Annotated in this window: 51 protein-coding genes (1 of these 51 cut by a window edge); 29 read left to right on the top strand and 22 right to left on the bottom strand. The window is 71.1% G+C overall.

What is annotated here, in order from left to right:
* Nucleotides 1–489, top strand: partial view of an MFS transporter gene (locus tag ACI2L3_RS39075; RefSeq protein ID WP_404757233.1) — the 3' portion only. Its footprint begins 810 nt before the window's first position; 489 of the gene's 1,299 nt are visible here — the last part of the coding sequence; its start codon lies beyond the left edge, outside the window; its stop codon occupies nucleotides 487–489.
* On the opposite strand, the gene ACI2L3_RS39070 is transcribed toward ACI2L3_RS39075, so the two are convergent.
* Entirely contained in the window at nucleotides 449–1,222 is a 774-nt protein-coding gene (locus tag ACI2L3_RS39070) for a hypothetical protein (RefSeq protein ID WP_404757232.1), read from the bottom strand. The genes ACI2L3_RS39075 and ACI2L3_RS39070 overlap by 41 nt on opposite strands.
* 243 nt (nucleotides 1,223–1,465) lie before the next feature.
* Here ACI2L3_RS39070 and gcl point away from each other — a divergent pair, with 243 nt between their 5' ends.
* The gene (gene gcl / locus ACI2L3_RS39065) at nucleotides 1,466–3,253 is read left to right on the top strand and encodes a glyoxylate carboligase (RefSeq protein ID WP_404757231.1); all 1,788 of its coding nucleotides are present in this window, start codon (nucleotides 1,466–1,468) and stop codon (nucleotides 3,251–3,253) included.
* Between the two features lie 79 nt (nucleotides 3,254–3,332).
* Here gcl and ACI2L3_RS39060 read toward each other — a convergent pair whose 3' ends face one another.
* From ACI2L3_RS39060 to ACI2L3_RS39045, 4 genes are all read right to left on the bottom strand, one after another.
* On the bottom strand, nucleotides 3,333–4,439 hold the full coding sequence (locus ACI2L3_RS39060; protein ID WP_404757230.1) for an FAD-dependent oxidoreductase: 1,107 nt from the start codon (nucleotides 4,437–4,439) through the stop codon (nucleotides 3,333–3,335).
* Nucleotides 4,440–4,946: 507 nt separating this feature from the next.
* Complete coding sequence (locus tag ACI2L3_RS39055; protein ID WP_404757229.1) at nucleotides 4,947–6,404, bottom strand: catalase; 1,458 nt, start codon at nucleotides 6,402–6,404, stop codon at nucleotides 4,947–4,949.
* A gap of 175 nt (nucleotides 6,405–6,579) precedes the next feature.
* Nucleotides 6,580–7,470 carry a 2-hydroxy-3-oxopropionate reductase gene (locus tag ACI2L3_RS39050; RefSeq protein ID WP_404757228.1) on the bottom strand — a complete coding sequence of 297 codons (891 nt, stop codon included), beginning with the start codon at nucleotides 7,468–7,470 and terminating at the stop codon, nucleotides 6,580–6,582.
* A 40-nt stretch (nucleotides 7,471–7,510) separates the two neighbouring features.
* Entirely contained in the window at nucleotides 7,511–8,335 is an 825-nt protein-coding gene (locus ACI2L3_RS39045; protein WP_404757227.1) for a TIM barrel protein, read from the bottom strand.
* Between the two features lie 126 nt (nucleotides 8,336–8,461).
* Between ACI2L3_RS39045 and ACI2L3_RS39040 the strand changes: the two genes are divergently transcribed.
* The 8 genes from ACI2L3_RS39040 (at nucleotide 8,462) to ACI2L3_RS39005 (ending at nucleotide 15,787) form a co-directional block, all read left to right on the top strand.
* Nucleotides 8,462–8,740: a hypothetical protein gene (locus tag ACI2L3_RS39040; RefSeq protein WP_355805625.1), complete on the top strand. Its 279-nt coding sequence runs from the start codon at nucleotides 8,462–8,464 to the stop codon at nucleotides 8,738–8,740.
* On the top strand, nucleotides 8,737–9,114 hold the full coding sequence (locus tag ACI2L3_RS39035) for a helix-turn-helix domain-containing protein (RefSeq protein ID WP_404757226.1): 378 nt from the start codon (nucleotides 8,737–8,739) through the stop codon (nucleotides 9,112–9,114). Before ACI2L3_RS39040 ends, ACI2L3_RS39035 begins: the two co-directional genes overlap by 4 nt.
* Before the next feature lie 166 nt (nucleotides 9,115–9,280).
* Nucleotides 9,281–9,793 (top strand): 2-oxo-4-hydroxy-4-carboxy-5-ureidoimidazoline decarboxylase, encoded by a 513-nt coding sequence (gene uraD, locus ACI2L3_RS39030; protein ID WP_404757225.1) that lies wholly within the window; start codon nucleotides 9,281–9,283, stop codon nucleotides 9,791–9,793.
* Complete coding sequence (uraH, locus tag ACI2L3_RS39025; protein WP_404757224.1) at nucleotides 9,790–10,197, top strand: hydroxyisourate hydrolase; 408 nt, start codon at nucleotides 9,790–9,792, stop codon at nucleotides 10,195–10,197. Before uraD ends, uraH begins: the two co-directional genes overlap by 4 nt.
* Nucleotides 10,198–10,202: 5 nt before the next feature.
* Nucleotides 10,203–11,135, top strand: a complete 933-nt coding sequence (gene pucL, locus ACI2L3_RS39020; RefSeq protein ID WP_223777660.1) for a factor-independent urate hydroxylase — start codon at nucleotides 10,203–10,205, stop codon at nucleotides 11,133–11,135.
* A 67-nt stretch (nucleotides 11,136–11,202) separates the two neighbouring features.
* Nucleotides 11,203–12,630, top strand: a complete 1,428-nt coding sequence (locus tag ACI2L3_RS39015; protein ID WP_404757223.1) for a nucleobase:cation symporter-2 family protein — start codon at nucleotides 11,203–11,205, stop codon at nucleotides 12,628–12,630.
* A gap of 45 nt (nucleotides 12,631–12,675) precedes the next feature.
* On the top strand, nucleotides 12,676–14,076 hold the full coding sequence (locus ACI2L3_RS39010) for an 8-oxoguanine deaminase (RefSeq protein WP_404757222.1): 1,401 nt from the start codon (nucleotides 12,676–12,678) through the stop codon (nucleotides 14,074–14,076).
* Between the two features lie 361 nt (nucleotides 14,077–14,437).
* Nucleotides 14,438–15,787: a nucleobase:cation symporter-2 family protein gene (locus tag ACI2L3_RS39005; protein WP_404757240.1), complete on the top strand. Its 1,350-nt coding sequence runs from the start codon at nucleotides 14,438–14,440 to the stop codon at nucleotides 15,785–15,787.
* Nucleotides 15,788–15,832: 45 nt separating this feature from the next.
* Here ACI2L3_RS39005 and ACI2L3_RS39000 read toward each other — a convergent pair whose 3' ends face one another.
* Entirely contained in the window at nucleotides 15,833–16,759 is a 927-nt protein-coding gene (locus ACI2L3_RS39000) for a hypothetical protein (RefSeq protein ID WP_404757221.1), read from the bottom strand.
* Nucleotides 16,760–16,878: 119 nt separating this feature from the next.
* Complete coding sequence (locus tag ACI2L3_RS38995; RefSeq protein ID WP_404757220.1) at nucleotides 16,879–20,568, bottom strand: hypothetical protein; 3,690 nt, start codon at nucleotides 20,566–20,568, stop codon at nucleotides 16,879–16,881.
* Between the two features lie 301 nt (nucleotides 20,569–20,869).
* Between ACI2L3_RS38995 and ACI2L3_RS38990 the strand changes: the two genes are divergently transcribed.
* A complete protein-coding gene (locus ACI2L3_RS38990; RefSeq protein WP_404757219.1) occupies nucleotides 20,870–21,385 on the top strand; it encodes a hypothetical protein in 516 nt (171 codons plus the stop codon).
* A 29-nt stretch (nucleotides 21,386–21,414) separates the two neighbouring features.
* On the opposite strand, the gene ACI2L3_RS38985 is transcribed toward ACI2L3_RS38990, so the two are convergent.
* The gene (locus ACI2L3_RS38985; protein WP_404757218.1) at nucleotides 21,415–24,609 is read right to left on the bottom strand and encodes a BTAD domain-containing putative transcriptional regulator; all 3,195 of its coding nucleotides are present in this window, start codon (nucleotides 24,607–24,609) and stop codon (nucleotides 21,415–21,417) included.
* Nucleotides 24,610–24,862: 253 nt separating this feature from the next.
* Here ACI2L3_RS38985 and ACI2L3_RS38980 point away from each other — a divergent pair, with 253 nt between their 5' ends.
* Nucleotides 24,863–25,297: a peptidase inhibitor family I36 protein gene (locus tag ACI2L3_RS38980; RefSeq protein ID WP_404757217.1), complete on the top strand. Its 435-nt coding sequence runs from the start codon at nucleotides 24,863–24,865 to the stop codon at nucleotides 25,295–25,297.
* 160 nt (nucleotides 25,298–25,457) lie between these two features.
* Nucleotides 25,458–26,411, top strand: coding sequence for a hypothetical protein (locus ACI2L3_RS38975; protein WP_404757216.1), 954 nt, complete (start codon nucleotides 25,458–25,460; stop codon nucleotides 26,409–26,411).
* On the opposite strand, the gene ACI2L3_RS38970 is transcribed toward ACI2L3_RS38975, so the two are convergent.
* Both ACI2L3_RS38970 and ACI2L3_RS38965 read right to left on the bottom strand, forming a co-directional pair.
* The gene (locus tag ACI2L3_RS38970) at nucleotides 26,396–27,343 is read right to left on the bottom strand and encodes a hypothetical protein (RefSeq protein ID WP_404757215.1); all 948 of its coding nucleotides are present in this window, start codon (nucleotides 27,341–27,343) and stop codon (nucleotides 26,396–26,398) included. The genes ACI2L3_RS38975 and ACI2L3_RS38970 overlap by 16 nt on opposite strands.
* A gap of 150 nt (nucleotides 27,344–27,493) precedes the next feature.
* A complete protein-coding gene (locus ACI2L3_RS38965; RefSeq protein WP_404757214.1) occupies nucleotides 27,494–28,339 on the bottom strand; it encodes a chitosanase in 846 nt (281 codons plus the stop codon).
* Nucleotides 28,340–28,615: 276 nt separating this feature from the next.
* Between ACI2L3_RS38965 and ACI2L3_RS38960 the strand changes: the two genes are divergently transcribed.
* Entirely contained in the window at nucleotides 28,616–29,263 is a 648-nt protein-coding gene (locus tag ACI2L3_RS38960; protein WP_404757213.1) for a DUF4360 domain-containing protein, read from the top strand.
* Nucleotides 29,264–29,634: 371 nt separating this feature from the next.
* On the opposite strand, the gene ACI2L3_RS38955 is transcribed toward ACI2L3_RS38960, so the two are convergent.
* Nucleotides 29,635–31,878 (bottom strand): alpha-N-acetylglucosaminidase, encoded by a 2,244-nt coding sequence (locus ACI2L3_RS38955; protein ID WP_404757239.1) that lies wholly within the window; start codon nucleotides 31,876–31,878, stop codon nucleotides 29,635–29,637.
* A 396-nt stretch (nucleotides 31,879–32,274) separates the two neighbouring features.
* Here ACI2L3_RS38955 and proP point away from each other — a divergent pair, with 396 nt between their 5' ends.
* The 3 genes from proP (at nucleotide 32,275) to ACI2L3_RS38940 (ending at nucleotide 35,539) form a co-directional block, all read left to right on the top strand.
* Nucleotides 32,275–33,744 carry a glycine betaine/L-proline transporter ProP gene (gene proP / locus ACI2L3_RS38950; RefSeq protein ID WP_404757212.1) on the top strand — a complete coding sequence of 490 codons (1,470 nt, stop codon included), beginning with the start codon at nucleotides 32,275–32,277 and terminating at the stop codon, nucleotides 33,742–33,744.
* A 160-nt stretch (nucleotides 33,745–33,904) separates the two neighbouring features.
* The gene (locus tag ACI2L3_RS38945; RefSeq protein WP_404757211.1) at nucleotides 33,905–35,236 is read left to right on the top strand and encodes a phytase; all 1,332 of its coding nucleotides are present in this window, start codon (nucleotides 33,905–33,907) and stop codon (nucleotides 35,234–35,236) included.
* A 117-nt stretch (nucleotides 35,237–35,353) separates the two neighbouring features.
* Nucleotides 35,354–35,539 carry a hypothetical protein gene (locus ACI2L3_RS38940; protein WP_404757210.1) on the top strand — a complete coding sequence of 62 codons (186 nt, stop codon included), beginning with the start codon at nucleotides 35,354–35,356 and terminating at the stop codon, nucleotides 35,537–35,539.
* A 1-nt stretch (nucleotide 35,540) separates the two neighbouring features.
* Here ACI2L3_RS38940 and ACI2L3_RS38935 read toward each other — a convergent pair whose 3' ends face one another.
* Together ACI2L3_RS38935 and ACI2L3_RS38930 are read right to left on the bottom strand one after the other, a co-directional pair.
* On the bottom strand, nucleotides 35,541–35,786 hold the full coding sequence (locus ACI2L3_RS38935; RefSeq protein WP_404757209.1) for a DUF397 domain-containing protein: 246 nt from the start codon (nucleotides 35,784–35,786) through the stop codon (nucleotides 35,541–35,543).
* Nucleotides 35,786–36,616: a Scr1 family TA system antitoxin-like transcriptional regulator gene (locus ACI2L3_RS38930; protein WP_404757208.1), complete on the bottom strand. Its 831-nt coding sequence runs from the start codon at nucleotides 36,614–36,616 to the stop codon at nucleotides 35,786–35,788. The genes ACI2L3_RS38935 and ACI2L3_RS38930 overlap by 1 nt, the downstream gene beginning before the upstream one ends.
* 156 nt (nucleotides 36,617–36,772) lie before the next feature.
* Between ACI2L3_RS38930 and ACI2L3_RS38925 the strand changes: the two genes are divergently transcribed.
* Nucleotides 36,773–37,288, top strand: coding sequence for an ATP-binding protein (locus ACI2L3_RS38925; RefSeq protein WP_404757207.1), 516 nt, complete (start codon nucleotides 36,773–36,775; stop codon nucleotides 37,286–37,288).
* On the opposite strand, the gene ACI2L3_RS38920 is transcribed toward ACI2L3_RS38925, so the two are convergent.
* Nucleotides 37,192–38,643, bottom strand: coding sequence for an MFS transporter (locus ACI2L3_RS38920; RefSeq protein ID WP_404757206.1), 1,452 nt, complete (start codon nucleotides 38,641–38,643; stop codon nucleotides 37,192–37,194). The two genes, ACI2L3_RS38925 and ACI2L3_RS38920, sit on opposite strands and share 97 nt — an antisense overlap.
* Before the next feature lie 112 nt (nucleotides 38,644–38,755).
* Here ACI2L3_RS38920 and ACI2L3_RS38915 point away from each other — a divergent pair, with 112 nt between their 5' ends.
* Nucleotides 38,756–39,148, top strand: coding sequence for a winged helix-turn-helix transcriptional regulator (locus ACI2L3_RS38915; protein WP_404757205.1), 393 nt, complete (start codon nucleotides 38,756–38,758; stop codon nucleotides 39,146–39,148).
* Between the two features lie 13 nt (nucleotides 39,149–39,161).
* On the opposite strand, the gene ACI2L3_RS38910 is transcribed toward ACI2L3_RS38915, so the two are convergent.
* Nucleotides 39,162–40,076 (bottom strand): helix-turn-helix domain-containing protein, encoded by a 915-nt coding sequence (locus ACI2L3_RS38910; protein ID WP_404757204.1) that lies wholly within the window; start codon nucleotides 40,074–40,076, stop codon nucleotides 39,162–39,164.
* A gap of 171 nt (nucleotides 40,077–40,247) precedes the next feature.
* Between ACI2L3_RS38910 and ACI2L3_RS38905 the strand changes: the two genes are divergently transcribed.
* The 8 genes from ACI2L3_RS38905 (at nucleotide 40,248) to ACI2L3_RS38870 (ending at nucleotide 49,412) form a co-directional block, all read left to right on the top strand.
* On the top strand, nucleotides 40,248–41,411 hold the full coding sequence (locus ACI2L3_RS38905) for a serine hydrolase domain-containing protein (protein WP_404757203.1): 1,164 nt from the start codon (nucleotides 40,248–40,250) through the stop codon (nucleotides 41,409–41,411).
* A gap of 101 nt (nucleotides 41,412–41,512) precedes the next feature.
* Nucleotides 41,513–41,830, top strand: coding sequence for a hypothetical protein (locus tag ACI2L3_RS38900; protein ID WP_404757202.1), 318 nt, complete (start codon nucleotides 41,513–41,515; stop codon nucleotides 41,828–41,830).
* Nucleotides 41,831–41,834: 4 nt separating this feature from the next.
* Nucleotides 41,835–46,241, top strand: coding sequence for a polymorphic toxin type 28 domain-containing protein (locus ACI2L3_RS38895; RefSeq protein WP_404757201.1), 4,407 nt, complete (start codon nucleotides 41,835–41,837; stop codon nucleotides 46,239–46,241).
* A 107-nt stretch (nucleotides 46,242–46,348) separates the two neighbouring features.
* Entirely contained in the window at nucleotides 46,349–46,765 is a 417-nt protein-coding gene (locus tag ACI2L3_RS38890) for a contact-dependent growth inhibition system immunity protein (protein ID WP_404757200.1), read from the top strand.
* A 25-nt stretch (nucleotides 46,766–46,790) separates the two neighbouring features.
* Nucleotides 46,791–47,495: a serine hydrolase gene (locus tag ACI2L3_RS38885; protein WP_404757199.1), complete on the top strand. Its 705-nt coding sequence runs from the start codon at nucleotides 46,791–46,793 to the stop codon at nucleotides 47,493–47,495.
* Nucleotides 47,496–47,524: 29 nt separating this feature from the next.
* Nucleotides 47,525–48,121 (top strand): hypothetical protein, encoded by a 597-nt coding sequence (locus tag ACI2L3_RS38880; RefSeq protein WP_404757198.1) that lies wholly within the window; start codon nucleotides 47,525–47,527, stop codon nucleotides 48,119–48,121.
* A 17-nt stretch (nucleotides 48,122–48,138) separates the two neighbouring features.
* A complete protein-coding gene (locus ACI2L3_RS38875) occupies nucleotides 48,139–49,185 on the top strand; it encodes an SMI1/KNR4 family protein (RefSeq protein WP_404757197.1) in 1,047 nt (348 codons plus the stop codon).
* The gene (locus ACI2L3_RS38870) at nucleotides 49,185–49,412 is read left to right on the top strand and encodes a hypothetical protein (protein ID WP_404757196.1); all 228 of its coding nucleotides are present in this window, start codon (nucleotides 49,185–49,187) and stop codon (nucleotides 49,410–49,412) included. The genes ACI2L3_RS38875 and ACI2L3_RS38870 overlap by 1 nt, the downstream gene beginning before the upstream one ends.
* A gap of 131 nt (nucleotides 49,413–49,543) precedes the next feature.
* Here the strand turns inward: ACI2L3_RS38870 and ACI2L3_RS38865 are convergent, their stop codons facing one another.
* Nucleotides 49,544–50,356, bottom strand: coding sequence for an SAM-dependent methyltransferase (locus ACI2L3_RS38865; protein ID WP_404757195.1), 813 nt, complete (start codon nucleotides 50,354–50,356; stop codon nucleotides 49,544–49,546).
* Between the two features lie 108 nt (nucleotides 50,357–50,464).
* Nucleotides 50,465–51,103, bottom strand: coding sequence for a DNA-binding response regulator (locus ACI2L3_RS38860; RefSeq protein ID WP_404757194.1), 639 nt, complete (start codon nucleotides 51,101–51,103; stop codon nucleotides 50,465–50,467).
* A 192-nt stretch (nucleotides 51,104–51,295) separates the two neighbouring features.
* Between ACI2L3_RS38860 and ACI2L3_RS38855 the strand changes: the two genes are divergently transcribed.
* Together ACI2L3_RS38855 and ACI2L3_RS38850 are read left to right on the top strand one after the other, a co-directional pair.
* Complete coding sequence (locus tag ACI2L3_RS38855; protein WP_404757238.1) at nucleotides 51,296–52,213, top strand: aldo/keto reductase; 918 nt, start codon at nucleotides 51,296–51,298, stop codon at nucleotides 52,211–52,213.
* Nucleotides 52,214–52,297: 84 nt separating this feature from the next.
* Nucleotides 52,298–52,837, top strand: coding sequence for a hypothetical protein (locus ACI2L3_RS38850; protein WP_404757193.1), 540 nt, complete (start codon nucleotides 52,298–52,300; stop codon nucleotides 52,835–52,837).
* 19 nt (nucleotides 52,838–52,856) lie between these two features.
* Here the strand turns inward: ACI2L3_RS38850 and ACI2L3_RS38845 are convergent, their stop codons facing one another.
* From ACI2L3_RS38845 to ACI2L3_RS38825, 5 genes are all read right to left on the bottom strand, one after another.
* Nucleotides 52,857–53,678: an endonuclease I family protein gene (locus ACI2L3_RS38845; RefSeq protein ID WP_404757192.1), complete on the bottom strand. Its 822-nt coding sequence runs from the start codon at nucleotides 53,676–53,678 to the stop codon at nucleotides 52,857–52,859.
* Nucleotides 53,679–53,885: 207 nt separating this feature from the next.
* Nucleotides 53,886–54,308 (bottom strand): acyl-CoA thioesterase, encoded by a 423-nt coding sequence (locus tag ACI2L3_RS38840; protein WP_404757191.1) that lies wholly within the window; start codon nucleotides 54,306–54,308, stop codon nucleotides 53,886–53,888.
* Nucleotides 54,309–54,413: 105 nt separating this feature from the next.
* Nucleotides 54,414–55,055, bottom strand: coding sequence for a hypothetical protein (locus tag ACI2L3_RS38835; protein WP_404757190.1), 642 nt, complete (start codon nucleotides 55,053–55,055; stop codon nucleotides 54,414–54,416).
* Between the two features lie 41 nt (nucleotides 55,056–55,096).
* On the bottom strand, nucleotides 55,097–56,023 hold the full coding sequence (locus ACI2L3_RS38830) for a TIGR03619 family F420-dependent LLM class oxidoreductase (protein WP_404757189.1): 927 nt from the start codon (nucleotides 56,021–56,023) through the stop codon (nucleotides 55,097–55,099).
* Nucleotides 56,024–56,063: 40 nt separating this feature from the next.
* Nucleotides 56,064–56,669, bottom strand: a complete 606-nt coding sequence (locus tag ACI2L3_RS38825; RefSeq protein ID WP_404757188.1) for a histidine phosphatase family protein — start codon at nucleotides 56,667–56,669, stop codon at nucleotides 56,064–56,066.
* Between the last annotated feature and the right edge of the window lie 131 nt (nucleotides 56,670–56,800).

The raw sequence follows: 56,800 nt of genomic DNA, 5'->3' as shown, positions 1-56,800 counted from the left end.
GTCGGTGTGCTCGCCCTGGTCAACGCGGCGACGATGATCTGTACGCCGGTGGCGGGGCGGCAGGTGGACCGCCGGGGGCCCGACGCGGTCAGTTTCGTCTGCATCGTCGCCGTCCTGGTGGCGGCCGGTGTCCTCTTCGCCGGGGGGCTCGGCGGGGCCGTGGGCCTCGCGGCGCTGGCGGTGGGGTCGCTGCTGCTCGACGTGGCGATGCAGTCCGGCACGGTCGCCAACCAGGTGCGGATCTTCGGGCTGAGCGACCGGGCGCGCGCCCGGCTCAACACGGCGTACATGACCTGCGCCTACCTCGGCGGAAGCGTCGGTTCCTGGCTCTCGGTGGACGCGTACGGAGCCTTCGGCTGGACCGGGGTGTGCGGGCTGGTCTCGCTCCTCGCGGCACTCGCGCTCGCCCGCCACCTGGCGCACCTGCGCGGGGCCGGCCGGGGCGCCGTCACGCCCCGCCGTCGACCAGTGCCTCCGCCGCGCCGTTGACCGGCCGGGGCGTGCCGGACGGGTCCATGGTGAACAGCGGCACGCCCAGGGCGTCCGCGCCGCTGCGGGCGCCGGGCGTGTACCCGGCGAGGGAGAAGAAGGCGCAGGCGACGGGGGCGTCGCCGGCCTCCGTCATGGCGGTCAGCCACAGGCACTCGATGTCCCGCAGGGTGGTGGGCCGCATCGCGGGCTCGACCTGCGCGAGCATGCCGCGTGCGGAGATCCGGGCCCCGGAGGGCGGGCGCCGCGCGGCACTCCTCGTATTGAGGTAGCCGAGCCACCGCAGGTACAGGGCGACCACGGTCACGGCGTCGCGCTCGTCCCGGATCGACACCGGCCGGAAGTCGGGCCGGGCCCGCGGAGCGCTGCACGCCCCCGAGTCCTCCTCGTCCTCGTCCCCGGCCCCCTCTACCTCCCCGTCGTCGCGGGGCTCCGCCCGCGGGCCGCCGACGACCGGAACGCGCAGCACCGCCCCGCACGCGCAGTCCAGCTCCGGGTGGGGCCAGGGGTCCCGGCGGCCGCAGGCGCCGCAGCGCACCGTGATCCATTCGTCTGCCCAGGCCCGGTCGGTGACCGGTGTCACCGGCGCGTTCCGGTCCAGCGGCGGGACCACCGGGGCGCCGCACACGCAGGGGTAGGACGGCGCGACGTACAGATGCTCGCGCCGACAGCCCGGACACCGTACGGGTACACCACCGGCACCGTCCGTCACCGTCACCACCACCTGCCGCATACGCCCTGACAGTCCTCCCCATCCTCCACCCAAGGAATGCCCGGCGGCTGCCAGTTGGCGAGACGTTCCGCGGACCCTCCCTTGACGGTCTCCCGCCCACCCGCTTACATTGCTTCCATATAGCAGAACAAAATTTCCACAATGCGGAAACAGAAGCTCACCGCGGGGCGCGACGGGAGCCGGATCCGCCAGCCGTATCCGGCAGCCGAAGAGCTGTCGTAGCTGTCGAAGCAGGAGAACCCCATGGCTCGTATGACCGCTGTCCGCGCGGCAGTTGAGATCCTCAAGCGCGAAGGTGTCGTCAACGTGTTCGGTGTGCCGGGCGCCGCGATCAACCCCTTCTACAAGGCGCTCAAGGAGGGCGGTGGCATCGACCACACGCTCGCCCGCCATGTCGAGGGCGCCTCGCACATGGCCGAGGGCTACACCCGGGCCAACCCGGGCAACATCGGCGTCTGCATCGGTACGTCGGGTCCGGCCGGCACCGACATGATCACCGGTCTGTACTCGGCGATCGGCGACTCCATCCCGATCCTCTGCATCACCGGCCAGGCCCCGACGCACCTCCTGCACAAGGAGGACTTCCAGGCCGTCGACATCGCGACGATCGCCAAGCCGGTCACGAAGATGGCCGTCACCGTCCTGGAGGCCGCGCAGGTCCCCGGCGTCTTCCAGCAGGCCTTCCACCTGATGCGCTCGGGCCGCCCGGGCCCGGTCCTCATCGACCTGCCCATCGACGTGCAGCAGACCGAGATCGAGTTCGACCCGGAGACGTACGAGCCGCTGCCGGTCTACAAGCCGGCCGCGACCCGCGCCCAGATCGAGAAGGCGATCCGCTTCCTGGTCGAGTCGGAGCGCCCGCTGATCGTCGCGGGCGGCGGCATCATCAACGCCGACGCGAGTGACCTCCTGGTCGAGTTCGCCGAGATCACCAACACCCCCGTCGTGCCGACCCTGATGGGCTGGGGCACCATCCCCGACGACCACGACCTGAACGCGGGCATGGTCGGCCAGCAGACCGGCCACCGCTACGGCAACGCGACGTTCCTGGAGTCGGACTTCGTCCTCGGCATCGGCAACCGCTGGGCCAACCGCCACACCGGCTACAAGCTGGACGTGTACACCCAGGGCCGCAAGTTCGTGCACGTCGACATCGAGCCCACCCAGATCGGCAAGATCTTCGCGCCCGACTACGGCATCGCGTCGGACGCCAAGGTCGCCCTGGAGCTGTTCGTCGAGGTCGCCAAGGAGCTCAAGGCCGCCGGTGAGCTGCCCGACCGCTCGGAGTGGGTCGCCTCCCACCTCAAGCGCAAGGAGACGCTGCAGCGCCGCACGCACTTCGACAACGTGCCGATGAAGCCGCAGCGCGTCTACGAGGAGATGAACAAGGCCTTCGGGCCCGAGACGCGTTACGTCACCACCATCGGCCTGTCGCAGATCGCGGGCGCGCAGATGCTGCACGTCTACAAGCCGCGGCACTGGATCAACTGCGGCCAGGCGGGACCGCTCGGCTGGACCATCCCGGCCGCGCTCGGCGTCGCCAAGGCCGACCCGGAGACCCCCGTCGTCGCCCTCTCCGGCGACTACGACTTCCAGTTCATGATCGAGGAGCTGGCGGTCGGCGCGCAGCACCGCATCCCGTACGTCCACGTCCTGGTCAACAACGCCTACCTGGGCCTGATCCGGCAGGCGCAGATCGGCCTGGACATCAACTTCCAGGTCAATCTGGAGTTTGAGAACCAGAACTCCCCGGAACTCGGTGTCTACGGCGTCGACCACGTCAAGGTCGCCGAGGGCCTCGGCTGCAAGGCGATCCGTGTGACCGAGCCCGACGAGCTCCTGCCCGCCTTCGAGCAGGCCAAGAAGCTCGCGGCGGAGCACCGGGTGCCGGTCGTCGTCGAGGCGATCCTGGAGCGCATCACCAACATCTCGATGAGCCCCACCGCCGACATCAGCGCGGTCAAGGAGTTCGAGGAGATCGCGACGGAGCCGGGCCACGCGCCCACGGCGATCCGGCCGCTGAAGGTCTGAGAAGGCCTGCTGAAGGTCTGACGCCACTCCGGCAGGGGCGGTCCATCCGAGGGGGGTGGACCGCCCCTTCGGCGTGCGCTCACGCCGGCTGCGTCGCGTGGCCCTGGAGATGGTTCAGCAGCTCGTCGGGGCCTCCGGAGGCGGCGGCCGCGGCGCTGCGCGGGAACATGGCCTGCTCGTACGCCGTGAGCGCCGCCTCGATGTCGCCGGGGTGGGCGGCGAGGGCCTCGCCGAGTTCGGCGCCGTCGAGCATCGCCAGGTTGGCGCCTTCGCCGTTCGGCGCCGCGAGGTGGGCGGCGTCGCCGAGCAGGGTCACTCCCGGTACCCGGTCCCACCGGTGGCCGGTGGGCAGGGCGTAGAGGGGGCGCAGGACCGGCGGGATGTCGCTGTCGGTGATCAGCGCGGTGAGCTCCGGCGCCCAGTCGTCGAACTCCCGCGCGATCCGGGCGGTGGCCCCGGCGGCATCGTCGAAGTCGATGGCGGCGAACCAGTCCTGCGGCTCGGACAGGCCCACGTAGGCGTGCAGGGTGTCGCCCCGCTCCCGGTGGGCGAAGAGCTCCCGGTCCGGCGTGAGGGCCATCATCGCCCCGCCGCCGACCGTCTTCGCGGCGGCCGGGTGCCGGGTGTCGGAGTCGAACAGGTAGGTCTCGACGACCGACTTGCCGGTGTACTCGGGTGTGGCGGCGGAGAGCAGTGGCCGGACCCGGGACCAGGCGCCGTCCGCACCGACCAGCAGGCCGGTGACGACGGTGCCGCCGTCGGCGAACGTCACCTCGTGGCGCCCCTCGCCGAGCGTGCGAGCGCCGCTGACCTTGTGCCCCCACCGGACGGTGCCGGCCGGGAGCGAGTCGAGCAGCAGCTGCCGCAGCTCGCCGCGCTGCACCTCGGGGCGGCCTCCCGTGCCGTCGTCCGCCATCTCGTGCAGGACGCTGCCGTCCGGGTCCAGGACGCGCATCGCCTGGCGGCCCTCGAGGACGAGTTCGCGGAATCCGTCCAGCAAGCCCGCGGCAGCCAGGGCCCGTTGGCCGTTGTAGTCGTGGATGTCGAGCATCCCGCCCTGGGAGCGCGAGGCCGGGGAGGACTCCGCCTCGTACACCGTGGCCGGTATGCCGTGGAGGTGCAGGACGCGGGCGAGCGTGAGGCCGCCGAGCCCGGCGCCGATGATCGTGACGGCGTCAGTGGTCATGGGGGTGCTTCCTTCCTGATCCGGCCGGTGCCTTGATGTGCGGCGCCGGCCCGGTCCAATCTCCCCGCGCCCCTCGACAGATCACCGACAGATCACCGACGGCCGCCGACAGCTCGTCGACGCGTACGCGAAAGAGCGGCGAGTACGGGGACTGTCCCGTTCTCGCCGCTCCGGCTCGACCACCCGTCAGGGCTGTGGAGTTGTGACCGCCCGACCGCGCGCGACTGGCGGAACATGCATACGCGCTGCCGGGCGGAGTTCGTGCCCCCGAAGGGGTCGGACGGGACCGCGGCGGTTGCGATGGACCGGGGGTTCCCCTCCCTCAGGTCGAGAAGGGATCCGCCGGACCTTGACCACCGCACTGGCTCGCAGAGCCGCCGCGGACCGTGCCTGCCCGGCCGCGTCACGTACCACCCCTCATCCGGGTCCGTGACGTCGGCGCGGGCTCAGCGCCGGCGAGTCGACCTCCCGTCAACTCACCGGCGCAGCCTGGGTGTTCTCGCTCGCTCAGTCCTCGCGCAGGGCGCGGACGGCGGCCTCGACGCGCTTGCCGTAGTCGGGGTCCGCGGCGTGGAAGTGGGCGAGGTTCTTCTCGATGACGTCGTCGCGGGAGACCTGCGACAGGCCGCCGGCGATGTTTGCCACCAGGCGGGACTTCTCCTCCTCCGACATGAGGCGGTAGAGCTCGCCCGCCTGGAAGAAGTCGTCGTCCTTGGTGTGGGTCGGGGCGGCGTGCGTGCCCGTGTACCCGGCGATCGCGAGCGGCGCCGACAGTGGCTGGCCGGTCTCGACCGGGCCGTCGTACGAATTGGGCTCGTAGTTCTTGCGGTCGCGGCCGTACGCGTTGGACGCCATCAGGCCGTCGCGGCCGTAGTTGTCGGCCTTGGTCGCCTTGGGGGCGTTGACCGCCAGCAGGGTGTGGTTGACGCCCAGGCGGTAGCGGTGCGCGTCCGCGTACGCGAAGAGGCGGCCCTGGAGCATCTTGTCGGGGGAGGGGCCGATGCCCGGAACGAAGTTGTTCGGGGAGAAGGCGGCCTGCTCGACCTCGGCGAAGACGTTGTCCGGGTTGCGGTCGAGGACCAGGCGGCCGACGCGCTGCAGCGGGTAGTCCTTGTGCGGCCACACCTTGGTGAGGTCGAACGGGTTGAAGCGGTAGTCCGCCGCCTCGGACGCGGGCATGATCTGCACGTGCAGGGTCCAGGACGGGTTCACGCCGCGCTCGATGGCCTGGAGCAGGTCGGTCTGGTGCGAGTTCGGGTCCTTGCCCGCGATCTCGGCGGCCTGGTCCGAGGAGAGGCAGCGGATGCCCTGGTTCGTCTTGAAGTGGTACTTGACGAAGAAGGCCTCGCCCTTGGCGTTCGTCCACTGGTAGGTGTGCGAGCCGTAGCCGTTCATGTGGCGGTACGAGGCGGGGATGCCGCGGTCGCCCATGAGCCAGGTGATCTGGTGCGTGGCCTCGGGGGCGTGCGCCCAGAAGTCCCAGACGTTGTCCGGCTCCTGCTTGCCCGTGAAGGGGTCGCGCTTCTGGGAGTGGATGAAGTCGGGGAACTTCAGCGGGTCCTTGATGAAGAAGACCGGGGTGTTGTTGCCGACGAGGTCGTAGTTGCCCTCTTCGGTGTAGAACTTCAGCGCGAAGCCACGGGGGTCACGGACCGCGTCCGCGCCACCGAGGTTGTCGGCCACGGTCGAGAAGCGCAGGAAGACCTCGGTGCGCTTGCCGATCTCGCTCAGGAAGTCGGCGTGGGTGAAGCCGGTGACGTCGTCGGTCACCTCGAAGTGGCCGTACGCGCCGGAGCCACGGGCGTGCACCACACGCTCCGGAATGCGCTCACGGTTGAAGCGGGCGAGCTTCTCCAGCAGGTGCTGGTCCTGCAGGAGGATCGGGCCACCGACGCCGGCGGTGGCGGAGTTCTGGTTGTCGGCGACGGGGGCGCCGGACTCGGTCGTAAGCACGCGCTTCGACATCGTGACCTTCCGTGCTGTGACTGCTGAGGTGTTCGGAGCGTAAGGACCCCTGAACTGCTACGTCAACAGTTTGTTGAAGTTGATGATGGAGTTCCGGGCCGCGGCGACGCCTGGGCGCGACAGGACAGGTGTCAGCGCCGCCACGGCCCGGAAGTTCGAGGGAGCTCTGGAAGGGCTAGAGCTCGGCGCCCGAGAGGCGCTCGACCGAGCGCAGCAGGGCGGAGTGGTCCAGGCCGCCGTCGCCCTGGGCGCGCAGCGAGGCGACCAGCTGGGCGACGACCGCGCCGACCGGCAGGGCCGCACCGACGTTGCGGGCGGCGTCGGTGACGATGCCCATGTCCTTGTGGTGCAGGTCGATCCGGAAGCCGGGCTTGAAGTCCCGGTTCAGGAAGTTGTCCTTCTTGCGGGTCAGCACGGTGGAGCCGGCGAGGCCGCCGTTGAGGACGTCGAGCGCGGCCTTCAGGTCCACGCCGGACTTCTCCAGGAAGACCACGGCCTCGGCGCACGCCTGGATGTTGACGGCGACGATGAGCTGGTTGGCGGCCTTCACGGTCTGGCCCGAGCCGTGCGGACCGCACAGCACGATGGTCTTGCCGAGGGCTTCGAGGAGCGGCTTGGCCTCGTCGAAGTCGGCCTGGTCGCCGCCGACCATGATGGAGAGCACGGCCTCGATGGCGCCCGCCTCGCCGCCGGACACCGGGGCGTCCAGGACGCGCAGGCCCTTCTCCTTGGCGGCCTTGGCGAGGTCCACGGAGGTCTGCGGGGTGATCGACGACATGTCGACGATCAGCGCGCCCGACTTCGCGTTCTCCAGGATGCCGTCCGGACCGTACGCGATGGCCTCGACCTGCGGCGACGCGGGCACCATCGTGACGACCACGTCGGCGTCCTTGACGGCCTCGGCGATGGACTTCGCGGCGGTGCCGCCGGCGGCGGCCAGGCGGTCCAGCTTGTCCTGCTCCAGCGTGAAGCCGGTGACGGAGTAACCCGCCTTGATCAGGTTCTCGGACATGGGGGAGCCCATGATGCCGAGGCCGATCCACGCGATCTTGGGGAGGTTGCTCATGAGGGTGTGCCTTTCTAACTGCGGTGAACGGGCGGGGAGTTCAGGCCTTCGGCAGCCAGCCGAACGCCTCGGCGCTCGGGGCGTCGCCCGGCTTGTACTCCAGGCCGACCCAGCCGTCGTAGCCCGCCTTCTTGAGCTGGTCGAGGAGACCCTCAAGGGGGAGCGATCCCGTACCGGGGGCGCCACGGCCCGGGTTGTCGGCGATCTGGACGTGCCCCGTCTTGTCCGCGTACGCGGCGATCACCTGCGGGAGGTCCTCGCCGTTCATGGACAGGTGGTACAGGTCCATGAGGAACTTGGCGTTGCCGAGGCCCGTCGCCGCGTTCACCTTGTCGACGATCTCGATCGCCTTGGGCGCGCTCACGATGGGGCAGCGCGGCGACTCCGGCTTGTTCAGCGCCTCGATCAGCAGGATCGCGCCGACGCGGTCGGCTTCTCGGGCGGCCAACACCAGGTTTTCCAGGGCGAGTTCGTCCTGGACCGCCGGGTCCACGCCGTCGACACGGTTGCCGTACAGGGCGTTGAGCGCCTTGCAGCCGAGTGACCGGGCGAAGTCCGCCGCCACCGAGAGGTTCGCGCGGAACTTCTCGCTCTCCTCACCGGGAATGGACAGGGCGCCCCGGTCGGGGCCGGGCAGCTGTCCGGCGTAGAAGTTCAGGCCCACCAGCTGAACGCCCGCGTCCTCGATCGCCTTCTTCAGGGCGTCGAGCTCGGACTGCTCGGGGGTGGGGGCGTCGACCCAGGGCCACCACAGCTCGACCGCGCCGAAGCCGGCCTTCGCGGCGGCCGCGGGGCGCTCCAGGAGCGGGAGCTCGGTGAAGAGGATCGACAGGTTCACATTGAAGCGCTGGTCGGAGTATCCCATGGGGCTTCCGCGCTCCTTCCGTATTGCGGAAGTTCATTTCTGCTTGATGGAAGACTGCCTCCGATCTGTGGAAGCTGTCAAGAGGGGACTGCCGAAAAATCGAAGAGCGGCATTAGGTTGTTGGGCGTGCGATTGAGAGTGGAGTTCACGACCGAACCCTTCGATCTCGACGAGGCCCCGGCGCATGCGCTGGTGGCCCGCGAGGTCATTCAGGGGGCCCCGCTGGATGCCGTGGACGTAGGTCCGTTCGGCAATACGGCCGAGGGTGATGTCGACGCGGTGCTGACCGCCGTCGACGCGATGCTGCGCCGGTCCCTGGGGGCCGGGGCCACCCGGGTGTCGCTCCAGGTCAACGTGATCGGCGAGCCGGGCGGGCCGGCGGACCCGGGGGAGGCGGATAAGTGACCGGTTTCGGGGACGACCCCTTCGTCACCGCGGTGAAACCGCTGGTGGACGCCATGGGCGGCGAGATGATGCCGCCCGACCAGGCGGGCGTCGACGACGTCGTCCTCGCCTGGGAGGGCGAGGACGTGGTGGCCGTGCGGCTGCCGCAGCTCGCCGACTCCCTCGACCACATCCTGCTCGCCCTGGAGCGCAAGCAGGGCCGCCCGCTGTCGGAGCTGGACCGCAAGTCCAAGCAGGAGGTCGTGCGGATCCTGGAGGCGCGCGGCGCGTTCTCCGTGCGGCACGGCGTGGAAACGGTGGCCGGTGCCCTTGGCGTCAGCCGCTTCACCGTCTACAACTACCTGAACCGGGAGAACGCCGCGAAAGGCGAGTGAACCTCCCTCGTGGGACGCACGTCCCTCACGGTACGCAGCCGAGCCGTCACCCGTTTCGCGGGTGGCGGCTTCTTTGTTCAAGTTATTTCAACAAAGTGTTGACGCTGCGTTGTTCAAGGTCTTAGCTGTTCCGCAGCCCGTCCAGCACAAGGCCACGGAGGCTCCCGTGACTTCGAGTACGACACCGGACATTGCCCGGTTCAACGCCTTGGAGGAGGCCGCGGCCACCGCCGCGCTCCACGAGGCCTGCGCCTCTTCGGCCTGGGGAAGCAAGCTGCTCTCCCAGCGCCCCTACGCCACCGCCGAAGACCTCTTCGCCGCCAGCGACGCCGCCATGGCCGAGCTCACCGCGGACGACCTGGCCGAGGCGATGGCGGGGCACCCGCCGATCGGCCGCCCGAAGCCCGGGGACCCGACCTCGTCCCGCGAGCAGCGGGGCATGGCAGGCGCCTCCGAGGAACTCAAGACCGAGATGCTCGAACTGAACCTGGCCTACCAGGAGAAGTTCGGTCACGTCTTCCTGATCTGCGCCACCGGCCGTACCGGTGAGCAGATGCGGGACGCGGTCAAGGAACGGATCGGCAACTCGCCCGAACAGGAGCGGGAGATCGTCCGCTCCGAACTGGGCAAGATCAACCGCATCCGCCTGACCCGCCTCCTGGAGGAGCAGACCGCATGAGCACGGAAACGACCGCATCGGTGTCCACGCACATCCTGGACACCAGCGTCGGACGGCCCGCCGAGGGCGTCGCCATCTCCCTGTCCGCCCGCAGCGGCACGGACGCGGCGTGGCAGGTGCTCGGCGGCAGCGCGACCGACGCGGACGGGCGCTGCAAGGACCTGCCGGCCCTGCCGGTGGGGACCACGCACGTACGTCTCGACTTCGAGACCGAGGCGTACTTCCTGAGCAAGAACAACCAGCAAGCCGAGGCGCAGCAGGACGCCCCCGCGAATCGGGACAGCGGCACGACCGGAGCGTTCTTCCCGGAGGTGGCGATCACGTTCGCCGTCGTGCCGGGCGAGCACTACCACGTACCGCTGCTGCTCAACCCGTTCGGCTACTCCGTTTACCGAGGGAGCTAGCAGACATGCCCACCATTCTGGGACAGAACCAGTACGGCAAGGCTGAGAACCGGGTCGTAAAGATCACGCGGGACGGCGACACCCATCACATCAAGGACCTGAACGTCTCCGTCGCCCTCTCCGGCGACCTGGACGACGTCCACTACAACGGCTCGAACGCCAACTGCCTGCCGACGGACACGACGAAGAACACCTGCTTCGCGTTCGCCAAGGAGTACGGCATCGAGTCCGCCGAGCAGTACGGCATCCACCTCGCCCGGCACTTCGTGGACAGCCAGCCCTCGATCCACCGCGCGCGGATCCGCATCGAGGAGTACTCCTGGGAGCGCATCGGCGGCTCCGACAGCAACGCCAAGTTCATCGGCGCCGACGAGGTGAAGCACTCCTTCGTCCGGAAGGGACAGGAGACGCGGCTCGCCCAGATCACCTACGACGGCGAGCAGTTCGAGGTGCTCTCGGGTCTGAAGGACCTGACCGTGATGAACTCCACGAACTCCGAGTTCTGGGGCTACATCAAGGACAAGTACACGACCCTCCAGGAAGATTACGACCGCATCCTCGCCACCTCCCTGTCCACCTGGTGGCGGCACAACTGGACCAGCGACGAGCAGCGCATGCCGAGCTGGGAGCGGTCGTACGAGCAGGCGAAGAAGCACATCCTGCACGCCTTCGTGGAGACCTACTCGCTCTCCCTCCAGCAGACGCTGTACCAGATGGGTTCGCGGGTCATCAACAACCGCAGCGAGATCGACGAGATCCGCTTCTCCGCGCCCAACAAGCACCACTTCCGTCAGGACCTCTCGCCCTTCGGCCTCGACAACGAAGCCAAGGACGGAGCCGTCTACTACGCCGCCGACCGCCCCTACGGCCTGATCGAGGCCACGATTCTGCGGGACGGCGTCGAGCCGAAGATCCCGGTCGACATGACCAACCTCTGACGCGGGATGCGCGCCCCCGCCCCACCGCAGTGGGCGGGGGCGCGCCACACCGGAGGGAACATCCGCAATGGCACAGCCTGCAAAGGGGCCGGCAGCAGCCGAAGGCCCATGTTCCACCCCATCGGACACAGCGGTAGCAGCTGACGGCGAGTCAACTGCCGACTGTCATCCGGTGGATGAGAAGCTCCACCCCTCGCGGCTCGTCCCCGCCGCACTCCAGCACATCGCCGCCATGTACGCGGGTGTGGTCACCCCTCCGCTCATCATCGGCCAGGCCTGCGGCCTGGACACCGTGGCGCAGACCCGGCTGATCGCCGCCGGACTGCTGATCGCCGGTCTCGCCACCATCCTGCAGACCCTCGGCGTCAAGGGATTCGTCGGCAACCGCCTGCCGTTCGTGAACGCCGCGTCGTCGGCGGGCATCGCGCCCATCCTCGCCATCGCCGAGACCAACGCCAAGGGCGACCAACTCCCCGCGATCTACGGCGCGGTGATGGTCGCGGGCGTCTTCTGCCTCGCTGTCGGGCCCTTCTTCGGCCGGCTGCTCCGCTTCTTCCCGCCGCTGGTCACCGGCGTCGTCATCACCCTCATCGGCGTCACGCTGATGCCCGTGCCCGTGAAGTGGGCGCAGGGCGGCGACGACACCGACCCGACGTTCGGCGACATGAAGTACCTGGCGCTCGCCGCCTTCACGCTCGTCGTGATCCTGTTCTTCCAGCGATTCGGCCGCGGCTTCCTCAAGCAAGTCGCCCTGCTGGCGGGCATGTTCATCGGCACGCTCGCCGCGATCCCGTTCGGCCTCGCCGACTTCACCTCCGTGCAGACCGCTCCGCTGGCCGCGCTGCCCACGCCCTTCGCCGCCGGCGCCCCCGTCTTCCAGCCCGCCGCGATCCTCTCGCTCTGCATCGTGATGCTGGTCCTGATGACCGAGTCCGCGGCCGGGATGCTGGCCCTCGGCGAGATTTGCGAGCGCAAGACCGACGGCAAGACGATCACTCGTGGCCTGCGTACGGACGGCATCGCCACCCTGGTGGGACCCGTCTTCGGCGGCTTCCCGACCTCCGCCTTCGCGCAGAACGTCGGCGTGGTCTCGCTGACCCGCGTACGCAGCCGCTACGTCGTCGCGGTCGCGGGCGGCGCGCTCATCGTGCTCGGCGCCTTCCCGGTGCTCGGCGCCGTCGTGAACGTGGTCCCCATGCCGGTCCTCGGCGGCGCGGGCATCGTCCTCTTCGGCTCCATCGCGGTCAGCGGCATCCGCACGCTCTCCGAGGCGGGCCTCGACGACAGCTCCAACATCATCCTGGTGGCCGTGTCGCTCGGAGCGGGCATCATCCCGCTCGCCGCGCCCACCTTCTACGCGGAGTTCCCCGCGTGGGCCCAGACCGTGCTCGGCTCCGGCATCAGCGCCGGCGCGCTCGTCGCGGTCACGCTCAACCTGTTCTTCCACCATCTCGGCACCCGTGGCTCCACCGCCGCGGCACTCAAATCTTCCTAGGGTCATGCCGTGCCCACATCGCCACCAGCAAGAAAAGGAAGCACCATGGCAGCCTCGGCAAACCCCAGCTCTCCCGCAGAGCGCATCGTCATCGAGAACGCCGCGATCGCGACCGTAGACGCCCAGGACACCGAGTACGCCTCGGGGTACATCGTCGTCGCCGGGAACAGGATCGAGTCCATCGGCGCGGGCAAGGCCCCGGAAGGCCTGGAGAACGTCGTACGCCGTGTCGACGCCACCGGCCACCTCGTCACCCCCGGCCTGATCAACACGCACCACCACTTCTACCAGTGGATCACCAGGGGCCTGGCCACCGACCACAACCTGTTCAACTGGCTGGTGGCGCTGTACCCGACGTGGGCCCGCATCGACGAGCAGATGACGTACGCCGCCGCACAGGGCTCCCTCGGCATGATGGCCCGCGGCGGCGTCACCACCGCCATGGACCACCACTACGTCTTCCCCAAGGGCTCCGGCGACCTCTCCGGGTCGATCATCCGCGCCGCCTCCGAGATGGGCGTCCGCTTCACCCTGGCCCGCGGCTCCATGGACCGCAGCGAGAAGGACGGCGGTCTGCCGCCGGACTTCGCCGTGGAGACCCTGGAGGGCGCGCTCGCCGCCACCGAGGAGACCGTCAAGAAGCACCACGACGCGTCCTTCGACGCGATGACGCAGGTGGCCGTGGCCCCCTGCTCGCCGTTCTCCGTGTCGACCGAACTCATGAAGCAGGGCGCCGAGTTGGCGCGCCGCCTGGGTGTACGTCTGCACACCCACGGCAGCGAGACGGTCGAGGAAGAGAAGTTCTGCCACGAGCTCTTCGGCATGGGCCCGACCGACTACTTCGAGTCGACCGGCTGGCTCGGTGACGACGTGTGGATGGCGCACTGCGTCCACATGAACGACTCCGACATCGCCGCGTTCGCCCGCACCGGCACCGGTGTCGCGCACTGCCCGTCCTCCAACGCGCGCCTCGCGGCAGGCATCGCCCGCGTCCCCGACATGCTGAAGGCGGGCGTCCCCGTCGGCCTCGGCGTCGACGGCACCGCGTCCAACGAGTCCGGCGAACTCCACACCGAGCTGCGCAACGCGCTCCTCATCAACCGCCTCGGCGCCCACCGCGAAGCCGCCCTGAACGCCCGTCAGGCGCTGCGCCTCGGCACCTACGGCGGCGCGCAGGTCCTCGGCCGCGCCACGCAGATCGGCTCCCTGGAGGCGGGCAAGCTCGCCGACCTGGTGCTCTGGAAGGTCGACGGCATCGGGCACGCGTCGATCGCCGACCCGGTGACCGCCGTCGTCTTCGGCGCGGCGGCCCCGGTCACACTCTCCCTCGTCAACGGCAAGCCGGTCGTCGAGAACGGCCGCCTGCTGCACGCCGACGAGGACGCCATCGCCCGCTCCACGCGGGAGGAGGCGCAGCGTCTCGCGCGGATCGCCGCCGAGAGCTGAACCCGAGAACTCCGGTCAGGGGGGACGGCCCTTGACCGGACTCGAGCAGCCGAGCGGGCTGCTCGAGTGCCGCCCCGGAACGTGGCCCAAAGCTTCGCGTTCCCGGGGCGGTCAGTACTACCTGGGCGCATTCCCACAACCGAATACCGAGCAAGCCCTTGCACCACGCACCCACCCCCCACCTCCCAGAAGCGAAAAGTGCCGGCGGCCCAGCCGGTACCGGAAAACAACCGGAGGAGCCACAGTGGCCACTCAGCCCAGGTTCACCAAGCAAGGCACCACCCCGGACCCGGACACCCCGGCCCCGGACACCGAAGAGGGGTCCATACACCCGGTCGACGAGAAGCTCCCCGCTCTGAAGATGGCCACGACCGGCCTCCAGCACGTCGCCGCCATGTACGCGGGAGTCGTCGCACCGCCGCTCATCGTCGGCGCCGCGGTCGGCCTCTCCGCCAAGGAACTCACCTTCCTCACCGGCGCCTGTCTCTTCACCGCCGGCCTCGCGACGTTCCTCCAGACCCTCGGCGTCTGGAAGATCGGCGCCCGGCTGCCCTTCGTCAACGGCGTCACCTTCGCCGGTGTCGCGCCGATGCTGGCCGTCGTGGAGTCGACCGACAACAAGGACGACGCGCTGCCGCTCATCTTTGGCGCGGTGATCGTCGCGGGTGTGCTCGGCTTCATCGCCGCGCCCTTCTTCTCGAAGATGGTCCGCTTCTTCCCGCCCGTCGTGACCGGCACGGTCATCACCCTCATCGGCATCTCCCTGATGCCGGTCGCCTTCGGCTGGGCGCAGGGGCCCGTCCCCGGCGCCGACGACTACGGCTCGATGAAGAACCTCGGCCTCGCCGGCATCACGCTCGTCATCGTCCTGCTGCTGCGCCGCTTCACCACCGGCTTCGTCAAGCAGATCGCTGTCCTGCTCGGCCTGGTCATCGGCACGCTCGTCGCGATCCCGTTCGGCGTCACGGACTTCGGTCCGGTCGGCGACGCGGACATCGTGGGCTTCCCGACGCCGTTCCACTTCGGCGCCCCGCAGTTCGCGGCCGCCGCGATCGTCTCGCTCTGCGTCGTCATGGTCGTCTCGATGACGGAGTCGACGGCCGACATGCTCGCCCTCGGTGAGATCGTGGGCCGCCCCGCCGACGAGAAGACCATCGCCGCGGGCCTGCGCGCTGACTGTCTCGGCTCGGCGGTCAGCCCGCTGTTCAACGGCTTCATGTGCAGCGCCTTCGCGCAGAACATCGGCCTGGTCGCGATGACGAAGATCCGCAGCCGGTACGTCGTCGCCGCGGGCGGTGGCTTCCTCGTCCTGATGGGCCTGTGCCCGATGGCCGCCTCGCTGATCGCGGTCGTGCCGCGCCCGGTGCTCGGCGGCGCGGGCGTGGTCCTCTTCGGCTCGGTCGCGGCGAGCGGCATCCAGACGCTGGTCAAGGCGAACCTGGAGAAGGACAACAACGTGCTGATCGTGGCGGTCTCGCTGGCCGTCGGCCTGATCCCCATCGCGGCGCCGGAGTTCTACCACGCCTTCCCGGAGACCGCGAAGATCATCCTCGACTCGGGCATCTCGACGGGCTGTGTGGCCGCCGTGCTCCTGAACCTGGTCTTCAACCACATCGGCAAGGGCCGCGACGAGGACGACGTGACGGCGCCGATGGAGCCGGGCGGCGAGATCGCGCAGACCCGGGTGCCGGGCCAGGCGGTGGCGCACTGAGCCCGCTCGTCCCTCGCGCGGCCGGACCGCGCGAGGGACGGCGTCTCAACCGTCGACGTCCATGGCGTTCGGGTCCGGCGCGGCACCGGCGTCGGTGACGACCTTGATGACGTTGCCGTTCTTGTCGCACAGCTCCGCGCGGACGACGTACCCGGCCTGGATGCCCTTCCAGAAGATGACCTCCTGCTGCTGGGCGAAGGCCGTGGTCCCCAGGGTGTCCACCAGGTCGATGCCGCCGGGCGCGCTGATGACGTAACGCCATCCGCTTCCGTCCGGCTGCCGCGCCCACTCCGGCACGTATCCGCCCGGGGAACGGGTGGTGCTGACGAAACCGCTCTTCTGCAGCAGCTTCTGGTAGTGCCGCAGGCTGGCGGGCAGCTTCTCGTTCCAGGGCTTGAACCCCTTGCCGAGGATCTGGTCGGGCGTCCTGCCGTCCCACCGGTACAGGGGCTCGTTGTCCTTGCGGTAGCGCAGCGGGGGCACGGCGCGCCCCTGCTTCCTGTCCTCGCGCATCGACTTCACCTTGTTGGGGTCGATGCCGTACGTACTCTCCCCGAACCCGGCCGCGGGCTGCGGAGTCGGCGTGGTGGCACGCGGATACTTGCCCCGCTCCGCCAGGAACGACGGGTAGTCGTACTCGCCCGCCTCCGAGTCGGCGCCCCCGTCCGAGAGCTCCTCGGCGTCGGAGTACTCCAGCGGGTCGATGTCCATGGCGTCCTGGTCGGCCGCGCGCTGCACCACGGGCTGTCCGGCCTGCTGATGACCACAGCCGGCACCGTGCTGGTGCCGCTCCTGTTCCGCCGCTTGTCCGGACTTCCGCAGCATCTGTACGACGGCGGCGTTGCCCGCCCTTCCCTGGAGGGCGAGGAGCCGCTGGAGCGGGGCGTCGTCGGCGGCCGCTGTCGCGGGTCTGCGGGCGGCGGTCCGCGCTTTCGCGGCGTCGTGCTTTCCGGTGTGGTCGTGTTCGCGCAAGGGGGCTCCTCGGTCACAGAGCCACCCAGCATCGCCGGGCGGCGGTGCGCGGTGCCAGGAACCGGAGGGCAGGACCGGGGGCACTCCTCGCTGTCCACGAGGTCTTCCGGTGGGGGCTCTCAGCAGGTGGGCCGGTACGGCGCGTCGGGTATGTACGCCTGCCAGTCGCGCCGGGACAGCCCGGTGCCGGTGCGGGCACAGACGGCGGATGCCACCTGCCGGGGCGTGACGCGGTAGGACTGGCGGGGGACGCGCTCTCCCGCCGCGTACAAGGTGGCACCGTCCGGGCCGAACGCGAGGGAGAGCTGCCGGTCGCCCGGCGTGGGAAGCGCGGAGCCCAGGGCCTGGTTGGCGGTGGCGTCCCACAGCCGCAGCGTTCCCTCGGAACCGCCCACGGCCAGCACACCGCCGTCGGGGGAGAAGGCCAGGGCACTCACCGGCTCGGCGGCGTCCTGCCGTTCGCTGGTGAACGTACCGTCGAACTCGCCGACGCGGCGGCGCAGTTCACCGTCCCACAGGGCCACCCGCCCCGAGGCGTCGCCCGCGGCGAACAGCCGGCCGTCGGGGCTGAACGCGATGGCGGTCACCGAGTCCTGCCCCAGGTCCACCCGGGTCACCCGGCCGGTCCGCGGATCGGCCGTCCGCCCGCCGGCGGACACCAGCAGCCTTCCGTCGGGCCGGACGGCCAGGGCGCCGCCGCCCATCCCGCGCAGCACCTTGGTGCGGTTTCCCCGGCGTACGTCGTAGACCATGGCGTGCTCGTCGTCCTCGCGGGTGAGGAACAGGAATTTGCCCTCCGGGCTCAGCGCCATCGCGGGGACACCCGCTCCCTTCCGGCCGGGAGCCCGCAGGGCCTTCGGTGTCCTGTCGCGCCCGGCCGCGACGTCCCAGATGGCGAACCGCTCGCCCGCCGCCGAGTCCACCGGGCCCGTGCGGTAGGCGAGCGTCCGGCCGTCGGCGCTGAACGTCATGTCCTCCAGGCAGTCGTCCACGTACTCCTCGGCGCACTTCAGCCGGGGCAGCTCGCGCGCCGGACGCCCGGCGCGCGCGTCGGACAGCCGGAAGCGGGGCCCGTCGGTCTCCTGCCGCGACGTGGCGAGCAGGCGGCCGTCCGCGCCGAACGCGGCGCCGGAGACAGGCGGTTCCAGCCAGGTCGTGGTGGTGGCGCCGCGCAGGGCGACCGAGCGCACGACGCCCCCTCGCATCCGGCGCTGCGACAGATAGCGGATGCGGCGGTCGTCGAGGTCCAGACTGAGCTGGCCGACGGAGAGCGTGGTGACCGGGTACCGCAGCACCGGGTCGTCGGCGCCGGACAGCCGCCAGAGACTTATCTCGTCGGCGTCGGACGTCACGGCGAACCTGCCGTCGGAGCCGAACTCCAGGTCGGTCACCTCCGCCTGGTCGATGCCGGGCAGCGGTTTGCCCGTCCGCGCCCGCCACATCCGCACGGTGTCGGGCGTGACGGCCGCCACCGCGCGGCTGTCGGGCGTGAACCGCACCGCCGCGCACGTGTCGTCTCCCGCGCGCGGCAAGGAGCCGGGTACCGGAAGCCGCCGCGCCCGGGGCATGTCCCACACCTGGAGCGGGCGCCCGGCCGCGCAGAGCGCCACCATGCGCTCGTCCGGACTGACGACAGCCGCTTCCACCTGGCCGCCGGGAGAGGTGAAGAGAACCCGCCGGCGCACCGTGTCCCACACCCGGAGCCGCCCCGTGGCGGCGTCACCCAGGACGACGGTGCGCACGGTGGAGCCGAAGCCGAGGCTCACCGCGTCCGGCGAGCCCAGCGGGCGTCCGGCCGGCCGGCCCGCGGCGATGTCCCGGACGAGGACGCCGTCGGCCGTCTCCACCAGCAGCCCGCGCGCGTCGGGGCTGAGATGCGTGGCCGAACCGACGTGGTCGCCGAGGCCCGGGTACGTCCCCGTCCTGCGTTTGGTCCGCACGTCCCACTTCGTCACATGAGCGCGGTCGGCGACGACCAGGGTGCGCCCGTCCCGGCTCATGAACTGCTGGGAGTCCAGGCTCTCGGGCACCGTGAGGACGTCCTCCTCCGGCTGGGTGTGGGCGCCCATGAGCCCCGCGCGGGTCTCCGGGGTGTCGGCCACCCGCCAGGCGGCGACGCTCAGCCGCATGGCCGTGACGGGGTCGGAGAAACGCATGCCGTTCGCCAGCGCGCTGACCTTGCGGGCGACGGCCTCGGTCCTGCGCCTCTCGCTCGTGCGGTTCTGCTGCCAGGCGGCCACCCCCGCCACGAGCGCCAGGACCAGCAGGACGGACAGCGTCGCCAGCAGGGACCGGCGGCGGCGGCGTTCCCCGGAGCGGGCGGCGACCGCGGCTTCCAGGAAGGAACGCTCGTGCCCGGTCAGCGCGACGTCGCCGTCCTTCCCTGCGAACGCCTCCTCCACGGCGGTCAGCCGGTTGCCCCGGTACAGGGCCCCGGTGTCGCGCCCGCTCTCCTCCCACACGTTCGCCGCGTCCGTCAGGCGACGGTGCAGCCCCAACTGCTCGCGGTGTTCCTCCACCCAGCCGCTCAGCCGGGGCCAGGCCGTGATCAGCGCCTCGTGGGCCAGCACGACCGAGGACTCCTCCAGGGTGATCAGCCGGGCGCGTGCCAGACGTTCCAGGACCCGGGCGGCGCCGGGGTCCACCGCGAGGAGTTCGGCGCGCCCCGCGGGGCGCCGGGTGTCCGGCGCCCCCTCGCCCGGGGTGATCAGACGCAGCAGGAGATGCCGCGCGAGAGCGGCCTCGTCCGGCGTGAGCCGCGCGTAGACCTCCTCACCCGTGCGGGCGATGGCACCCCGCAGGCCGCCTGCCGCCTCGTAGGACGACTCGGTCAGCGCCCGGCCCTTGCGCCGCCGCCACGTTTCGAGCAGCGCGTGTGACAGCAGCGGCAGACCGCCCGGTTCGTCGGTGACCTCGGTGAGGAGCCTGGCGGTCAGCGCCCGTTCGACGAGGGCTCCCCGGGTGGCCGCAGGCCCGACGATGGCCTGACGCAGCTCTTCCCGGCTCATGGGTCCCACCAGCAGGCTGCTTCCCGGCAGGGCCGCGGCGAGCGCGCGGTGCTCGGCGCACCGGCCGTAGAAGTCGGCCCGTACGGCGATGACGACGCGCAGCCGGCTGTCCGGCCGCCGGGCGGTCAGCAGCCGGTCGATGAACCCTGCCCGTTCCTCGTGGCTCCGGCACAGGGTGAAGGTCTCCTCGAACTGGTCGATCACGACGACGGTGTCGCGATCGCCGTCCGCCGGGGAGAGCGCCGCCGCGTGCGTGGTCAGGGGGTGCGCGCCGGGGGTGAGGATGCGGATGGCCGCGGGACGCCGGTGCGGCTCCTCGGTGTCCTGGAGGGCGGGGATCAGCCCCGCTCGCAACAGGGAGGACTTGCCGCTGCCGGAGGCTCCTACGAGCGCGGCGAACCGGTTCTCCCGCACGACGCCGAGCAGTTCCGCGGTCAGTTGCCCGCGGCCGAAGAACTTCTCCCGGTCGCCCGGTTCGAACCGGGCCAGGCCGAGGTAGGGCGCGGGCTCGTCGTCCGCGGCGGAAGGCACGGCGGCGGCTTCCGCTCCGGCCTCGTGCCAGCGCCGCTCCCACTTCGTCTCGTCGCCGCCGCAGGCTGCCACATAGGCCCGCAGGACCGGCAGCGACGGCAGCCGTTCTCCGGATGCCGCCTGCGCCAAGGTGGTGGCCGAGTACCCGGCCTGTGCGGCCATCGTCCGGTAGGTCGGGCCGCCCGCGTCGCGGCGGAGCGCGCGCAGCTCGTACGCGAAGCGCTGCACGGGCCCCGCGTCCGGGTCCAGCGGAGTCTCCCGACGCCCCACGGTTTCCTCCCCCGAATGCGCGGTGGCCCGCGCCAAGGTACGCGGGGCCGTGGTGCACGGCAATGCGCCCCGACAGGCGGGGGTTTTCTTCGGCCACCCCCTGCGACCGGCGGTGTTCGTATTGTCCGGAGTGATCGCGGGGGGCTGCCTGACAACGCGGCGGCGGCTGCAATCGAGTCATCGGCCAGGGACCGGCCGGTGCGCGGGGGTTCTCGCCCCGGCGCCTCGGCCGTCCCGGAGGCCGGGCTCATGACAGCGATCGGACAGCCCCTCTCGGGGCTCAGACGGGGGGAAATACTCCATGAATCTCAAGCAAGCGATCGGCGTGGCCGCAGGGGCAGTCGTGGCGGCCGTCACGCTGACCACCGCCGCGGTGGCCGAGCCGGGCAACCTGCCCGAGAAAGGGGCCGCGGTGACGCGGAGCGCCGCGGCGGACACGAGGACGGGGCCGGCGGCCGGAGGGTTCACCCTCACGGGCAACTGGCCGCCGCCGTCCACGGCCGAGGCGAACAACTGGCCGCCGCCGTCCACGGCGGAGGCGGGCAACTGGCCGCCGCTCGGGGCCACATACGCGGGTAACTGGCCGCCGCCGTCCACGGTCGAGGCAGGCAACTGGCCGCCGCCGGGGGCCACATACGCGGGTAACTGGCCGCCGCCCGGGGCCACATACGCGGGTAACTGGCCGCCGCCGTCCACGGCCGAGGCGAACAACTGGCCGCCGCCCGGGGCCGCACACGCGGGCAACTGGCCGCCGCCCCTGACTGTCACCACACCCAACTGGCCGCCGCCGCGAGCGGCCACCGGAGTCGGTGCTTGACACCGGATCGTCGAGTGGCGCCCCCGTCGTCAGGAGCTGCCGACGGGGGCGAGCAGGGCACGGACGTGAGCGGCCTCGGGGCTCCCGGTGCGTTCCAGCAGGGGCAGCGCCTCCTGCCAGCAGCGGTGCGCACGCTCCCGCTGGCCGAGCCGGCGCAGCGCCCGGGCGAGCAGGGACAGCACACCGGCGAGCCGCCGGTCGCCGCCGATGTCGCGCAGCATGGCGAGGGCGCGTTCGGCGTGCGCGGCGGCCAGGTGCGCACGCGAGGCGGCCAGGTGGGCGGCGCCGATGCGGAAGTGCGTCATGCCGATCCAGTAGGGCTGTCTGCTCTCCTGGAACATCGCGAGGCCCTGGAGGAACCGTTCCAGCGCCTCGTCGTAGCGGCCCGCTTCGTGGAGGGCGAGGCCGAGGGCGTAGTAGCCGTTGGCGAGTCGCAGGGTGGCACCGAGTTCGCGCCACATGGCCACCGACTGCTCGGACGCCGCGATCGCGCGCTCGGTCTGCCCGAGGCCCAGCTGGGCCCGGCCCAGGTTCATGAGCATGGCCGTCTCGCCGTAGCGGTTGCCGTCGGCCCTGAAGGCTTCGAGGGCCTGGGTGAAGCAGGCGGCGGCGCTCTGGTGGTGGCCGTGGAAGACGGCGAGCAGGCCCAGCAGGTTGGGTGCGTAGCCGAGCGTGAGCGCGTCGCCGGCGGCGGCGCCGAGGGCGTGGGCGCGCTCGGCCTCCTCGCGCGCTCGCTCCGCGCGGCCCGCCAAGTGGTGCACTTGGCCGAGAACCACCCTGGCCCGCCCCTCGGTGCGCGGATCGCCGGCGCGCCGCGCCTCCTCGGCCACGGCCGACGCCGCCGACGCGTATGTCTGCCGGTAGGCGCCCGACTCCATGAGGTCCTGTGTCACCAGCAGCACATCGGCGGCCATGGGAACCAGCGTCGGCTCCGCCGCGCACTGGCGGACGGTGGCGAGCAGAGCGGGCCCCTCGGAGAACAGCCAGTCCAGGGCCTGTTGGCGGTCGTCGAAGGGCAGGGCCCGGCGGGCGGTGGGCGCCAGGTGTTCCACCAGCCTGTCCCCCGGATTCTCCAGCGCGTACGCGTGGCAGGCCGTGGACAGGTAGAAGCCGAGCAGGCGGGACAGTACGGCCCGCCGGCCCCCGCCCGGGTCCTCGCGTGCGGCGCGCTCGCGTGCGAACAGCCGCAGCAGGTCGTGGTACTGGTAACGGGCCGGGGCCGCGGAGTCCAGCAGCCCGGTGTCGACCAGGGACTCCAGCAGCCGCTCGCTCGTGTCCTCGTCCTCGTCCAGTACGGCGGTGGCCGCGGCGAGGGAGATGTCGAGGCCGTCCGGGAGCGCGAGCAGCCGGAAGGCCCGGGCCTGCGCGGGCTCCAACTGGCCGTAGCCCAGCTCGAAGGTGGCGTCCACGGCGAGGTCGCCCAGGCGCAGCTGGTCGAGTCTGCGGCGTTCGTCGGCGAGCCGCCCGGCCAGGGTGGAGACCGCCCAGGCGGGGCGGGCGACCAGGCGTGCGGCGGCGATACGGATCGCCAGCGGGAGGTAGCCGCAGGCGGCGACGGTCGCACGGCAGGCGTCCCGCTCGGCCTCGGCGCGGGGGCTGCCGACGATGCGCGTGAACAGGACGAGGGCGTCCTGCTCGCTCATGACGTCGAGGTCGAGCACCTGGGCGCCGGGGGTGGCGACCAGCCGGGCGCGGCTCGTGATCAGCACGGCGCAGCCCGGGGCGCCGGGCAGCAGCGGGCGCACCTGGGCCTCGCCGTGCGCGTTGTCGAGGAGCACGAGGACCCGGCGTCCGGCCAGGGTGGACCGGTACAGCGCCGACCGTTCCTCATGCCCGTCGGGAAGGGCGGAGTCGGGGATGCCGAGAGCGCGCAGGAAAGCGGCCAGTACGTCGTGGGGCCTGGCCGGCCGGGCGCTCTGGCCGAGAAGATCCACGTAGAGCTGCCCGTCGGGAAAGTGGCCGCGGACGGCATGGGCCACCCGTACCGCGAGCGTGGTCTTGCCGACGCCGCCGAGTCCGCGCACCGAGGCGATGGTCATCACCCGGCCCGGGTCGCGCAGCAGCTCATTCCGCAGGTGGGCGGCCGCGGCGGCCCGGCCGGTGAAGTCGGCCAGCTCGGCGGGGAGTTGTGCCAAGTGTGCGGCTCGTCGCGGCGGCTCGTCCTCGCCGCCGGCACCGGGGGGCGCGGCGAGGCCGGGGTCCGCGCGCAGGACACGCTGGTGCAGTGCCCGCAGTTCGGGGCCGGGGCCGACGCCGAGTTCCTCGTCGAGCATGCGGTGGGTGTCGGCGTACACGCCCAGTGCCTCGCCCTGGCGTCCGCCTCGGTAGAGCGCCAGCATCAGCAGGGCGCGCAGGCCTTCGCGCAGCGGGTGCTCGGCGGTGAGCGCGGTCAGCTCGGAGGCGGCGTCGAGGTGCGCGCCGAGCTCCAGGTCGAGGGAGAGGCGCTGTTCGAGCAGGGCCAGACGCCATTCGGCGAGGCGCGAGCGCTGGGCGTCGGCGAACGGGCCCGGTACGCCGCCCAGGGGTTCCCCGTGCCACAGCGCCAGCGCGTCGCGCAGCGCCCGCCGTGCGCGGTGCGGGTCATGTGCGGCACGGGCCTCGGCCGCCCGGGCCTCGTACTTCTCGCACACGGCCAGGTCGAGCGCGCCGTCCGGTGGGGCGATCGCGTATCCCCCGGCCTCGGAGGCGAGGGTGTGGCGGCCGATGGTCTTGCGCAGGCGGGAGGCGTAGGTGCGCAGGGCGGCCAGAGCCTGGTCCGGGGGTTCCTGTCCCCAGATGGCGTCGATGAGTTCGCCCGCCGTCGCCGTGTGTCCGGCCCGCAGCAGCAGCGCGGTCAGCAGAGCCCGTTCCTGGGGGCGGCCCTCGGGCAGTGCCTGCGCCCCGCGCCACACACGGACGGGGCCGAGCACCTGGAAACGCAGTTGGGGCGCGGCACCGCCCTGCGCGGGAGTCCCGCCCGAGCCGGTCGGCGGGTGGCGGTGGGCGGGCAGCGTGAAGCCGAGCTGGTCCAGCGGCATGCCGAACATCTCCTCGAGCACCCGCTGGCTGGAGGGGCGCGGGCAGGGCGGATCGGGCTGCCGCCAGCGGTGCAGCTGCCGGGCGGTGAGCCGCGGCGGCTCACCGAGCCGCCGCGCCGTGGCGTCGTACACCCTGATGAACACCGCCGGCTGCTGCCACTGGCGCAGCGCGCACAGCCGGGTGAAGACCGACTGCCGTATCGCCATGTCCGCCTCCGGGATCTTCCTCTCCGGCCCAGCGGCTCAACCTAGCGGCCGCGGGGGCGCAAACACAGGTGTCCTACCGGACGAAAAGTCCGGCCGGAAGTCCGGTCGAAAGTCCGGCGGCGCGGCCGCGGCACGGCTCCCGGGCCTCGTGGACGCGGTCAGCGGACGGACAGCGCGCGGAGGCGGCCTGGTGAGCTCGCCGGTGTTGACTTTTTCTCGTCCGGCACATCGGTGCAAAGGAGAGGACGAGAACATGACGGCACGCATTTCCACGCGGCTGGCGCTGGTATCGGGTGCGACGCTGCTGGGCGGAGGTCTCGCGTTCGCCCCCGCGGCCGAAGCGGCACCCCAGCCCGCGGCACAGACGTCGGCCAAGGTGTCCGCGCCGGCCGCCGCGGGTCCGGCCGCCGCTCCGGCCGGCTGTCCGCGTGAGTACTACTGCGTCTATCTGCACGCGAACTACCGGGGCGAGGACTACTTCTTCAAGGACGACAACAGGTCGTGGTCGGGCTACGCCATCTTCAACAACGACTCCTCCTCGTGGAACAACGGCACTTCGGGACTGGGAGTGGCCCTCTACGGCGACGAGAACTACGCCCGCAAGCTGGGCTGTCTGCCCCGCGGACAGGGCTGGACCCAGCACCGGCCGAACGACGACGGCGAGAGCAACAAGTGGATGCGGTGCTGACGGTCTCGCCCACCGGTACCGTCCCGGCCCGCTGAGCAGCACCACGGCCCGCTGAGCGGCACCGCCCCCGGGGCCGGGCGCGTCACGCGTACGTGCCCGGCCCCCGCCGGCCCATCCGAACCACTCCCGCTCACCAGGGCGTGCCCCACCGGAGGTTCCCATGCAGCGAGTTGTGACCCCCCGCCGGGCGGCGGCCGCCGGATGCCTGGCGCTGCTGCTCGTGACCTCGTGCTCCGCACAGCAGGACGCCGCCCCGCCGCGCTCCGCCCGGCACGCGCGGCCGGCCGTCCTGGACAAGGCGGCCCTCGCGCGCATCGAAGGCACCGAGGCGCAGCGCAAGCGGCTCCACGACGCGCAGGAACGGCTCATCGTGCGCTGCATGGCAGACCGGGGCTTCCGCTACCGGTCCCAGCCCTGGTTCGTGCCCCGTACGCCCGGCGAGGACGACCCGCGCCGGGGGGACCAGGTCGAGCGACGCCGCCAGGTCGGCTACCAGGCCGCCGCGCACCTGCGGAAGCCACGGCTCCCCGCGGACCCCAACGCCGCCTACCTGCGGTCCCTGACCGCGGCGAAGCGCACCGCGTACACCGCGGCGCTCTACGGCACGCTGGGGCACAAGGTCCTGGCCGAACTCCCCGACGGCAGCGAGACGTTCATGTACACCGACGGCTGCAACGCGCGGGCGCTGCAGCGCCTTTACGGGGACCTGAAGGTGTGGATGCGGGCGCAGATGGTGGCGACCAACCTCGACGGGGAGATCGACGGCAGGCTCCTGGAGGACAAACGGGTCACGGCGCTCGACGCCCCCTGGAGCCGGTGCATGGCAGCCGCCGGGTACCGCTACCGCAATACGTCCGAGGCGCGGTCAGCGGTCTTCGACGGTTACGACAAGGCGTTGCGGAAGAAGTCCGCGCGCGGCGAGGCAGCGGCGAAGCGACGCGAGAGGGTGGTGGCCGTCGCCGACGCCACCTGCGACGCGTCCGTCGGCAGGGCCGAACTCGTCCGCTCGCTCGACCGGCACTACCGCGAACAGGTCGCCGACGACCGTGCCCGGGAGATCGCCGCCTACCGGTCCCTGCGCGCGAAGGCGTTGCGGACCTACGGGACTTCGTAGGCGGTGACGCGCCGCGGCAGCGGCACCGTGGTCACCGCGCCTCCCGCGTTCTCGTCGTCCGTGCCCAGCAGCAGCGACCGCGTCCCCGGGACGTACTCGACCGCCTCGATCTTGCGGCCCTCGAACTTGCGCAGGACGTCGGGGCACTTGGCGGCCGAGAGGCGCACCTTGCCGGTGCGGTTCACCGTCAGGGTGCCCGCGTCGTTCACGGCGGAGTCGAAGGGGCCGTCGTCGCCGGCGTCCGAGGCGGAGCTGACGAGGAGGCGGCCGGTGTCCGTGACGGTGATGTCGGAGGCGTGCCGGACGTTGCCCGACGGGTACGCGGCGCGGAGGCGGGCCGTGCTGACCGGGCCGAAGTCGGCCTCGCCGTACTTGTTGAAGGAGAAGGGCGCCGCGCGCAGCGTCGACGGGCGGTCCTTGCCCGCGCCCCGGTCGGCCCAGACGGCCGCCAGCTTCCCGTGCCGCGAGGTCAGCGCGAAGCTCTCGTAATCGTCGCCGTCGGCGATGGCGGGGAGCGGGGAGGTGTCCAGGACCCGGGCTTCGCCTCCCCTCACCTTCAGGTGGTAGAGGAGGCCGCGGCTCGCCAGGGCCACGTACTCGCCGGAGGTGCCGGGCACCGCCTCGATGGCCTCCAGGTCTATGGGCTCGGCGGTGCCCGTCCAGGTGAGCGGTTCGACGGCGGCGGAGCGGCCGGGGCGGTAGGTGAGGGCGGCGAGGCGGTTCTGGCCCGGCTTCTTGTTGTCGCGTACGACGACGGCGTGCGTCGCGCCGTCAGCCCGGCCGGTGACGGCGAGGCCGCTGATGCCCGAGGTGATGCTGTCACCGGCCCGCTGCCAGCCACCGGGGGCCGGGGCTGCCGGGGCGGCGGCCGTCGTGAGGAGCGTGGCGGCGGTAGCGGCCGCGGTGGCGAGCACGGTCGTACGGAAGAGCATGGGGATCTTTCACCTCGGTGCGGGTTGACGCGCGTAGACGGGGAGTTGGCCGGGACCGTACCCACTTCAACCTTGTGGAGGCAAGGGGTGTGCGTGCGGGGGGTGGCAGCCGGGGAGGACCGGCTGCCACCGCTCGGTCTCTCTCGCGGCTCAGCCGATGTGGTACGGGTCCCCGTAGACCTTCCAGTCCAGCGGCGGGTCCAGGTTGAGGTTCCGCTTCTTCAGGAAGACCCGCTGCGCGGTGTCGACCCGGCTGGTGTCCTCGTGGGCCTCCTCCTGCTTCATCGCCCAGACGCGCGCGTCGAGGAACGCGTTCAGGTACGTCACCTCGTCGCCGCCCTGGGCCGGCGGCTTGGCCGAACGCAGGGCGCGCTTGCGGATGTTGCGGAAGCTGGTGGAGTCGCTGCCGTCGCCGTGCATGACGATCGCGTCGTAGTAGCAGAACTGGCCGAGGACGCCTATGCCGTCCGCCTTGCCCTGCTTGACCGACGGGTTGAAGTAGACGCGGTCGCGCTCGCTGTCCTGCGCCTTGCGGAAGGCGGCATCCGTGTCGGCGGCCCGCTCCCAGTCACGGGTGAAGTTCGGGTCGAGGCCTTCGTGCGAGTCGGTGCCGTCGACCCTGCGCAGGGCCGGGAGGTACTTGGCGAGTACGTTCCCGGGCTTGCGCTGCGTGTAGAGCTCGACGAGGTCGAGCATGTCGCCGGTGCCGGAGCAGAAGCCGATGATGCCTGCGGTGTAGCCGCGGCCGTCGTCGATGTCCTCGATGTAGCGGTACTGCTTCTTCCACTCCAGCGAGGAGTTCTCCGCGCTGCAGACGATCTGCATCGCGATCTCCTTCTTCGCCGGGTCGTCGAGCCCGCCGGCCGTGATCAGGCGGGAGGCCGGGGCCGCGCCCGCCGACCCGACGGCGAGGAGCGGGCCCGCCACGGCCGCCGCTCCGGCGAAGGCGAGCAGCGTGCGGCGGGAGGTGCGGGTGCGTGTGTGGGGGGTCTCCATGAGGGCCTCCAGATAAGGAAGTTCACCGTACGGATGGGGGACTGCTTCGTTCCATGGGGGACTGCTTCGTTCCGCGTACTGTTAGGAAGGTTTCCTACCAGAGATTCGCCATGACGTATACCCGTCAAGCACGGGGAGCGGGTGGCCGTCGAATGGCCGGACATCGCCCTGTCCGCGGAACCCGCCCGTCCGTACGCTCCCCCTCGCTCACGCAATCCGCTCCACGCACCACAGGCACTTCTCCAACCTCCCTCCTCAGCAATGGAACGGAGAATCATGGCCGGTGCACTGCTGCTGGGCGGCGCCCTCGCGGCGCTGTTCGGTTCGACGCTCCCCGCGCAGGACACGACCGCGATCCAGGAACCCCCGCCCGACAAGATCGTGATCGAGGTCGCCACGGTGAACGGCTCGGGCTGCCCCCTCGGCACCGCGGCCGTCGCGGTCTCCGAGGACAACACGGCGTTCACCGTGACCTACAGCGACTACCTCGCCCGGACGGGCGGCGGCGCGGACCCCACCGCGTTCCGCAAGAACTGCCAGCTCAACCTCGTCGTGCACGTCCCGCAGGGCTTCACCTACGCGATCGCCAGCGCGGACTACCGCGGCTACGCCTCGCTCCAGCCCGGCGCCAAGGGCACGGAGAAGGCCTCGTACTACTTCCAGGGCTCCCCGCAGACGGCGTCCATCAGCCATGAGTTCAAGGGCGCCTACCACGACAACTGGCAGGCCACGGACGAGACGGACTGGGCGCAGCTCGTCTGGGCGCCGTGCGGCAAGCGGCGGAACTTCAACATCAACACGGAGTTGCGCGTCGACGCGGGGACGTCCGATCCGGCGAAGTCCAGCTTCATGACGATGGACTCCACGGACGGGGACATCAGCACGGTGTACCACATGGCGTGGAAGGAGTGTCCCCGCGCCTAGGGCCTGTCCGGCGGATCAGGTCGCGGTCAGGTGGCGGTCACATTTCGGTGCAGGTGAGCGGGGTCTGGTGCGTCGAGATGCAAGGCGGAGGAGGGCGGCAACGCGGAGCGTTGACAACCGACGACAACGCCGCAGGTCGGCGTGCCAGGGCTCGCGACCCGTGACATGATCCGCCGGACAGGCCCTAGTCCCCACCGGGGCGGGGCGCCGCTGTGCGTCGGGGCTGCGGGTGTGCTGTGGCTGAGCGCGCAGTTCCCCGCGCCCCTGAGGGAGCCGACGGCAGCGCCCCGTCAGGGGCGCGGGGAACTGCGCGACAAGCCACATCACACCCGCAGAGCCGCCAGACGCACCAGCCCCCCACCCCGAGGGCCCTACGGTGCCCCAAGACGGTCCCGCACCCGGGTGGCGATCTCGTACAAGTCCCCCGTGGGACGGACCCGCAGCGGCCCGGGGTCGCGAATCCACGCCTCCTCGACCTCGAACCAGTCGATCTTCCCGGGGGCACGGTTCTCCGAGAGCGCGGACCGCAGTTCCGCGAAATACCGTTCCCAGCGCAGCCGGTACAGGCCGCCGACGAGCCCCGCCCACTCGCGGTTCGCGTAGTCGCGCAGGCCGGCGTCGGCGCCGGAGCGGGTGCCCCAGACCGTCAGCAGGGAGAGCTGGTCGTAGGCGAGGCGGTCGCGTTCCTCGGCGTCGGCGCCCCACCGGCGGGCGTCCGCGATCCAGCGGCCCAGCAGGTGGCGGGGATCGGTCGCCAGCAGGCGGTCGAGCAGCTCCATCAGTCCGAGCCACTCGCGGGTGAGCCGGTCGAAGCGGCCGGCGTCCCCGGCGTCGTACGCCTTCTTGATGCGCGGCAGCAGGACGCGGCTGCGGTTGGAGAGGGCCTGCCGGGCGACGTCGAGGAGGTCGTTGCGGTACGCGGAGGAGCGCCGCAACCCGCGCCGCACGGCGAGGAGTTCGCCGAGGGCGGGCTCCAGCTTCGCCGGTGCGTAACGCATCTTCTTCGGTGACCAGGCCGCCGCCGACCGCGCCGCGAGGTCGGGCCGGGCCCCGAAGAGGCCGTCGGCGCCCTCGGCCCATCTGTCGGCGCGGGTCGTGCCGTACGCGGTGCGGCGCAGCACGTCCCAGGCGGCCGTGGCGTGCCGGTCGGGGGCTCCGTACCGGCTGGTCGCCCACTCGGCGAACCAGGCCTTCAGGTCCAGGTCGCCCTCGCGCCACGCGAGTTCCGAGAAGAGCTCGAAGGCGGCCGGGTTGTTGTCGGCGGCTTCCGGCATGAGCGCGATACCGCGCAGGGTGCTGCCCTTCTTGGTGCGCCACTTCTCGTACAGCTGGGCCCAGTCGGGGGTGTTGGCGCCGAGCGTCGTGTGGCCGCCGAAGTTCCAGATGGAACCGAAGGCGTACGGCGTGGAGCCCCAGTCGGCCTCGCGGTCGGTGATGTTCGGGAAGCGGTCGGAGAGGCCGTCGACGACGAGCATCCGCTCCTTGTCGACGGCGTCGGGGATGGCCTTCGGCGGGTTGTGCTGCCAGCCGAGGATCACCCAGGTGGCGCCGGGGTGCGCGGCTCGCAGCGCCTTCTCGACGCCCTTGGCGGCATCGCCGACGGGTACGTCGCCGGGCTTTCCGCCCTCGTGGAGGAGGTCCATCTTGTACATCGTGGACGGGCCGAACAGCTCGTCCTGCGCGCGGTAGAACGCCGCGGCCACGCGCGCGAAATGGCCGGTGCGCGGATCCAGCCAGTCCGGCCGGGCGAAGCCCACCCAGTCGCCCTGCGGGACGGTCCTCGCGCCCGGATTCTTCTCCTCGAAGTCCGGCGGCACGGTCCCGAAGTAGCCCGGCAGGACGGGCGTCATGCCCAGCTCCCTGAGCCGGTCGCAGATGCGGCGGCCCAGGCGGGCGCGGGCGTCGAGCAGCTGCCGGGAGACCGGGTGCGGGAACGACGACATGTTCTGCAGGAGCCACCACGGCTGGTGGGCCGGGGCGGGCACCCAGGCGCGCAGCTCGACGTCCGAGTACCCGAACTCCTGGAAGGCGCGGTGGTAGACGGCGTCCGCACCCGTGTACACGAGCACTTCGTTGTAGCCGTGCAGTGCGAGCACGTCGATCTCGCGCTCCCAGTACGCCCAGTCGTTGTAGGCCCCCGTATAGCCGTCGTTGGTGTCGTTCAGGACGAAGCGGTGCGGGGTGTTGGCCTCGCCGGTGAGGGGCGAGGCGGGGGCGGGGAGCCGCTTCGGGAGATGATCGGTCCGGCTGCCCGCCCAGGTGATGTTGGCGCGTGTCACGTGCTTCAAGTAGTGGCGCAGTCCGGCGAGTTGCGTGGCGGGGCCGGTCGCGGTGACGGTGATGCGGCCGCGGCGCCCCGCCACCTGGAAGGAGTCCTCGGCGCCCGCCTTCTTGGGGACGGTCCTGAAGACGAGCTGGTCCCAGTGGCGGGGGAGCAGCCGCCGGGCGGCGTCGGCGGCGGCGGTGCCGCGCGGGGCGGGCACGTGCGGGGTCCCGTCCCGGCCGGGCGCGCCGTCGGTGGTGGCGCCGTCGGCGGGCGAGCCGGAACAGGCGACAGCGGTGACACCGGCCGTACCGGCGAGTCCGGCGAGGAAGGTGCGGCGGGGGAGGGGCAGCGGCATACGTACTCCGTCGGTCGGGCGGGGGAGCGGGCGCGCGGTGCGGTGCGACGTGGTGCGGTGCGACGTGGTGCGGTGCGGTGGGTGCCGAGGGGTTCTTTCCCCGGCAGCCCTCGGGTCAACGGGGGAGGCGGCACCTGAATGCTGCTACGAGAGCGGGCCTCGGCAGAGCACATCTTCGAGAGCGCCCGGGTGAGAACCGTTCGAGAGCGCCCGCCCAATCGGGACGGAAGTCCCTCGTCAGGGGGACTTGCGACCTTCGGCGTGAGGACCATCGCCGGGCACTGACTCTCCCGGAGGCGGGCACGGTTGATCGACGACCGACCCATGTGCCGGACGACCGACCCATGTGCCGACTGTGCCGACCGTGCCGACTGAGAGAGTGACTGCCCCGTGAGCGCGCCCGAAGCCCCCGAAACACCGGCACCGCCCCTTCCCGAGGCGGTGTCGCGGCACCGCGCGCTCTTCCGGGCGATCCACCGCCGCAAGAACCCCCGCCTGCGCCAGTCGGACATCACCGTCACCGAGGAGGCCCAGGTCAAACGGGCCGTGAAGGCCACCGCGCTGGGCAACGCCATGGAGTGGTACGACTTCGGCGTCTACGCCTACCTCGCCGTCATCATCGGCAAGGAGTTCTTCCCCTCCGGGAACGACACCGCGCAGACCCTCTCCTCCCTGGCGACCTTCGCCGCCGCGTTCCTGGTGCGCCCCATCGGCGGCATGTTCTTCGGCCCGCTCGGCGACCGGGTGGGCCGCAAGAAGATCCTCGCGCTCACCATGATCATGATGTCGACGGCGACGCTGGCGATCGGCCTGATCCCCAGCTACGCCTCGATCGGCGTCTGGGCGCCGGTCCTCCTCGTCCTCTGCCGCATGGTGCAGGGCTTCTCCACGGGCGGCGAGTACGGGGGCGCCGCGACGTTCATCGCCGAGTACGCGCCCGACAAGCGCCGCGGATTCTGGGGCTCCTTCCTGGAGTTCGGCACCCTCATCGGCTACACGGTCGCCGCGGTCCTCGTCACCACGCTGACCGTGCTGCTCAGCGACGACGCCATGCAGTCGTGGGGCTGGCGCGTCCCGTTCATGGTGGCGGCGCCGCTCGGTCTCATCGGCCTCTACCTGCGGATGAAGCTCGACGAGTCGCCGGCGTTCCAGAAGATGGAAGAGGGTGACGGGCCCGCCGCCGAACGCCAGAAGAAGTCGCTCAGGGAGTCCTTCTTCGGCCAGTGGCGGGCGATGCTGCTCTGCATCGCGCTGGTCGCGGCGTTCAACGTCACCGATTACATGCTGCTGTCGTACATGCCGACGTACCTCACCCAGCTCGGCTTCGGCGAGACCGGCGGCCTGATGTCCATCGTCGTCGTGATGCTGATCCTGATGGCGCTGATCAACTCCGTCGGCCGCCTCTCCGACCGCGTCGGCCGCAAGCCGGTCCTGATGGCGGGCTCGGTCGGCTTCTTCGTCCTCGCCCTCCCCGCGTTCCTGCTCATCAAGCAGGGCGGCACGGTGCCGGTCTTCGCGGGTCTGCTCATCCTCGGCCTCGCCCTGGTCTGCTACCTCGGCGCCATGTCGTCCTCGCTGCCGGCCCTGTTCCCGACGGACGTCCGCTACGGCTCCCTGTCCATCGGCTTCAACATCTCGGTCTCCCTCTTCGGCGGTACGACGCCGCTGGTCGTCGCGGCCCTCATCGGCGCCACCGGCAACGACCTGATGCCCGCGTTCTACACGATGCTCGCCGGACTCGTCGGCATCGTCGCGGTGGCCGCCATGAAGGAGACCGCCCGCAAGCCCCTTGAGGGTTCGCCGCCTTCGGTGGCGACGGACGAGGAGGCGCGGGAACTCGTGGAGTCCCAACGCGCCTGAGTCGCCCCAGAGTTGGTACGTCCCGTCATGCACCCCGCCCCGGTTCACCCTGTGTACATTCGGGCGGGGTGTTACCGGACGCGCGGCGTATGCCGGAGCGACACGGAGAGGCCCCAGTCTCACGCAAGATCCATCCGTTCCCGGAACGAGGAGACACCGCGTGACCAGACATTGTCCGACCCGTCGAACGCGCCGCACGATCGGCTCGGTCGCTCTCGCCCTGACCACCGTCCTCGCGGGCACCGCGGCGACCGTCACGGCCACCGCGGCGACCGCCACCGCCGCCGACCCGCTGCCCGCCATCACACCCCGCGCCGAGACCCCCGTGCTCCACGACGACGACGCGGGCGGCAACGCCGACGCCGACGACCCGGCGATCTGGCGCGACGCGGCGAACCCGGCCCGCAGCCTCGTCATAGCCACCGCCAAGGAAGGCGGGCTCCGCGCCTACGACCTCGACGCGCGCCCCCTCCAGTCCGTCGCCGCCCCGCCGCCCGCGGGACCCGACGACGCCCCTGGCCGCTTCAACAACGTCGACCTCGTGCACGGCCTGAAGCTCTCGACCGGCCCCGCCGACCTCGCCGTCACCAGCGACCGCGGCCACGACCGGCTGCGTTTCTACCGCATCGACCGCGACCGCACCGGCGGCCCGCTCACCGACGTCACGGACCCCGCCGCCCCGCCCGTCTTCTCCGCCGACCAGGACGAGATCAACGAGCAGCGCACCGCGTACGGCCTCGCGACCTGGCACGACAAGGCCACCGGCCGCTCGTACGCGCTGGTCAGCCAGCGGGAGCGCACCAGCGTCGCCCTCCTCGAACTGACCCCGGGCCAGGACGGCAAGGTCTCGTACCGCAAGGTCCGCACGCTCGACCTGCCGTCCTCCTTCCGGCTGCCGAACGGCACCTCGTGGTCGCCCTGCGGCGAGCCCGACGAGCTCCCGCAGGTCGAGGGCATGGTCGTCGACCCCGCCAACGGCACGCTGTACGCGGGCCAGGAGGACGTCGGCATCTGGCGCATGCGCGCCGACCTCACCGGCACGCCCAAGCTGGTCGACAAGGTCCGCGAGTACGGCGTCCCCGGCGTCTACGACGAGGAGACCGAGGAGTGCACGCCGGGCACCGACCCCGGCTACGGCGGCAACCGGATCTCGGCCGACGTCGAGGGCCTGACCCTCGTCCACGAGGCCGACGGCGACGGCTACCTCCTCGCCTCCAGCCAGGGCGACAACACCTTCGCCGCGTACGACCGCGAGCTGAGCGACAACAACGAGTACGAGGGCGGCTTCCGCGTCACCCCCGCCGGCGGCACGCTCGACGGCTCCGAGGAGTGCGACGGCGCGGCCGCGCTGAACGAACCGCTCGGCCCGAAGTACCCCAACGGCCTGCTGGTCGTCCAGGACGGCCACGACGCCCCCGGCGACGGCGACCGCCCCGCCACGAACTTCAAGTTCGTCGACCTCGGCAAGGTCATGAAGAGCCTGGACGACTGAGAACACGGCCGTGCGGGGACGGGTGTCATGCGACTGGGGCACCAGGACGTGCGCGCGAGGCGAGGGCGGGGTGTGCTGGGCACGTCCCGTTCCCTCAGCGTTTCGGAGGTACGCACCATGCATATGCGCGTCACGATCACTGCCGCGGCACTGGCGAGCGCCCTGTCACTCCTCGGTGCCACGGCCGCCCATGCCTACCCGTCCCCGCCCGACCGGCCCTCGCTGCCCGAGGTCGAAGTCCCCGACCTGCCCGGCGCGGAACTTCCGGACCTCCCCGAGGTCAAGAAGCCCACGCTGCCGTAGGTCAGCCCCGGGCGGCGTACGCCACGAACTCCGCCCAGGCGCGGGGCTCCAGGGCGAGCCGGGGCCCCTCGGGGCGCTTGGAATCGCGGATGTGGATGGTGGTGGGGCAGGGGGCGATCTCGATGCAGTCATCTCCATCGCCGCTGCTGTAGCTGGACTTACGCCAGGCGAGGGCGATCTCAATGCAGTCGCCGTCGCCGCCACTGCTGTAGCTGCTCTTGAACCAGGCCAGTTCGGGGGTGCTCATTACGCTCCTCGCATCCGCTCCAGCAGGCTCACCGAGTCTTCGAACGTGAGAGCCTGTGCGCGCATCCTGGCATACCGCATTTGGAGAACGCTGGTCTCTTTCGGATCGGAGATGAGCTGACCGCTCCGCTGCCCCTCGGAGTACCCGAACCACTTGTTCTCAGGTGTCTCCAGCAGTTGGACAGGGCCGTCCAGCCCTGCGTGGCTCTTCTGGACCAACGGCATGATCTGCACCTCAATGTTCCGGCGCTCCGCGAGCCCGAGAACATGGTCGATGAGTTCCATGGTGACTTCATGCCCGCCCATGCCGCGCAAGAACAGATGTTCCTCAAGGATGAAGCTGTAGGCGGTGTTCGGCCGTTCCGTGAGGAGCAGTTGACGCTCCACCCGTGCCGTCAGCTGTGCCTCGATCTGCTCGTCTCCCAACGGAGGCAGCTGGTTGCTGAACAGCGTCCGCGCGTACGCCTCCGTCTGCAACAAGCCCGGAATCAACCGGCACTCATACGTCGAGAGGGCCACCGCCTCCTGTTCCAGCTGAGCCCACCGGCGGAACCACGAAGCCAGCCCCCGCTGGCGGGACAGCTGATGTGCCGCCAGCCGCAGCGTCCCGAACGCGTCCAGCGTGACCTCGCACTGGTCGACGAACCGGGGCGGCGGAAAGCGTCTGCCCTGCTCGATGGAGGCGAGAAAGTGCACCGAGTAGCCGATCTCGTGGGCGAGAGCCTCCTGCGTGTAGCCGGCGCGTTTGCGGAAACTCTTCAGGACCGCGCCGAAGGCCCTGAGCCCGTCGGTCGGTTCGGGCTCATTACTGCCCTGCGTACTTGACGACATCACGGGTATCCCCTGACGCTCGCTTACCGTTCCCCGTCAACTCGCCCATGGTCACGTTCGGTTACGCGTACTGTCCACTGTTTGTACTCGTACAGTTACGCAGCGTACGAGTTTCGTGGCTGGTGACACCCCCGCGCGCCGGGCCACGGTGGGCGCATGCCGACCCGAACCAAGTCGTCCGCGACCGCCCCCGTCCTGCACACCTTCGCGCAGCGCCTGAGCGCCACGCCCCGGGGTGCCCGCCTGGCGAGGAGGCTGGCCAGGTACCACCTGGACGGCTGGGGCATCGCGTACGACAGCGAACTCTCGGATGCCGCCGAGGCGATCGTCGCCGAGCTGGCCGCGAACGCCGTGACGCACGGGCGGGTGGAGGGCCGGGACTTCGAGCTCGTCATGACGCTGTACGGGGACACGTTGCGCATCGAGGTCGCCGACACGCGTACCGAACGGATGCCTCCGGAGACGCCGGAGCCTCCGGCGCCCGACGGGGAGTCGGGCCGGGGGCTCGTGATCGTGGCGGCGCTGGCGGCGGAGTGGGGTGTGTCGGGCCGGGCGGTCGGCAAGACGGTGTGGGCTCAACTGGCCTTGCCCGAGGCGGGGCGGAGCACGGTCGCGGCCAGGGCGAGGCCGACCGCGGCGATGCCCGAGGCCACCCAGAAGGCGAGCCGGTAGCCGTCGGCCGCGGCGGCGACGGCGGACGTGCCGCTGTCCGTGAGGGATTCGGCGCGGCCCGCCGCCAGGGTCGTCAGGACCGCGAGGCCGAGCGAACCGCCTACCACCTGCGTGGTGTTGAAGAGCCCGGAGGCCAGGCCCGCGTCCTCCTCGGACGCGCCGCCCATCGCGAGGCCCGTCACCGCGGGCATCGCGGCGGCGAAACCGGCGCTGAGCAGCAGCATGCCGGGCAGGACGTCGAGGACGTACGAACCGTCGGAGGGCAGCCGGCCGAGGAGCGCGAGGCCCGCCGTGATCAGGGCGAGGCCCGCGAGGAGCGTGCGGTGGGCGCCGAAGCGGCCGATGACCTTCGCGGAGAGGCCGAGCATCAGGACGCCGATGGTGACGGGGGCGGGCAGGAAGGCGGTGCCGGTCAGCAATTCGCCGTAGCCGAGGACGCGCTGGAGGTAGAGGGCGCCGATGTACTGGAAGCCGTACATTCCGGCGATCATCAGCATCTGCACGGCGTTGGCGCCGGTCACGAGGCGCGAGCGGAAGAGGCGCAGGCGCAGCAGGGGGCGTGCCGCGCGGCTCTGGCGGACGGCGAAGGCGACGTACAGGAAGAGGGAACCGGCGGCGAGGGAGAGGGTCGCGGAGGTGCCGTGCTCGGCGGTGGTGACGATCGTGTAGACGGTGAGCATGAGCGCGCCGGTGATGAGGACGGCGCCGGGGTAGTCGGCGCCGGACTCCCCGCTGCGGTGGTTCTCCCTGTCGTCGTCGAGCACGCGTACCGCCGCGACGAGGGCGACGACGCCGATCGGCAGGTTGATCAGGAAGATCCAGTGCCAGTTGAGGGCCTCGGTGAGCGCCCCGCCGAGGAACGTGCCGAGCGCCCCGCCCGCCGCGCCGACCGCGCTGAACACCGCGATGGCCTTGGCCTGTTCGCGCGGCTCGGGGAAGAGGGCGACGAGCATGCCGAGGACGACGGCGGACGTCATCGCGCCGCCGACACCTTGCAGGGCGCGGGCCGCGACGAGCACGCCCTGGTCGGTGGCGACGCCGCACAGGACGGAGGCGGCGGTGAAGAGCGCGAGCCCGGACACGAACATCCGCTTGCGCCCGACGAGATCGCCGAGCCGCCCGACGAGCAGCAGGAGCCCGCCGAAGGCGATGAGATAGGCGTTGACCACCCAGGCGAGCCCGGCGGCGGAGAAGCCGAGATCGCTCTGGATGGATGGCATCGCGACGGTCACGATGTTGCCGTCGATGATGGTCATCAGGAGCCCGGAGGAGAGAACGGCGAGCGATGCCCACGGGGACGACGACGGGGGCTCCGACGGTGCTGGGATGTTGACCTGGGACACGGCCTGAGACATGGTGACAACCTCCGTACTTGGCATACTCGGCGCCTCTGAGCTGCAAAGGTGCACGACTTGTAACGGGGCTCATCGTGAATGGCCGGCAGGGCCGGGAGAAGGAGGCACTTTGATGTCCCAGGGGAACACCGGTGTTACCTCGCAGGTGGTGAACGCGGAGGCGTGCCCGGTCCGCGAAGTTATTGACAGGGTCGTGGGCAAATGGAGCGTCCCGATCATCATCGCGGCCGCCCACGGGCCGATCCGCTTCACCGAACTGGAGCGCGCCATCGACGGCATCAGCCGCCGCATGCTGACGCTGACCCTGCGCAATCTGGAGCGCGACGGCCTGCTGAACCGGACGGTGCACCCGACGGTCCCGCCGAAGGTGGAGTACGAACTGACGCCGGTGGCCGAGGAACTGCGCGGCACCCTGTTGTCGCTGACCGGCTGGGCGGAGCGCCACCGCGTCACGATCGCGGAGTCGAGAGCGGCGTACGACGAGGAGCGGGGGGTCGCGGGATGAGCGCCGGTGAGCGCTATCGGCGCAGTGTCGCGCGCTGGGCGGAGGTGAGCCTGCCCAGCCGGTTCTCGTCGGCCGCTGTGACGGCGGTCGCGGTACGTGCCTCGGTCCAGCCGAGCGCGGTGGCGAGCTCCGCGGTGGTGAGGGGCCGGCCCGCGTGGAGCAGGGCGACGAGCACGGTGAGGATGTCGTCGAGGCACGCGGTGGCCGACAGGCCGGTCATGTCCCGGTAGACCTGGGCGAAGAACCTCCGCATCGCGTCGAGCCGCGCTCCCGTGGGGGTGCCGGAGCCGAACAGCTCGACACCCTCCTGGGCGGTCTCGGCCCACATCACGTTCCGCTCCGCGCCGGCCAGCCAGGTACGGAGCCAGACGCCGTCGTCGACGACGTAACGCTCGCGGCGCCGCCCGGACTCGTGGTCGCGCTCGCGCCTGAGGACGTCGAGCTCTTCGAGGTACCCCACGGCCTTGGACACCGAGGCCGGGCTCGTCCCCAGCCGTTGGGCGAGCTCCGCGGCGGTCTGCGTGCCGGAGGGCGTGGTCACCAGGCAGGCCAGCACCCTGGCGGCCGTGCGGGGCAGCCCGGTGCCGATCATCTTGGCCGCGAACCTCTCCACGTACGCGTGGACGGCGTCGGGTGCTGGGGTGCCGGTGGGGGAGGGTGGTGCTGAGGGCTGGGGCTGGGGCTGGGGCGGTCGGGGCGGTCGGGGTGGCGTGGGTGGAGGCGTCGGCCGGTTGCGTCGGCGCCACGCCTCGGCCCGGTCGGCGTGCTCCGCGCGGTAGCCGCCGGGTCCGCAGTTGCGGCCCACCTCCCTGCTCACGGTCGAGGTCGGCCGCCCGAGGCGCCGGGCGATCGCGGCGTACGGCAGGCCTTCGGCAAGCCCCGCCTCGATCCCGCGCCGCTCCTCCGCGGTCAGCCTCCCACCGCCCACGCCGTCCCCCCCCCTCGTTGCGTTAGCCGTCACCGGCAAACGCTACAAGACCCGAAAAACCTCTGCTTTTCCGGGAGTTCACCCTCCTCGGACGTCCCACGTGGGCATATGCGCAACGTAGCTTTCAGGCACCGCGAAAGACCATCGCGAAAGACGAGTCAGGGGGATGACATGAAGAGAGGCCGGGACCACGGCCCCGCCCAGCACGTGCTCGACCAGGCCGTGCGCGAGGGCGGAGTGCCGGGGATCATCGCGCAGGTCCGCGACGGCGGCGGACACTGGTTCGGCACGGCGGGCGTCGCCGAGACGGGGACGGGGCGGGAGCGGGGGCCCGATGACCGTTTCCGGATCGGCAGCGTCACCAAGACCTTCACGGCCACAGTGGTCCTGCAACTGGTGGCGGAGGGCAGACTGGCGCTGACGGACACGGTGGAGAGCCGGCTGCCGGGCGCGCTCACCGGCCGGAACGGGCGGAACGGCCAGAGCGGCCAGAGCGGCCAGAGCGGCCAGAGCGGTCAGAACGGGCGCGACGGGCGCGACGGGCACGACGGCGCCACGATCACCGTCCGCCAACTCCTCGACCACACCAGCGGAGTCTTCAGTCACACCCGCGACCAGTCGGCCCTGAGCACCCAGGAGAGCTACACGCCCGCGGAACTGGTCGGGATCGCGATGTCGCACCCGGCCGACTTCCCGGCGGGGGAGGGCTGGTCGTACTCGAACACCAACTACATCCTCGCCGGGATGCTCGTCGAGCGGGTGACCGGCCGGCCGCTGGCCGAAGAGATCGCCGACCGGATCGCCCGCCCGCTCCGCCTGACGGGAACGTCCTTACCGCTCGGCGCCGACCCGACGCTCCCCTCACCCCACGCACGCCACTACACCAAACTGTTCTCCCCCGACCCGGACGCCCCGGTCCACGACGTCACGGAGTTGGAGACGACCCCGTACTGGGCGGCAGGCGGCATGATCTCCACCCTCACCGACCTCACCCGGTTCTTCGCGGCACTGCTCGGCGGCCAGCTCCTGCGCCCGGAACAGCAGCGCGAGATGTTCACGATGGTGCAGACGGCGAACTGGCTCCCCCGTTCCACCTACGGCCTCGGCGTCTCCCGCCTGACCCTGCCCTCCGGCACGGCGGTCTGGGGCATGGGCGGCGCGCTCTTCGGCTCCTGGACGTACGTCTACGGCACCCGCGACGGCACCCACCTGCTCGCGGTGAACACCAACGCCGACTGGACGACGGGCCGCTGGGAAGACCCCATCGGCATCTTCACCGACCTCCTGGAGGCGGAGTTCAGCTACGGCTGCGCGCTCGGCTTTGCGTCCCCATGACTGGGTGAATACATTCCGCTTACCCGCGACGACTACTGTCTGCCGTTGGCTTGTGCACATCGCAACGCGCAGTATCAGGACGTATCGGGGGACACGCGGCCGTGGGAGACCTGGGCAAGGACTCGGAGTCGATAGCGAAGGCGGCGCCGCTGCTGCGCAAGGCGCCGCATCACATCGCAAAGCCGCTGCATGATTTCAAGGCGGCCTCGCACGACCTGTCGGCGCTGGGCGCGCTCGGTGCGCTGATGAGCGCGACCGACGACGTGCGCGAGGGCATGGAGACGCTCGCCGAGGTCGCGGCGGACCTCGTCGACGAGTGGCACGGCGAGGCGAAGCTGATGACCGACCTCTCCGAGGCGTTCGACGTCCTCGACGTGCTGCTCGAAGCCGCCGCACGCGGCAAGAAGCAGAGCGGCTGAGCCCGTGGTCGACCTCAACCCTCTCCACTACATCAACAAGTTCAACCACATGGCCGGCGACAACATGGCCAGCATGATGGAGTTCCTGGGGATCTCCGACCCGGCCGTGGACCCGGACGGAGTCAGGGAGATCGCCAAGAAGTGGCGCTCCCTCGCCAAGGCCGTGGACGCCTCCGTCAAGGACGCCGAAGCCGCGCTGCGGGACGTGACCTGGGAGGGCAAGACCGCAACCGCCTTCAACAAGCGGGCCAAGAAGACCCGTTCACAGGCGACGAAGATGGCGGACTCGCTGCGCGACGGCGCGGACGCCCTCGACAAGTACGCCGACGAGGCGCACGAGCTGCTCACCGAACTCAACGTCATCATCGTCGAGATCATCGAGGTGGAGATGGCGGGCCTGGCGCTCTCCGTCCTCACCGGCGGCGCCTCTGCGGTCGTCGGCAGCCTCGCGGCAGGCGCGCGTTTCGCGAAGGCCATGGCCCTGATCGGCCGGATCGAACACGCGGGCTCGGCGATGGCCCGCACCATCCGCGCGGTCCTCGAGGTCATCCGCGGTCTGCGCCGGGCCCTGAAGGCCCTCAAGGAGATCAAGACGATCGCGCGGGTCGGCAAGATGGCGGGCGAAGGCGCGAAGTTCGCCGCGCTGGACACCCTGCTGAAGGACCCGTCGACCTTCAAGGACCCCGGAAAGCTGGCGGAGACGCTGGCGCTGGGCGCGGCCCTCGGCGTGGGTCTCGGCAGCCTGGGCACCCTCCTCGGCAAGGGCCTCGGCAAACTCAAACCCAAGGACCTGTCCAAGCTGCGCGGCGCCATGAAGCTCAACTGCGCCTCCTTCGAGCGCCTCTCCCTCCGCCCCGGCTTCGACAAGCTGCCCGCGTCGGTGCGGAACGCGCTGAAGAAGTTCGTCCGCGACCCGATCGACGTGGCGACCGGCGACATGGTGCTGCCCCGCACCGACGTCCGTCTGCCCGGCGTCCTGCCCCTGGTCCTGGAGCGCACGCACCTCTCCTCCTACCGTTTCGGCGGCTGGTTCGGCCCGTCCTGGGCGTCCACCCTGGACCAGCGCGTCCAGGCCGACGAGGACGGCTTCGTCTACGCGGCCGCCGACGGCGCCCGGCTCTGTTTCCCCGTGCCCGACGCGGAGACCGGCGAGGCGGCCCCCGAGACGCCCGGCTCGCGCCTGACCCTGTCCTGGGCCGACGGATTCGACGGCGCGATATGCGTCACGGACCCCGACAGCGGCCTCGTCCAGGTCTTCCACAGCCCGGTCCCCGCCGCCGTCGGCGAAGCGGTCGACGTCCCCCTCCAGTACGTCCAGGACCGCAACGGCAACCGCATCACCATCGAGTACGACGAAGGCGACATACCCGCGGCGGTGACCCACTCCGGCGGCTACCGCATAGCCCTGGACCGCGACGAGACCGACTCCCGCATCACGGGCCTGCGCCTCCTCGACCCGGCCGACCCGTCCGCCCCCGGCACCACCCTCCTCACCTTCGGCTACGACGAGTCCGGCCACCTCACCGAGGAGACCAACTCCTCGGGTGTGCCCATGCGTTACACCTACGACCCCGAGGGCCGCATCACCTCCTGGACCGACCGCAACGGCACGACGTACTGGTACGAGTACGACTCCCGTGGCCGAGTCACCGCCACCGGCGGCACGGGCAACGCCCTCGCCTCCACGCTCACGTACGAGGACGCGACACACACCACACACGTGACGGACTCACTGGGCCACGTCCGTGTGTACGAGCACAACGACGCGTTCCGGCTGATCCGGGAGACGGATCCGTTGGGGAACGTGACGGAGCAGGAGTGGGACGGGGAGCTGCGGCTGACCGCGGTGACGGATGCGCTGGGGCACACCACTCGTTGCCGCTACGACGAACACGGTCGAGTGGCGCTGGTGACCCGTCCGAACGGCCGGGAGACCACGGCCACCTACAACGAGCTCGGCCTGCCGACCAGGGTGTCGGACGGCGAGAACAGCGAGTGGCGCCGGGAGTACGACGAGCGCGGGAACCTCACCGGTGTGACGGCCCCCGACGGAACCGTGTCCCGTTACGCCTACAACACGTCCGGTCACCTGACCAAGGTCACGGATGCGCTGGGACACACGACCCGCGTGCACAGCGACGCGGCCGGACTCCCGGATCGCGTCACCGATCCGCTGGGCGCGGTGACACGCTTTGAGCGCGACGCGTTCGGGCGTCCGCTCACGCTCACCGACCCACTCGGCAGCGTGACGCGCATGGAGTGGACCGTCGAGGGAAACCTGGCGCTCAGGGTCATGCCCGACGGCAGCGCCGAATCGTGGACCTACGATAGCGAGGGAAACTGCACCACCCACACCGACGCGGTGGGCGCGGTCACCCGCTATGAATACACGCACTTCGACCTGCTCGCCGCCCGCACGGAACCCGACGGCGTGCGCCACACCTTCACCCACGACAGCGAACTGCGTCTCACTCGGGTCACAAATCCCCAGGGTCTGCACTGGAAGTACGCGTATGACCCGGCCGGGCGCCCGCTCTCGGAAACCGACTTCGACGGCCGCACCCTCAACTACCGTCACGACGCAGCGGGGAGACTCGTCGCGCGCACCAACGCGCTCGGCCTGACGACCCACTTCGCCCTCGACGAACTCGGGCAGGTCGTGCGCCAGACGGCCGGGGACGTCGTCACCAGTTACACCTACGACCCGGCCGGACGGCTTACACGGGCTGTCGCTCCGCAGGCCCGCGTCGAATTCCGCTACGACACCGGGGGCCGTCTGCTCGCGGAATCGGTCAACGGCAGGACCACGTCGTACCGCTATGACGTCCTTGGCCGCCGAGTCAGCCGCACCACCCCCAGCGGTGCCACCAGCGGGTACGACTACGACGCGGTGGGCAACCTCACCGCCCTGCACTCCGGTGGGCGGACGGTCGACTTCGAGTACGACCTGGCGGGCCAGGAGGCACTGCGGCGCATCGGCAACGTCATCAAAGTGGCACACACCTTCGACGCTCTGGGCCGGCTGACGGTCCAGTCGGTCACGGGAGCCGGCGGACGCTCGATCCGCAGGCGCGCGTACGACTACCGTGCGGACGGCAACCTCGTCGGCCTCGACGACGACGTCGAAGGCACACGCCGGTTCGATCTCGACCGGGCTGGGCGCGTCACCGCGGTCCGGGCCGAGGACTGGTCCGAGTGTTACGTGTACGACGCTGCGGGCAACCAGACGGACGCCTCCTGGCCCGGCTTGTATCCGGGGGCGGACGCCACCGGCGCCCGGACGTACGAGGGCACTCGCATCACCCGCGCCGGAACCGTCCGCTATGAACACGACGCGCTGGGCCGCATTGTTCTCCGGCAGAAGATCCGGTTGTCCCGCAAACCAGCCACCTGGCGCTACACCTGGGATGCGGAGGACCGGCTCACCGCGGTCCGTACACCCGACGGCACCCTCTGGCGCTACCTCTACGACCCACTGGGCCGCCGCATCGCCAAGCAGCGCATGGCCGCGAACGACGTCTCGGTCGCGGAGCAGACCGACTTCACCTGGGACGGCACGACGCTCTGCGAGCAGACCACCACCGCCCACACGGCGCCGGGCTCGACCACTCTCACCTGGGATTACCAGGACCTGCACCCCGTCGCGCAGAGGGAGCGCGCCGTGGCGGGCAAGACCGTGCACGGCTCCTCGGACGAAGTCTCTCAGGGGGAGATCGACGCCCGTTTCTTCGCGATCGTCACGGACCTCGTCGGTTCCCCCACAGAACTCCTCGACGAAGACGGGGCCGTCACGTGGCGCGCCCGCTCCACGCTCTGGGGCAGCACCGTGTGGGCGGAGAACAGTACGGCCTACACCCCGCTGAGATTTCCGGGGCAGTACCACGACTCCGAAACCGCCCTGAACTACAACTACTTCCGCTACTACGATGCCGAGACCGCCCGCTACCTCAGCCCCGACCCCCTCGGGCTCGTTCCGGCACCGAATCCCCACACGTACGTTCATAACCCCCACACGTGGACGGACCCCCTGGGTCTCGCGCCCGAATGCCGCGAGCTGGGCTTGCGCGACGATGCCCAGAACGCCATCGCGAAGCTCGAGAACATCAAGAAAGATCCCATCGGGTCCATCAACTCCCAGCCGAACCACAACCACTACAGCGCTGCTCGCCGCGAGGCCAGGAGCGAAGTCGTCGCTCGGAAACCGGACGGCACGCCCTTCGATCACATCAGCGACTTGAAGCAGGCCAGGAATGGTCTGGAGGGCATCCGGCGGATCCTGACCAAGGAACTGCAGAAGCCCCCGGAGACGATCACTCCACGCGGCAGGGAAGTGCTGAGCAGGAAGCGCAAAGAAACCATCGTCGAGCTCGAACGGCTGAACCGCTTCCTGAACTCCATCGGCCACGGGTGACGCCGATCCAGCTACGGATCCGGCGGTCCGTACCCTGAACACCGCAGACGCACCACAGAAGCAACGCCTCCGAGCCTCAGCGGCCGGGAGCACGAGAGGATCCGACGATGCCCGAGGCCTTCGACCGCGGCAGCACCTTGGAGGAGTTGGAAGGCCGACGCTGGCCGCCCCCGCCCGCGGACGCGACTCCCATGGTCCGGAACGTGTACGAGCTGCGGCACCGTCCCGTCGGGACTCTGGAGCCGCACGAGCTGGCCCGGCTGATCGGGCAGGACGTAGGGCTGCCCTGGTTGCTCCCGCTGGCCGTGGAGATACTGCGGGCCACCGCGCCGAAGCAGGCGGAAGGCGGCTGGTTCGACGACGATCTGCTGTACGCGGTCGTCACCAGGAAGCCGGAGGTCTGGGCCGCGGTCCCGGAACTCGCGAGCGACCTCGCGGAGACCGTGGCCGGCCTGACCGACGTCTCGCGGTACGTCAGGCAGGAGATCGCTGCCTTCCTCGCGGCACGGCCACACGATGCGTGAGGCGACGGCATGATGCGGCACCCCGGTGCCGTGCTCGTTCGACGTCACTGCGACCGTGCCCGTCGGGGCGTACGCGGCCCGGCCGCGGGCGGGCACGACAGGTGGCACGAGGGGTTCCGCGACGACGGGTGATCCTGGCTCCCGACGCCGCGGGGGGGAGGGGGGAGGAGAGAGAGGGACTCGCCGTTGCCGAGCCTCCCGCCCGCTCCGCCTGACGGGCACGTCCTTACCGCTCGGCGCAGACCCGACGCTCCCCACACCACACGCACGCCACTACACCAAACTGTTCTCGTCCGACCCGGACGCCCCGGTCCACGACGTCACGGAGTTGGAGACGACCCCGTACTGGGCGGCGGGCGGCATGATCTCCACCCTCACCGACCTCACCCGGTTCTTCGCGGCACTGCTCGGCGGCCAGCTCCTGCGCCCGGAACAGCAGCGCGAGATGTTCACGATGGTGCAGACGGCGAACTGGCTCCCCCGTTCCACCTACGGCCTCGGCGTCTCCCGCCTGACCCTGCCCTCCGGCACGGCGGTCTGGGGCATGGGCGGCGCGCTCTTCGGCTCCTGGACGTACGTCTACGGCACCCGCGACGGCACCCACCTGCTCGCGGTGGACACCAACGCCGACTGGACGACGGGCCGCTGGGAAGACCCCATCGGCATCTTCACCGACCTCCTGGAGGCGGAGTTCAGCTACGGCTGCGCGCTCGGCTTTGCGTCCCCATGACCGGGAAGTGGCCAAGTACCCTGCACGGGTTGTTCAGGAAGGCTGACGAGGAGACCGGCGACATGATGCACGAGACCGAGGACATCGAGCAGGAGAGGCTCCGCGTCGCCCGGCGCCCCTCCGCCCATGACGCGCCGCCGGTGCTGTGCTGGTTCGACGTCACTCCCACGGTGTCCTTCGACGCCTACGCGGCCCGCCTGCGTGCCGTACTCGACGCGGCACTGGGACTGGCCCTCACCGAGGCCTTCGACGAGACGCTGCCCCAGGACTCCGTCCCGGAATGGTTCGCCGCCGTGTGCGAACCCGTTTCCGCCGAAGCCCCGGATTTCGCGCGAAGGGGCAGGGACCGGCACATTTCCGCGATCAAGGGAGGGCCCTGGAGGCTCCAGGACTGGCTGTACGAATTCGACCCCGAGTCGGAGACCCGGGGCTGGGCCTGGTGGGACCTGACACGTTCACCGGACGGCACCGCCCGCATCTGGGCCGACACCTGGGGCGAGTCCTTCTTCGCCTGCGACGAACTGCGCTGGCTCGCATACGTCGCGGGCTCCGACGACGTGAGCGGGCCGTATCTCGCCAAGGTGGAGAGATGGCACGAGGCGCTCCACGTCGGCGACCGCTCCTGAATCGCGTGGCCGCTGACATGGGAATCAGGGAAGCGCAGCAATTCATCCGGCTCGTACGGGACCACCCGGAGGAGTCGGTCTTCGCCGGGGGCTGCTCGGAAGCAGACGTCACGGAGGCGGAACAGCGACTGGGTGTGGCCTTCCCCGAGTCGTACAAGCTCTTCTTGCGCGAGCTCGGAGACTGTGACGTGGCCGGGGACGAGTTCTATGGGATCGTCCGTCGTGACGGCCAGTTGCTGGGAGTCGTCATGGAGACTCTGGCCCTCAGGGAATCCGCAGATCTGCCTTCGCCCCTGGTGGCGTTCCGTCCCGACGGAATGGGCGGGTACTTCGTCCTCGACACCAGCCGCGTGAACCCGGACGGCGAGGCGCCGGTATACGCATGGGGCTCCGGCACGAACAGCCCGACCGAACTCGACCACATCGGTACGGATTTCGGCACGGTCGCCCTCGACCTGGCGCGGCGCGGACTGCGAGACGCCGAACTGGCGAATGCGCTGGCCGAGGCTGGTCTGCTTTATCTGGGACTGGTGGACGTGTCCGTCCCGCTGATGCCGCCGTGCCTCGCGTTCTCCGCGGATTCCGTGGAAACCGGCGGCCAGGAATGGGTCGTGAGTGTCGAATCCGACGAACCCGACCTGCCGGAACGGGTGAACCACGGCTGGTACTTGCTCAGCGCCGACCAAGGGCTTTTCCCGAGGGACGCCCCGGAGTTCCTGATCGCCGTCGGCGGCAGGGAAGCGGTGCCCGCCGAGCCGTTGCGCTGGGCGCGGGTGGCCCTGACCGGGCGCTCCGACATCGCGGGCGCCGGTGCCGAGGCGCGGGTGACCGGGTGCGGGGCGGGGCACGTCGACTTCGCGATGCTCTCCCTCGACGGCACCGTCGTCGTTCGAGGGGTGGAGGGCGAGGAGTGGACGGACTGCGTCCTCCTGAAAGACCCACACCGCCTCCCAGCCATGCGGGAGCTCGGCACCCGCATGGCCTCGTCGCCCGAGACACCGCAGGAGACACGGGAGGCACTGAAGCGATGGCTCAAGCGGCAGCGGAATTCGGAGAGCCCGTGATGGAGTTCGAGAAGGTTGGACGGATCAGTTCTGGAGACGATGCGGGAAAGTACGTCAAGATCCAGGAACTGCCCGACTCTCCGCCCAGCTACCTGATCCTGCTGGCCTGCGACCCGGAGTTCGTGAACGGCTGCGGCGACTACTGGGTCGAGGACCGCCCATCACTGGAGGGATTCTTCCGCGAGGGCCGGTGGGTCGTCGACTGGTCCGGGACGGCAAGCTCTTGACGGGCGGCCGACCTGGCGAGGGGCTGCTGGAGAGGTGGCACGAGGCGCTCCACGAAGACGGTCACGCCTGACGCCCGGGGCGTCGCGCTCAGCCTCTGACGGCGGCTGGAGCGCGACGCCCCGGATTCCCGTTACGCCTTGCGCCCCACCGCCCCATACGCGTCGACCGCCGTCGCGTCCTCCGTGTCCGGGCGCCAGCGGGTGACCTGGGCGACGCCCGGGTCCAGGAGTTCGAGGCCGGCGAAGAAGCCGGCGATCTGGTCGACTTCGCGTACGTAGTAGGGGATCGCGCCGCTCTTGTTGTACTCGTTCGACGCCGCGATCATGCCCTCGCTCGTGGCCGTGGAGTCGCTTATGACCAGGTAACTGCCGGAGGGGAGGCCGGACATGAGGCGGGACACCAGGTCGCGGGCCTGGTCGTAGTCGGCGACGTGGCCGAGCGTGTTGAGGATTATCAGGGCGACCGGCTGCGAGAGGTCGAGGGTCTTCGCGGCCTCCGCCAGGATCGCCTCGGGCTCGTAGAGGTTCGCGTCGATGTACGCCGTCTCGCCCTCGGGCGTGCTGGTCAGCAGGGCCCGCGCGTGGGCGAGGACCAGCGGGTCGTTGTCGACGTAGACGATGCGCGAATCGGGGGCGGCACGCTGTGCGACCTCGTGCGTGTTGTCCGCCGTCGGCAGCCCCGTACCGATGTCCAGGAACTGCCGCACACCCCGCTCCGCCGCCAGGTGGCCCACCGCGCGGCCCAGGAAGAGGCGGCTCGTGCGCGCCACGTCGACGAGGCCGGGGAAGATCTCCTTGATGTGGTCCCCGAGCTCCCGGTCCTTCTCGTAGTTGTCCTTGCCGCCCACGAAGTAGTTCCAGAAACGCGCGGAGTGCGGCGTGCTGGTGTCGATGCGTGCGCGTATGTCAGCGGCTGAGCCGAGCTGGGGGTCGTGATCTGACACGGGAGCCTCCTGGCCACGTCAACGTACCTGCGCCCGTCGTCGCGACCGGGCAGTCCGACGATCAAGCGTTCAACGATCAAGCGACAATCTAGACCGCCCCGGGGGCGGTCACTCGCCCACCCCGCCCCAGATGCCGAAATCCAACTCCCGCGCCCGCACACCCGCTTGGAAACGGGACGTCGCACCGAGCGTCACCATGAGCTCGGCCACGCGCCTGCGGTACGTGCGCAGCGACATGTCCAGCTCGCGCGCCGTCACCTCGTCGGTGTGCCCCGCGCCCAGCGCCCGAAGGATGCGGCGCGCCTCCTCACTCAGTACGGGAGGCCGCGTCCGGCGGAACTCGTGGAGGTCCGTCGCCGTCTCCCACGCCGCGTACACCAGCGCCCTGACCCCCTCGACCGCGACCGGCGTCCGGATCACCGTGAACGTCCGTACCCCCTGCACCGGCGCTCCGGCGAGGATCGCCACCCGCCGGTCGATGACGATCGCCTCGTGGGCGAGCGGCGCCGTCGTGATCCGCACCTGCGCCCCGGAGTCGGCGATCCGCACGAGCCGCGCCTCGGACCGGGCGTCGGCGAGCGCGCGCGCCGTGTACAGCTTGCGCATCGCCAGGCCGCCCGGCTCCAGCGGCGGGCGCCGGCCCCCGGCGAACGCGGCGTTCACACCCGGCGAGAACGTCACCAGGTCCGCCGCCGCGCACAGGAACTCCTCGCGGGCCCCGGTGAACAGGTCCCCGGCCCGGCGCACCAACTCGCGCTCGCCCCCGCAGGGACACGACCTGGTCTGTGTTGGTTGCGTTCGGTGTGATCGGAGTGTTCGGCATGGTGGTGACAGTGTGCGGTGCTGCGCGCAAGGGGGCAATGGTGGCAGGAAGTGGCCACGTGTTCGCGTACGAGAGGGGCGCGGCAGAGGATCTGGCCCATGACGACCACGGAAGACATGACGAGCACGGAAGACACGACGGCCACGGAAGACACGACGGCCGCCGGCGCGGCGGGGCAGTACCTCATCGGCGGCGAACTCCCCGTCCGGCGCATGGGATTCGGCGCCATGCGGCTGCCCTCCGCGCACTGGGACGGCCCCGCGCACGACCCCGACCGCAGCATCGCCGTGCTGCGCCGCGCGGTCGAGCTCGGGGTGAACCACATCGACACCGCGGCCTTCTACTTCTACGAGGACATCGCGGCCAACGACCTCATCCGCAAGGCCCTCCACCCCTACCCCGACGACCTGGTCATCGCCACCAAGGTCGGCCCCGGCCGCTTCCCGGACGGGAGCTGGATGAACCCCGCCGACCCGGCGGAACTCCGCGCGGCCGTGCACCGCAACCTCCGCGAGCTGGGCCGCGACCACCTCGACCTGGTCTACCTCCGCTTCCTGCGGACCGACGGCCCCGGCGAGGACCGCTTCGCCACGCTGGCGGCGCTGCGCGACGAGGGCCTCATCCGGCACCTCGGCGTCAGCAGCGCCACGCCCGGACAGTTCGCCGAGGCCGCGGAGATCGCGCCCGTCGCCGCCGTGCAGAACCGGTACAGCCCGCTGACGCGCGACCACGCCGAGCTGGTCGACCTGTGTGCGGCGCGGGGCATCGCGTACGTCCCCTACTTCCCGTTCGGCGGCGCCGGAGCGCCCGACCTCTCGGCTCTCCGGCGCGTCGCCGACCGGCACGGCGCCACACCCGCTCAGGTCACCCTGGCCTGGCTGCTCGCCGTCTCGCCGACGATGCTGGCGATCCCCGGGACGTCGTCCCCGGCCCATCTGGAGGAGAACGTGGCGGCGGCCGCGCTCCGGCTCGACGCCGAAGACCTCGCGGAACTCGCTGAGCTTGCCGAGCGCACCGAACTCGCCAGGCCCTAGGCCGTCCATACCTCGGCCCGGCCGGGGTACCCGGGGAATCGAACCCGACAGCACCGGCCCGTCGATTCCAAGGAGGCACCGGCCGTGCACGGCTTAAAGCGTTGGTTCGAACGCAGCCTGTTCGCGCAGGCACTGCTGCTCTTCCCGCCCGGTGTGGGTATCACCGCACTGTTCCGGCCGGACGCACACCCGGTCCGTTGGCTGATACAAGGCGTGATCTACACCGGGGCCGCCCTCGCCTGCCTGACCTTCCAGCGTCGCAGGGTCAGCCGGGCCGTCGGCTCGGACCCGCACGTGGTCGCCGATCTCAACGGCAAGATCCGGCACCGTGAGGTGCCGGGCGACCCCGGCGAACGGGCGACGATGCGGCGCCTGGTCGCCGAATACGAGAGGCAGCTCGAGCGGTCGGAGCGGTGGCTTCCGTACTGGCTGGGCGCCATGGGGCTCGTCGCCGTGGCCGCGCTCGTTCTCGGAACGGCCACCGGCTCGCCGGCCTCTTTCCTCTTCGCCGTCGGTGTGGGCGCGTTCTGCTGCTGGCTCCACTGGACGCGACGCCGCAGCAAGGAACGCTGCCGGTTCATGCGCTCGGCGTTGCAGGAGCGGAAGAACGAACCGGTGGGATGAGCTCCACGTCAGGAAGAGGTCACCAGACCTCTTCCACCCACTCCGGGTGGTCGATGAACGGGTTCCTGTTGTGCTGGAACTTGTCGAATATGACCTGGTTCCGGTTCTTCTCGAACGCGTCCGGCGGGTCCTCGGCGCTCCACTGCTTGAGGACCGAGAGGCGGCCGATGGCGGGTGCGCTGCCGTTGTCGACCCGGTCGTTGGGTTCCAGGTCGGGGAAGCCGTTCTCGCCGTCGTAGCGGACCGCCATGTAGAGGATCATGCGGGCCACGTCGCCCTTGACGGCGTCGCGCGGTTCGAAGGAGTCGCCGTCGGTGAGGTTGCCGGGCGCTCCGGCCACCGCGCCGCCGCCGTTGTCGAAGTCCTTGTTGCCACGGATGCTGTTGACCGTGACGTCCTCGGGGCGCAGGTGGTGGATGTCGGTGCCGGGTCCTGTCGCCGTGCCGAAGTCGCCGTGGGATTTGGCCCAGACGTGCTCGCGGTTCCAGTCGCCCTGGTCGCCGCCGCTGCTGCTCTTGCTCCGCGAGGTGCCGGTGTAGAGCAGGATCACGTTCGAGCTGTTGGCCGGGTCCTGGTCCGTGGTCTTGAGGGCGTCCCAGACCTGGTCGTACGAGAGCTTGGTCTGTTCGCTGACGATCGTGTGCAGCGCGGACTTGAGCTCGGGGCCCGTCTTGCCGAGGGCGTCCTTGTAGTACGTGTCGTCGTAGGCGCCGACGGCGAGTGTGGGGGAGGGGGAGGGCGCGGAGGTGGCCGTGGCGGTGGTCGGCACGGTGATGCCGGCGAGCACCGCCGCGGCGGTCAGGGCCAGGGGTTTCCAGCGGCGTACGCGGGGGGCGGGCATGTGGGGTGTCCTTTCCCGGAGGCTTCGCGTGCCGTGCGTCGTGCGAAGGAGCGCGCGGTCTACGCGAGTTGATTGCTCAACCACCGGGAGAGTGGCACGGATGTGCGTACGTCCGTGTGAACGATTTGGGGCGGTCGGGTGACGATGTCATGTACGCGCCCGACGTCATGTACCTAACGACGCCCGGCCGATGCCCGGCCGCGCCGGTTACAGGCCCAGCACCGCCGGGTCCGTCGCCAGCGCCCTGAAGTACTCGCGCGGATCCGCCACCAGCCGCCGCTCCTTGAGGTCGAGCAGCCCGCCGACGGAGCTGACCGTCGCGGACACCGTGCCGTCCGCCTTCGTGATCGTCTGCTCCACGCCGAACGTCTTCCGCTCGCCCCACAGGAACGCGCACGTCACCGTGGTCTCGTCACCGGCACGCAGCTCGCTGCGGTAGCGGACGGTCGTCTCCAGGACCACCGGGCCGACGCCCTTGTCCAGCAGGTCGGTCTGCGCGATGCCGGCCTCGCGCAGCAGTGACCAGCGGGCGTGCTCGGCGTACTGCAGGTACACGGCCTGGTTCAGGTGGCCCTGAGTGTCCGTCTCGTATCCACGGACGCCGACGCTCACGGAGTAGGGCTCTGTCACGGGGGTTCCCTTCGATGGCTGGCTGGCTGGCCTGCGGGCGGTGGTGCTCGATGCGTTCAACTCGGGGGCGGGGCCCGGGCATTCCGGCGCGGACGAGGCCCCCGCTCACGTCCTCCGCGGCGACGCCAGCACATAGCGCCCGCCCGCGCGCCGCTCCGCGTGCTCACCGGCCTGCCAGCCCGCCCGCTCCAGGGCCGCCCCGCACGCCCGCAGCCCGTCCGGCGTCGCGTCCCGCACGGCGACGGCCTCCGGCTGCGGTGTGGCGGAGACCCGGTATCCCTCGTGGCCGGGGGACGCGGGCCGGCAGCCGGCCGCCTCCAGGGCGAGGGCGGCCGCCTGCACCAAGTGCGTGCGCTCCCATGCGCACGGGCGGTCCCGGGCGCCGTCCGGATTGGTCATGCGGCGCAGCTCCACCAGGCCCTCCCACGCGCTGCGGACCTCCCGCGCGCGGGCGGGACCCTCGGAGCCGGCCGGCTCCGTCTCCGCGCCGGTGCGGGCGGCGAAGACACCGGATGACGCCGAGGCCGGCGGCTCCACGGGAGCAGGGGCGGGGGCGGGGGCGGTGCCCTCGTCCCGTACGCGATGGCCCGCGGGCGTCAGGAAACACGCGTGCGGCGGCCGGGGATGGCGGAAGGCGAGGCGCGCCCGCACCAGGGCCGCCAGCTGGGCCTCGCTGCCGGAGAGGCGCCCCGTCTCCGGGTCCGCGGCCTCGACGATCCGTCGCTGAGCGGCTGTCAAAGGCTTCACCGCACGCACCCCTTCCCCTGCCCGCCACCCGGCCGGTTCCGTCACCTGCTACCGATGGTGCCCTGTGCCACTGACATCAGGAGTTCCAGGACGCGCCTGTCCTCGTCCGCGTCCGCCCGCTCGCCGGGAGCGCCGGGGTACGTGTCCAGGAGTACGTCCGTCGCGCCGAGCCCCGCCAGTGTCTCCAGGTCGCCGCGGATCTGGTCGACGTCGCCGTGGCCGAGCGGCCGCTCCGGCGTGTCCTGCCGCCGCCCGAGCCGGATCTGCAGCCGCGGCACCAGGGCAGGCGCGGTCCTGCCCGCGGCCTCCGCCTCCGCCGCGATGCGGGGGAGCGCCTCGGTCAGCAACGGCAGGGTCGGCATGAAAGGGTGCCAGCCCTCGCCGAGGCGGGCCGCGCGGCGCTGCGCCGCCGGGGAGTTGCCGCCGACCCAGACGGGGAGGCAGGGGCTGGTCGCGGGGGCGGGCGCGGTGCGGACACCGTCGTAGGAGACGTACGTGCCGTGGAAGGACGTCGGGTCCTCGCGCCACGCGGCGCGGATTGCGGTGAGGTACTCGTCGGTGATCGCGCCGCGCTCGCGGAAGGGCACGCCGAGCGTCTCGTACTCGGCGGCGGACCAGCCCACACCCGCGCCGAGGATGAATCCGGCGTCGTTGAGCCGGTCGATGTTGGCGGCCAGGCGCGCGGTCTGCAGCGGGTGCCGGTACGGGATGACGGTGATGGTCGTGCCGAGCCGCAGCCCCGGCACGCGCCCCGCGAGGTGCGCGGCGAGCACGAACTGGTCGTAGAACGGCGCCGGGTAGACCTCGTGGACGTCGGGGGTCACCGCGATGTGGTCGGAGATCATCGCGAACTCGAAGCCGAGTTCACGTGCGTCGGTCGCCTGCCGCACGAGGGAGTCGGGGGTGGTGCCGGAGCCGAAGTTGAGGAGGTTCACGCCGTATCGCATGACCGCAGTCTTGATGATCATCGACGCGTCTGTCGAATGCCGGTTCAGCGGCCGGGCACGGTCACTTCGCCAGTTGCGGGCGCAGGTTCCAGCTCGCCACCACGTGCCGCCGGTGCTCCGTGCTCAGCCGGCTCACGGTGCCGGTGGCGAGCAGGAACATCGAGCCGCCCGACGCGGGCAGGCCCAGGCGGCGGGCGGCCAGGACGCGCAGGAAGTGGCTGTGGGCGAAGAGCACGACGCTGCCCTCGTTGTCGGCGAGCGCCGCGTCCACCTTGGCCAGCATGCGGTCGGCGCGCTCACCGACCTGCTCGGGGCTCTCGCCGGGGTGCTCGGGCGGGCCGAGCGCGACACCGTCGGTGAAGAGGTACCAGTTCGGCCGGGTGCGGTGGATCTCAACGGTCGTGACGCCTTCGTACGCGCCGTACTCCCACTCCGACAGGTCGGGATCCACCCGGGCGGACCCGAAACCGGCCAGCTCGGCGGTCTCCAGCGAGCGCTGCCGCGGGCTGGTGAACGCCGCCCCGATCCGGAACCTGCTGAGGAGCGGGGCCAGCGAGCGGGCCTGCTCCCTGCCGTTGTCCGTCAGAGGGATGTCCGTCCAGCTGGTGTGCTGCCCCGAGAGGGACCACTCCGTCTCGCCGTGCCGGACGAGGAGCAGATCACCCATGATCGCGCCGTTCCTGTTCTCCCGGTGGTGGGGGGGGGGGGGGGGGGGGGGGGGGGGGCGGGCCCGCCGGGCCCCCCCCCCCCCCGCGGCGCGGGGGGGGGGGGGGGGGCGGCGGGGGCCGGGGGGGGCGG

It is taken from the genome of Streptomyces sp. NPDC029674 (assembly GCF_044903205.1).
GTDB lineage: Bacteria > Actinomycetota > Actinomycetes > Streptomycetales > Streptomycetaceae > Streptomyces.
This window is presented reverse-complemented; position numbering and strand designations above follow the sequence as displayed.

Coding starts and splice junctions, on each gene's coding strand:
- ACI2L3_RS38825 (WP_404757188.1), bottom strand. CDS start 56,669: ATGGGTGATCTGCTCCTCGTCCGGCACGGCGAGACGGAGTGGTCCCTC.
- ACI2L3_RS38875 (WP_404757197.1), top strand. CDS start 48,139: ATGGGAATCAGGGAAGCGCAGCAATTCATCCGGCTCGTACGGGACCAC.
- ACI2L3_RS38925 (WP_404757207.1), top strand. CDS start 36,773: ATGCCGACCCGAACCAAGTCGTCCGCGACCGCCCCCGTCCTGCACACC.
- ACI2L3_RS39070 (WP_404757232.1), bottom strand. CDS start 1,222: ATGCGGCAGGTGGTGGTGACGGTGACGGACGGTGCCGGTGGTGTACCC.
- ACI2L3_RS39055 (WP_404757229.1), bottom strand. CDS start 6,404: ATGTCGAAGCGCGTGCTTACGACCGAGTCCGGCGCCCCCGTCGCCGAC.
- ACI2L3_RS38970 (WP_404757215.1), bottom strand. CDS start 27,343: ATGCTCTTCCGTACGACCGTGCTCGCCACCGCGGCCGCTACCGCCGCC.
- ACI2L3_RS38830 (WP_404757189.1), bottom strand. CDS start 56,023: ATGATCATCAAGACTGCGGTCATGCGATACGGCGTGAACCTCCTCAAC.
- pucL (WP_223777660.1), top strand. CDS start 10,203: ATGCCCACCATTCTGGGACAGAACCAGTACGGCAAGGCTGAGAACCGG.
- ACI2L3_RS38965 (WP_404757214.1), bottom strand. CDS start 28,339: ATGGAGACCCCCCACACACGCACCCGCACCTCCCGCCGCACGCTGCTC.
- ACI2L3_RS38980 (WP_404757217.1), top strand. CDS start 24,863: ATGACGGCACGCATTTCCACGCGGCTGGCGCTGGTATCGGGTGCGACG.
- ACI2L3_RS38975 (WP_404757216.1), top strand. CDS start 25,458: ATGCAGCGAGTTGTGACCCCCCGCCGGGCGGCGGCCGCCGGATGCCTG.
- ACI2L3_RS38905 (WP_404757203.1), top strand. CDS start 40,248: ATGAAGAGAGGCCGGGACCACGGCCCCGCCCAGCACGTGCTCGACCAG.
- ACI2L3_RS38990 (WP_404757219.1), top strand. CDS start 20,870: ATGAATCTCAAGCAAGCGATCGGCGTGGCCGCAGGGGCAGTCGTGGCG.
- ACI2L3_RS38845 (WP_404757192.1), bottom strand. CDS start 53,678: ATGCCCGCCCCCCGCGTACGCCGCTGGAAACCCCTGGCCCTGACCGCC.
- ACI2L3_RS39045 (WP_404757227.1), bottom strand. CDS start 8,335: ATGGGATACTCCGACCAGCGCTTCAATGTGAACCTGTCGATCCTCTTC.
- ACI2L3_RS38855 (WP_404757238.1), top strand. CDS start 51,296: ATGACGAGCACGGAAGACACGACGGCCACGGAAGACACGACGGCCGCC.
- gcl (WP_404757231.1), top strand. CDS start 1,466: ATGGCTCGTATGACCGCTGTCCGCGCGGCAGTTGAGATCCTCAAGCGC.
- ACI2L3_RS39005 (WP_404757240.1), top strand. CDS start 14,438: ATGGCCACGACCGGCCTCCAGCACGTCGCCGCCATGTACGCGGGAGTC.
- uraH (WP_404757224.1), top strand. CDS start 9,790: ATGAGCACGGAAACGACCGCATCGGTGTCCACGCACATCCTGGACACC.
- ACI2L3_RS39050 (WP_404757228.1), bottom strand. CDS start 7,470: ATGAGCAACCTCCCCAAGATCGCGTGGATCGGCCTCGGCATCATGGGC.
- ACI2L3_RS38960 (WP_404757213.1), top strand. CDS start 28,616: ATGGCCGGTGCACTGCTGCTGGGCGGCGCCCTCGCGGCGCTGTTCGGT.
- ACI2L3_RS38890 (WP_404757200.1), top strand. CDS start 46,349: ATGCCCGAGGCCTTCGACCGCGGCAGCACCTTGGAGGAGTTGGAAGGC.
- ACI2L3_RS38915 (WP_404757205.1), top strand. CDS start 38,756: ATGTCCCAGGGGAACACCGGTGTTACCTCGCAGGTGGTGAACGCGGAG.
- ACI2L3_RS39010 (WP_404757222.1), top strand. CDS start 12,676: ATGGCAGCCTCGGCAAACCCCAGCTCTCCCGCAGAGCGCATCGTCATC.
- ACI2L3_RS38920 (WP_404757206.1), bottom strand. CDS start 38,643: ATGTCTCAGGCCGTGTCCCAGGTCAACATCCCAGCACCGTCGGAGCCC.
- ACI2L3_RS38985 (WP_404757218.1), bottom strand. CDS start 24,609: ATGGCGATACGGCAGTCGGTCTTCACCCGGCTGTGCGCGCTGCGCCAG.
- ACI2L3_RS38870 (WP_404757196.1), top strand. CDS start 49,185: ATGGAGTTCGAGAAGGTTGGACGGATCAGTTCTGGAGACGATGCGGGA.
- ACI2L3_RS39060 (WP_404757230.1), bottom strand. CDS start 4,439: ATGACCACTGACGCCGTCACGATCATCGGCGCCGGGCTCGGCGGCCTC.
- ACI2L3_RS38930 (WP_404757208.1), bottom strand. CDS start 36,616: ATGTCGTCAAGTACGCAGGGCAGTAATGAGCCCGAACCGACCGACGGG.
- ACI2L3_RS38935 (WP_404757209.1), bottom strand. CDS start 35,786: ATGAGCACCCCCGAACTGGCCTGGTTCAAGAGCAGCTACAGCAGTGGC.
- ACI2L3_RS39015 (WP_404757223.1), top strand. CDS start 11,203: ATGGCACAGCCTGCAAAGGGGCCGGCAGCAGCCGAAGGCCCATGTTCC.
- ACI2L3_RS38940 (WP_404757210.1), top strand. CDS start 35,354: ATGCATATGCGCGTCACGATCACTGCCGCGGCACTGGCGAGCGCCCTG.